Genomic DNA, 57,671 nt, shown 5'->3' with positions numbered 1-57,671 from the left:
CGTCCAGGTTCTTCAGGCCGAAGGCGTCGTCGAAGAAGCAGCCGTAGATGTGCTCGGTGAAGAGTTCGGACGGCGGGCGGCGGACCTTGTCGGCGACGCCGCCCCAGCCGCGGTTCTCCTCCCAGACCACATCCGCGCGCTCCAGGACGTACGGGATCCAGCCGATCTGCCCCTCGGCGTACATGATCTTCAGGTCCGGGAAGCGCTCGAACTTTCCGCTCATCAGCCAGTCGACCATCGAGAAGCAGCAGTTGGCGAAGGTGATCGTCGAGCCGACGGCCGGCGGCGCGTCCGCGGAGGTCGAGGGCATCTTGCTGGACGAGCCGATGTGCATGGCGATGACCGTGCCGGTCTCGTCGCAGGCGCGCAGGAACGGGTCCCAGTAGTCGGTGTGGATGCTGGGCAGCCCGAGGTGGGGCGGGATTTCGCTGAAGCAGACGGCCCGGACGCCGCGGGCCGCGTTGCGCCGTACCTCCGCGGCGGCCAGCCCGGCGTCCCACAGGGGGATGAGCCCGAGCGGGATCAGCCGCCCCCGCGCCTGGGGGCCGCACCACTCCTCCACCATCCAGTCGTTGTAGGCACGCACCCCCAGCAGCCCCAGTTCGCGGTCCTTGGCCTCGGTGAACGTCTGGCCACAGAAACGGGGGAAGGTCGGGAAACAGAGCGCCGACTGGACATGATTGACATCCATGTCGGCCAATCGGTCCGGCACGCTGAAGGAGCCCGGCCGCATCTGTTCGTAGGTGATGCCTTCGAGTTTGATGTCGTCGCGCGCATAGCCGACGGCCGTGTCGAGGCGGGTCAGCGGACGGTGCAGGTCTTCATAGACCCACCAGTCGGCCATGGGCCCGTCGTCACCGACGGCACCCATCTTTGGAGCGAATTTTCCGCCCACGAAGCTCATTTCCTTCACCGGCGCCCGGACTATGCGCGGGCCGGTGTCCTGGTACTTCGACGGGAGCCGGTCCCGCCAGACGTTGGGGGGCTCCACCGTGTGGTCGTCCACCGAGATGATCTTCGGGAAGGTCTCCATGGCGGATACCGTAGCGCCGATCTGACGATGCGTCAGCTAGTGCGGGAAGACGGACCGGATGCCAGGGGGCGCACGGAAGCTTCACCTCCGCGCCCCTGCCCTGCGCCGCCCCGCATCCGGCACCGATCGTCCGAGGAGGCTTTGTGGACGGTCCGGACCCCTACTGACGTAAGCAGCCGCGACAAGGCAGACTGGCCGTTGCACACAGCGAGGCAGTGCGCACAGCGCGAACAGATGCCACACACGGCAGGGGGGCACCATGGACGACGGTCCGGGGCGGGAGCGGCTCCGCTTCACCGTGCTCGGTCCCGTACGGGCTTGGCGCGGCGCGACACCGCTGGCAGCGGGCTCCCCGCAGCAGCGGGCGCTGCTCGCCGCGCTCTTGCTGCGCGGCGGGCGCACCGCCACTGCGCCCGAACTCGTCGACGCCCTCTGGGGCGACGAGCCGCCGCATGCCGCACTCGCCGCGCTGCGCACCTACGCCTCCCGGCTCCGCAAGGCCCTGGGCGAGGACGCCGACGCCCTCGTCAGCGAGTCCGGCGGCTATGCGATCCGCCCGGTGGACGGCCGCCCGCTGGACCTCGACCACGATCACGCCGAGCAGTACGCCGCCGAGGCGGAGAAGGCCCGGGCGGCCGGTGACCGCAGCCGCGCCCGTGAACTCCTCGACAAGGCACTGGCGTTGTGGGACGGCGAACCGCTGGCCGGCCTCGCGGGCCCGTACGCCGACACCCAGCGCACCCGCCTCGACGAGTGGCGGCTCTCCCTGATGGAGACCCGCTTCGAACTCGAACTGGAACTCGGCTGCCATGCCGAGGCGGTGTCCGAGCTGACCGCGCTGACCGCCGCGCACCCACTGCGCGAGCGGCTGCGCGAGCTCCTCATGCTCGCGCTGTACCGCAGCGGACGGCAGGCCGAGGCGCTCGCGGTGTACACCGACACCCGCCGGCTGCTCTCGGACGAGCTGGGGGTCGACCCCCGCGCCTCGCTCTCCGACCTCCAGCAGCGGATTCTTCAGGCGGACCCGGATCTGGACGCACCCGCCGTCAGCTTCGACAAGGACCCGGCCGGCCCCGCGGTGGTGCGTCCCCAGCAGCTCCCGGCCACGGTCGCCGACTTCACCGGCCGCGCCGCCTTCGTCACCGAGCTCGGCGACCAACTCGCCACCGCCGAGGGCAGCGTGATGGCCGTCTCGGCCCTGACCGGCATCGGCGGCGTCGGCAAGACCACCCTCGCCGTCCATGTGGCCCACGCCGCCCGCGACCACTTCCCCGACGGACAGCTCTACGTCGACCTCCAGGGCGCCGGCCACAACCCCTCCGAACCGGTCGCCGTCCTCGGCGCCTTCCTGCGCGCCCTGGGCACACCCGACGCCTCCATCCCCGACGGCCTGGAGGAGCGTTCGGCGCTCTTCCGCTCCGTCCTGGCAGGCCGCCGGGTGCTGGCCCTCCTGGACAACGCCCGGGACGCCTCCCAGGTCCGGCCACTGCTGCCCGGCACGGAGGGCTGCGCCGCCCTGATCACCAGCCGCGCCCGCATGATCGACCTGGCCGGTGCCCATCTCATCGACCTGGACGTGATGAGCCCGGAGGAAGCCCTCGCGCTCTTCACCCGCATCGTCGGCGAGGAGCGGGTCACCTCGGAACGGCAGGCCGCCATGGCGGTCGTCGGGGCCTGCGGCTTCCTCCCGCTGGCGATCCGTATCGCCGCCTCCCGGCTGGCCGCCCGCCGTACGTGGACGGTGTCCATCCTGGCCCGCAAGCTCGGCGACGAGCGCCGCCGGCTGGACGAACTCCGGGCCGGCGACCTCGCCGTGAAGGCCACCTTCGAGCTGGGCTACAAGCAGCTGGAGCCCGCGCAGGCCCGTGCCTTCCGGCTGCTGGGGCTGGCGGACGGCCCGGACATCTCGCTGGCCGCGGCCGCCGCCGTACTCGACATGGACGCCGAGGACACCGAGGAACTCCTCGAATCCCTCGTGGACACCTCGCTCCTGGAGTCCGCCGCACCGGGCCGCTACCGCTATCACGACCTGGTACGGCTCTACGCGCGTGCGTGCGCCGAACGCGATGAACACCCGCCGTCCGAGCGGGACATGGCGGTCTCCCGGCTGCTGGACTTCTATCTGGCGACCGCCGCCCGGATGTACGCGCTCGAACGTCCGGGTGACCGTCTGATCGACCACATGGAGAGCACCAACTACCCCGGCCTCGTCTTCGCCGACCGGGCGGCGGCCCTGGAATGGCTGTTCAACGAGGCCGGCTGCCTGCTCGCCTGTGCCCGGCAGTCCAGCAGCCCGGACACCCTGCGCCGGGCCGCCGATCTGTTGCAGCTCACGAAGGACCTGGCCGAGTCCGGTGCCGACGCGCTCCAGTACGAGCAGGTCAATGCCGCGCTGCTGACGGCCGCCCGGGAGGCCGGGGACCAGCACGCGGAAGCGCGTTTCCACCTCGCGCTCACCTATGTCCGGACGTTGTCGGGACGCCTGGACGAGGCCGATGAGAACGCCAAGTCCGCCATGCTGCTCGGACTTGCCTGCGAGGATCCCTACGTCTGCTCGTTCGCACCCAACGACCGCGGGATCATCGCCAACGCGCAGCACCGGCACGCCGACGCGGAGGGCTATCTCCGGCAGGCCCTGACCGCTTTCCGCGACGACGGGAACCGGCAGGCCGAGGCCAGCGCGCTGTGCAACCTTTCCCGCGTCTATCTGGACACCGGGCGGGTGGACAGCGCCATTGACCTGGCGGAGGAAGGGCTGTCGATATACCGCCGGCTGGGCGCCAAACGCCGGCTCGCCAACGGTATGTACGCCCTCGCTCTCGCGTACACCCAGGCCATGCGGCTGGAAGAGGCGACCGAGCAGCTGACCGCCGCGCTGGCCATCTTCAAGGACAGCCGGCAGCGCTTCTGGGAAGGGATGACCAACTTCCGGCTCGCCGAGGTCGAGCTCGCCGCCCGCCGTCCCGCCACCGCCGCCAACCACGCCGAACAGGCGCTGACCGCGCTGCGCGGCATCGGCGGCGATTCCTGGCGCGCCACGGTCCTGACCACCCTGGGGCGGGCTCTGCACGCCCTCGGGCAGACCGGCCGTGCAAGGGTGTGCTGGCAGGAGGCGCTGGCGACGTTCGAGCGCCTGGGTTCCTCTGACGGCACCGCTGTGCAGGCACTTCTCTCGCCCACCGTGGTCGCATAAGCGCGTTCATCCGGCGGTGGACTCCGACGTTTATCGATCGTTCATCGCGGCGGGCCACTCTTATCAACATCGATCCGCCGCCTCGGGGGGCAAGCGGCTCGGTGCCCAGGCCGCAGAGTTATCGTGAGCGGCCATGCTACGCCCGTCCGGCGACCCACGGGGGAGTCGCCGGCCGGGTGACCAAGCAGTAAGCGCCCACACAGGAGTTGATCCAAGTGAACGCCGACAACAAGGCCGCTGTCCCAGGTGAGCGGGACATCATCCGGCCCATGGACAACCACCAGCCCATCAGCGGAGCCGGCGTCAGCACGCAGGTGAAGAAGTCCGAAGACCGGGACGTCCTCAAGCCCATGGACAACCACCAGCCCATCAGCGGGGCCGGGGTCGCCACCCAGGTGAAGAAGTCCGAGGACCGGGACATCCTCAAGCCCATGGACAACCACCAGCCGATCGCCACGCCCCTGGCTGACGACAATCACCAGCCCACTCCGGGGAACGGCGTTTCGCAGAAGGACTGACGCCCGTTCACTACGACTCCGAGTGAAGGCCCGTCAAACCAACGGGGGGGGTATTCGGGGGATCGCAGGGGCCGGTTTCGATGGCGCGGAGGGGATGCCATCGAAAACCGGCCCCTGCGGCGTTTTTGCCTTCCGCAGCAGAACTGGCGATATCTCTCGCATTTCCATGATGATCGAACATCTGCCCGCAATTACCGCTAGCGTGTTTCGGGAACGTCAACCTTCCCCCTTCTCCGAGGAGTTGGAATGACCCACACAAAGAAGGTCTTTATCGTCGCCGGTATCGCGCTGGCCGCACTGGGCGTCGCCGCGCTCCCTGCAACGGCCGACAACCACATACCCAGCCCGCCGCACTCCCTCGCGGCGCAGGCCGTCCACTCCCCGGCGATATCGCTGAACCACCCCGCCCCGCTGTCGCCGATGGACAACCACATGCCCTGATCGCACCACGGCGCGCACGCGGCATATCGCACAGCGCCCTGGCCGCCGGCATTCGATGCGAGGCGTGACACAGAACGGGGGCCGGGCTGACGCTCGGGCCCCGTTGTTCTTTTTTCCGCCCCATGGGCCGGTGCGTGACGGATCACCCGGCACCGCCGAGTTTCTCTCCTGACCTACATCTGACGTTTCGTCAGATCCGGTGCTACAGTGCCGCGGCACTCATCTGCCCCGCCAGCAGCCAGGAGGCGCCCCATGTTCGAGCCCGCCCGCATACGGACGCTCTGGGAACTGGTCGAGTACCGCGCGCGGGTCTCGTGCGGGGTGCCGATGTTCTTCGACGGGGGCGGGGGGAGCGTCACCTTTGACGGGGTGCGGGACGAGGCACTGCGGGTGGCGGCCGGGTTGCGGGAGAGCGGGGTCGGGGCCGGGACGCGGGTGGCGTGGCAGTTGCCGACGCGGATCGAGACGGTGATCGTGTCGTTGGCGCTGGCCAGGCTGGGGGCCGTGCAGACGCCCGTGATTCCGCTGCACCGGGAGCGGGAAGTCGGCTTCATCCTGGCGGAGTCGGCGGCGGAGTTCGTGCTCGTACCCGGCGTGTGGCGGGGGTTCGATCACACCGCGATGGTCCGGAAGCTCGCCGGGGACGGGGTGCGGGTGCTGCCGGTCGGGGACGGGCTGCCCACGGCGGACCCGGCCGGGCTGCCTGCCGCGCCGTCCGGTGGGGACGGGGCCACCACCTGGATCTACTACACCTCCGGCACCACCTCCGCCCCCAAAGGGGTGGAGCACACCGATGCGTCGCTCATCGCCGGTGGCGTCGGGCTGGCCACCGCGCTCGGCATGACCGCGGACGACATCGGCTCGATCGCCTTTCCGTACGCGCATATCGCCGGTCCGGACTATGTCATCGCCATGCTGGTCAGCGGATTTCCCGCGGTCATCCTGGACACCTTCGAGCCGCGGCGGGCGGCCGCCGTCTACCGGCGGCACGGGGTCACCATGGCGGGCGGCAGCACCGCGTTCTACCAGGCGTTCCTGGACGAGTCGCGCCGCTACCGGCAGCAGTTGCCGCAGGCGGGGCGGCTGATTCCGTCGCTGCGGCTGCTGTCCGGCGGCGGGGCGCCGATGCCACCGGAGCTGTATGCGGCGGCCGGGCGGGAGCTGGCGTGCGCGATCGTGCACGGGTACGGAATGACCGAGTGTCCGATGATCGCGATGGGCACGCCGTACGACAGCGACGAGCAGCTCGCGCGGACGGTCGGCAGGCCGGTGGCGGGCGCGCGGGTGCGGATCGTCCGGCCGGACGGGTCCGCGGCCGGGGCCGGGGAGAGCGGTGAGGTGACGGTCGGGGGCCCGATGCTGTTCCGGCGCTACACCGATCCGGCGCTGACCGCCGAGGCGTTCACCGCCGACGGCTCGTTCCGCACCGGCGACCTGGGGTATCTGCGCCCCGACGGGCATCTGGTGCTGACCGGGCGGCTCAAGGACATCATCATCCGCAAGGGCGAGAACCTCTCCGCGCAGGAGATCGAGGAGCTGGTGCGCACCCATCCGGCGGTGGCCGAGGCCGCGGTGATCGGGCTGCCGGACCGGGAGCGCGGCGAGCGGGTGTGCGCGGTGGTCACGCCCGCCGATCCGGCCGCACCGCCGCTGACCCTGGACGGGCTGACCGCGCATCTGCGGGCGGCCGGGATGATGACACAGAAACTGCCGGAGCAACTGGAGACCGTCGGTGAAATGCCGCGCGGCGGGCCGCTGAACAAGGTGCTCAAGACGGTGCTGCGGGAGCGGTATACGAAGTCGGGGCGGTATACGGAGCCGGGGCGGTGCACTGAGTAGGGGCATGGCCCGGATGCGGCAGACACGGACGGCACCCGGGAGACAGCGCCTCGGGCGGCGTTGATGGGGATGTGGCTGCCGCTGCGCGGGGTCAGGTGGTCCGGGTGTGGTGGTCCAGCAAGCGGGTCAGCAGGTGCACGAGCTGGTCGCGTTCGGCCGGACTCAGCGGTGCGAGCAGTTCGTCGTGGAGGTCGTCCAGGACCTTGTCGAGGCGGGGCAGGCGACGGCGGCCCCGGGCGGAGATCGTGATGATGTTGCGGCGCCGGTCCTCGGGGTCCGGCACCCGCTCGACGAGGTCACGCTCGGCCAGTTCGTTGAGCACGCCGACCAGGTCGCTGCGGTAGATGCCGGTGCGCCGGCTCAGCGTCGCCTGGCTGCCCGGCCCGTACTCCTGGAGCGAGGCGAGCACGGCGTAGTGCCACTTGCGGGCGTCGGCCCGGGCCAGCCCCGCATTGATCAGCCGGTCCGACCGCGCGGTCAGCTGCGACAACAGCCGGCTCGCCTGCCGGCGCAGCCTGGCGGGCGTCTGGCGCGCGCCGTCGTCGGGCAGGTCCGCGGCTTCGGCTCCGGTCATGGCGCCCATCCTACTCATTGCGTTAGTCCGACTAACGATGTACGTTCGGCCCCACCGAAACCGTTAGTGGAATAAACGTTTTCGGTGAACTCCAAGGAAGGGTGTTCCGCTATTCCCGCAGAGATGTTGCAGATTCCCACCACGGACGGCCAGGCCGATGCCTTCGCCGCCTTTCCCGACGACGGCGAGCGGCACCCAGGGGTGCTGATGTACGCGGACGGCTTCGGCATCCGGCCCGTGCTGACGGAGATGGCCCGTGAACTGGCCGGGCACGGGTACTACGTACTCGTCCCCAACTTCTTCTACCGGCACGGCCCGGCACCGGTGATCGAACTTCCCGAGTACATCGGAGAAGAGGCCCGGCCCGCGGTCTTCGCCCAGCTGATGCCCTTGATCGAGGCGCACACCGCCGAACGTGCCCTGCGCGACGCCGACGCCTACCTCAGGTTCCTCACCACCCGGCCCGAGGTCGGCGCCGGCCCGGTCGCGGTGACCGGCTACTGCATCGGCGGCCTCCTGGCGATGCGCACCGCCGCGGCCCACCCCGGCCAGGTGGCCGCCGTCGCCGCGTTCCACGGCCCCGTGGGCGCCGACGGGCCGGACAGCCTCTCCCGGATCACCGCCCAGGTCCACCTCGGCCACGCCGCATCCGACCTGACGCCCGAGGCCCTCGGCGAGCTCAACCAGGCCCTGGACGCCGCGGGTGTCGACCACACGTCCGAGATCTACCCGGGCACCGTCCACGGCTTCACCATGGCCGACACCGACGCCTTCGACCCCGCCGCCCTGCGGCTGCACTGGGACCGCCTGCTCCCCCTCCTCGGCCGCACCCTGGCCGACGGCTGAGGCACCGGCCCGGAAGCGACACCGAAGTCGGTGGCGGCGTCTGTCCGGCGCCCGGTCTGGTCAGCGGGCGTCAAGACGCCGTCATCACCCACGACACCGGCCCGTCCCCGCTCCGCCAGACAGCCCCCAAGCGGGGCCGGGCCGCGGTGTGGCGATGAGTTCCGGGGGCCGGTGGAGTCTTCACTGGGAGTGGCAGCGCGTGGGGGCGGGCCGCACCGGTGGCGGCCCGGCAGCACGCACCGGCAGGACGGAAGGACCCGGACGATGACCGAGACGATCGACTTCGCGACGCAGGCCCGGCTGGTGTCGCAGCTCGCGGCCCGGACCGCCGATGAGCAGCTCGAAGCCCCCACGCCCTGCGAGGACTACGCGGTGCGCCATCTGCTGGGGCACCTCGTCGGCCTGACCGCGGCCTTCCGGGAGGCGGCGCGCAAGAACCTCGGGGTGATGACGAACACCGCCCCCGGTGCGTCGGTGCCCGATGTGGAGTCCGGCTGGCGCACCGAGCTGGACCGGAATCTGCGCGGGATGACGGAAGCCTGGCACGCCCCGGAAGCCTGGGAGGGCGAGACCCAGGCCGGCGGAGTGACCCTGCCCGCGGCCATCGCGGGGCGGATCGCGCTCAACGAGCTGGTGCTGCACGGCTGGGACCTGGCGCGTGCCACTGGTCAGGAGTACGCGCCCGACGCGGCAAGCCTCGGGGTCTCGTATGCGCTGCTGGCGCCCTCGGCCGCGGGCGGGGACCGCGGGCCGTTCGGCACGCCGGTAGCGGTGGCGGCGGATGCCCCGCTCCTCGACCAGGTGGTGGCGCTCAGCGGCCGCCGGCCCGACTGGACGCCGCCGGCGTCGTAGCCGGGGGCCCGGACGGCCGGCGGGCGGCCCGGTCACCCGGCGGGCGCGGGCCCCGGGGCGCCCTCCCGCAGCCGGGTCTTGAGGATCTTGCCGCTGGCGTTGCGCGGGAGGGCGGTGACGAAGGTGACCTCCCGCGGGACCTTGTAGTTGGCCATCTCGCGGCGGGACCAGGCGATCAGATCGTCGGCGGTGAGCAGGGAGCCGGCGCGGCGGACCGCATAGGCCCGGCCCACCTCGCCGAGCCGGGAATCGGGGATGCCGACGACGGCGACCTCGGCGATGTCCGGGTGGCGGCCGAGGAGTTGCTCTATCTCGGCCGGATAGGCGTTGAAGCCGCCGACGATGAACATGTCCTTGATGCGGTCGGTGATCCGGAGGTTGCCGTCCGCGTCGAGCACACCCACGTCGCCGGTGCGCAGCCAGCCGTCCGGGGTGATCGCACGGGCCGTGCCGGCCGGGTCCTCGAAGTAGCCGGACATCACGTGGTAGCCGCGGACCAGCACCTCGCCGGGCTCGCCGGGCGGCACCGGGCGGTCCGCGGCGTCGACGATCCGGACCTCGGTGCCGGGGAGGGCCCGGCCGGAGGTCGCGGCGATCACCTCGGGCGGATCGCCGCGGCGGCACATCGTGACGACGCCGGAGCTCTCCGAAAGGCCGTACGCGGTCAGGACGGTGGAGATCTTCAGCTCGCCGCGCAGCCGCTCGACCAGCTCCAGGGGGACCACGGCGGCGCCGGTGACCACCAGGCGCAGCGCGGAGAGGTCGTGCCGGCCGCGGTCGGGGTGGTCGAGGAGCTGCTGATGGAGGGTGGGCGGGCCGGGGAGGACGGAGATCCGTTCGGCGGCGATCTTGGCGAGCGCGGTCTCCACGCTGAAGACCGGCTGCGGGATCATCGTCGCCCCGCGCAGCAGACAGGCGATGATCCCGGCCTTGTAGCCGAAGGTGTGGAAGAACGGGTTGATGATCAGGTAGCGGTCGCCCTCCCGGAGGCCGGCCAGTTCGCTCCACATGTCGTAGGCGCGCAGGGTCTGGGCATGGGTGATCACGGCGCCCTTGGGGCGGCCGGTGGTGCCGGAGGTGAAGACGATGTCCGAGGGGGCGTCGGAGCGCAGGGCGTCGGCCCGGCGGCGGACGGTCTCCGCGGACACCGCGGCGCCGTCGGCGAGGAACTCCTGCCAGGTGGCGAAGTCGGCGGGGGCGTCGTCGGAGAGCACCACGACCTTCTCCAGCCGCGGGAGGCCGGGCAGCGGGCCGGCGCCGGTGCCTTCCCGGGCGGCGCGGCGGAGTGCGGCGAGGTAGGACGTGCCGAGGAAGGTGCCGGTGATGAAGAGGAGCCGGGCGCGGGTGCGGCGCAGGACGTAGGCGGCCTCGGTGCCCTTGAAGCGGGTGTTGACGGGGACGAGGACGGCGCCGGCGGTGACGGCCCCGAGGGCGGAGACGATCCAGTCGAGGGTGTTGGGCGCCCATACGGCCACCCGGTCGCCGGGCGCGACCCCCGAGGCGATACAGGCCGCCGCCGCCCGCTCCACCCGCTCGCCCAGCTCGGCGTACGAGACCCGGGTGCGGCCCTCGACCACGGCTTCCCGGGAGCCGTACCGCCGGGCGGCCGCGCGCACCAGACGGGGGATGACGCCGTACTCCAGGTCCGCCCGCGCATCCACGTCGTCGTGCATCGCACTGCCTCCCGCCGAAGAGCTGTACGCCACTAGCTGACTGACCGTCAGATTAGCGGTAGCCTCCTCCGCTGTCAGCACTGGCGACCGACCACGGAGGTGGCGATGGGGCCGACCCTCAAGGACGCTACGGCGATAGCCGGTATCGGACAGACCCCGTTCGCCCGGCAACTCCCGGAATCCGAGAAGACCCTGGCCTGCCGGGCGATCCTCGCGGCGCTGGACGACGCCGGGATCGCCCCCTCGGAGGTGGACGCCTTCGCCTCGTACACCATGGAGGAGACCGACGAGGTCGAGATAGCCAAGGCCATCGGCGCCGGGGACCTCACGCACTTCTCCAAGGTCGGCTTCGGCGGCGGGGGTTCCTGCGCGACGGTGGCGCATCTGGCCGCCGCCATCGCCACCGGCCAGGCGAGCGTGGGCGTCGCCTGGCGGTCCCGTAAACGCGGCTCGGGACCGCGCCCCTGGAAGAACACCCAGGTGCAGCTGCCCACCCCGGGACAGTGGACCCGCCCCTTCGGACTGCTGCGCCCCGCCGACGAGATCGGCATGCTGGCCCGCCGCTATATGCACGAATACGGCGCCACCCGCGACCACCTCTTCAATGTCGCGCTCGCCTGCCGCAACCGGGCCAACCAGAACCCGGCCGCGATCATGTACGAACGGCCGCTGACCCGCGAGATGTATATGACCGCCCGCTGGATCAGCGAGCCGCTCTGCCTGTTCGACAACTGCCTGGAGACCGACGGCGCGCTGGCCTGCGTCGTGGTCTCCGCCGAGCGCGCCCGCGACTGCCGGCAGCGGCCCGTTTACGTGCACTCCGCGGCCCAGGGACTGCCCGCCCAGCACCACGGCATGGTCAACTACTGGACCGACGACCCGCTCACCGGCCCGGCCTGGACGGCCGCCCGGCACCTGTGGAAGGGCGCCGACCTCGGACCGCAGGACGTCGACGTGGCACAGATCTATGACGCCTTCACCCCCCTGATCCCCCTCTCGCTGGAGGGCTACGGCTTCTGCGGACGCGGTGAGGGCGCGGCCTTCACTGAGGGCGGCGCGCTGGAGACCGGCGGCCGGCTCCCGCTCAACACCGGCGGCGGCGGCCTCTCCGAGGCGTACGTACACGGTTTCAACCTGATCAACGAAGGCGTCAAGCAGCTGCGCGGCACCAGCACGGCGCAGGTCCCCGACGCCGCCACCTGTCTGGTCACCGCGGGCGAGGGCGTGCCCACCTCGGCCCTGCTGCTGAGGAGTTGATACGCCTTGAGCCCTCGTGATGCCGCACCCGAGTCCGTGCGGGAAAGCGTGTGTGAGCCCGTTAGTGAGTCCGCACGGGAGTCCGTTCCCGAGCCCGTTCGTGAGCCCGTCCGTGAGTCCGTTCGCGATGCCATGACACCGAGCGTGACACCCGCCACTGACAATCGCTCCGGCAGCGGCGCCGGCCTGCTGCTTCCCGTCCCGGACGACGACGGCGCCCCGTTCTGGGAGTACGCCGCCCGGGGCGAACTGCGCATCCAGACCTGCGCCGACTGCGACACCCTGCGCTTCCCGCCCCGGCCCTGCTGCCCGCACTGCCGGTCCTTCGCCGCCGGCTGGCGGCGGATGAGCGGCCGCGGCCGTATCTGGTCCTTCGTCCTGCCGCACCCGCCGCTGCTGCCCGCGTACGCCGAGCAGCCGGGCTACAACGCGATCATCGTGGAGCTGGCCGAGGCCCCGGGCATCCGCCTCGTCGGCAACCTCGTCACCGCCGCCGACGCCCCGCTGAACTCCGTCGACCCGGCCCGGCTGCGCATCGGCGCCCCGGTGAAGGCCGTCTTCCACACCATGCCAGGAGGCGTGACCGTACCCCGCTGGCTCCTGGAGCGGCCATGACGGTCCGCACCGAGCGCGCGGACGGGGTCGCGCTGATCACCCTCGACCGGCCCGCGCGGCACAACGCCATCGATCTCGCCACCGCCACCGAACTCACCGCGATCTGGCGGGAGTTGCGCTTCGACGACACCGTACGGGCCGCGGTGCTCACCGGCGCCGGCGGCCGGGCCTTCTGCACCGGCATCGACCGCTCCGTCGACGTCCCCCAGCCGTCCTCCCCCTACTCCGTCGACGATCCGCTGCTCCATATCGGCCCGAAGGCCAACGACCTGTGGAAGCCGGTCATCGCCGCCGTCGAGGGCATGGCCTGCGGCGGCGCGTTCTACCTCCTGGGCGAGGCCGAGTTCCTCATCGCCGCCGAGAACGCCACCTTCTTCGACCCGCACACCACCTACGGGATGGTCAGCGCGTACGAATCCGTCTTCATGGCCCAGCGGATGCCCTACGGGGAGGCCGCCCGGCTGGCCCTGATGGGGACGGCGGAGCGGCTGGGCGCCTCCCGGGCGTACGAGATAGGTCTGGTCTCCGAACTGACCGCCCCCGGCGCCGCGGCCGAGGTGGCACTGCGCCGCGCGGCCGTGCTCGCCGCCCAGCCGACCGGGGCGGTCCAGGGCACCGTACGCGCCCTGTGGGCGGCCAAGGAGGCCGCCAGATCGCAGGCCCTGGCGCACGCCCCGCAGCTGATCGCGCTGGGAAATCTGCCCCCGGACCGCCAGGCCGGACTGTTCGCCGACCGGAAGCGGCACGACGGCCGGCCCGGCAAACAGGACGGGAGGCAAGACGGCGGACGGAGCGATGCCCCCTTGGTCAGGTGACCCCCCTACGGGCCTTGTGCGTCACATACGGGTCTTGTGCGCCCGGGTGATCTCGCAGGTGAACCAGAACTGCCCGATGGAGGACTGATTGACGGTGTACTTGGCGGTGTACGTCTCGGTGTCCCCGGGGCCGACGGTGATCGAGCGCTCATGCAGCCCGTACGCCTTGCCGTCGGCCGGCTTCGCCTTCATCCAGTTGACGGCCATGTCGTAGGAGAAGGAGTCGTTCATGGACGGGTTGGTGATGGAGACCGTGTAGGTGAACTGGCGCAGCGAATCGGAGAAGTCGCAGCCGCTGCCCCTGACATCCGACCGCCCGTCCGGGTCGTAGGTCTCCTGGGTCGGCGAGGGCGAGTAGGTGGGCTCGTACGACGAGGACGCGGACGCGTCGTACGAGCTGGAGTAGGTGGGGCTCGGGAAGGAGACCGGCACCTTCACCCGGGGCCGGCCGAAGGCGCAGCCGCTCACCGTGGCCACCGTCGCCAGCGCCAGTCCGGCCGCGACCGCCGCCCTGATACCCGTACGGGCGCCCCCGTAGGTGCCCGTGCCCGTGCGCATGCGCTGCTGCATTCTGCCCATCCCCCGTGAAAACTCTGAGCTCATCACTCTTCAATTGACGCGTGCACGGCACCCTAGCAAGCGCGGGTGACACCCCTTACGGGCCCCGGCAACGCGGGCGGGCGTACTTGTCTCGCGAGTACCAGGGCGCAGGCGTAGCGTCGGTCCCGGAGGATGACCGGACGACCCGAAGCGAGGCGAGCCCGTGGTGCGCAACGTTCTCGGGTCGCTGATCGCCCTCGCCGGAGCGGCGGCCGCCGTCTGGAGCCCCTTCCGTCCCTGGTACGACGGCCGTCACGGCAGCGACGTGCGGATCGAGGACCTCTTCAACGGGGTCACCCGCAACAGCGCCGCACTCTTCGGTTCCGTCCTCCTCCCCATGGCGTTCGCCGCCCTGCTGACCCTGATCGGTGTCGCCCTGCGCTCCCGGGGACTGGTCGCCCTCGCGGGCCTGGTGGTGCTGGGCTTCACGATTCTGTGGATGGTCCGCCAGGGCCAGGCCGCGAGCGAACTGACGGCCGGCGCCCGGGGCCTGGGGGTGGGCGTCGCCAACGCCCTGGGCGGCGGCGCGCTGCTGCTGCTCGGCGCCCTGATCATGCGGGGCCGCCCCAGCCGGGCCTACGGCCCGGACTACGACGACCGGCCGTACGACGACGGCCGCTATCCGCACGACGAGCGCTACGACGAACGCGCACCCTACGACCCGTACGCGCCCTATCCCCCGGGGACGCCCGAACCGTGGGACGCGGGCCGCCCGGGGGCCGAGGAGTGGAATCCGGAGCCGTACCCGACCGGCCCCACCCCCGCCGCCGGCCCCCCGGCCGGACCCGGAGGCGGCCCGTACGGGCAGGGGGAGGAAACCCCCACCACTCCCCTGCCGGTCACCCCGCCCCCGCCACCGCCTCCGCAGCAACAGCAACAGCAACAGTGGACGCAAGCACAACAACAGCCGCAGCAACCGCCCCCGCAGCAGCCACAACCACAGCGGCCGCCGCCCCCTCCTCCGCCGCCGTCCCGCCCCGGCCATCAGCAGCCGCCGACACCACCGGTGGAGTGGGGCAGGGAGCACCGTCCGCCACGCCCCACCCAGGCCGAGCAGCCCGAGCCGCGCGAACAGCCCGAACGGCGTGAACGCCCCCCGGAGGAACGGGAGTAGACCCACGGGCGGATACGGGGGCGGCGGCCGCCCGCCCCTCAGACGATGGCCCACCCCTTAGGTGACAGGCGCGTCCCCTACGGGAAGCGGCGCGCAGCCCGTCCGTCCCCTACGGGAAGCGGCACGCAGCCCGGCCCCGCCTCACGGCCCCGCCCCGCCTCACGACCGCCGCGCCAGCCCCGTCCCCTTGGCCGCGTCCAGCGCGTACACACAACGGTCCTTGCTGCACGCGTACACCACACCGCCGACCGCCACCGGCGAGCCGGTGATCTCGCCGCCGGTCGCCAGCTTCCAGCGCAGCTGGCCGCCCATCGCATCCAGCGTGTAGAGGCAGTGGTCGGCGGAGCCGAAGTGCACCCGGCCCTCCGCGACGACCGGGGCGCCGATGACCTCCGCGCCGGCCTGGAACCGCCAGCGCGGGGTGCCGGTCACCGCGTCGAGCGTGTAGAGCGCCTTGCCGCTGCCCAGATGGACCGCACCGTGCGCGACCAGGACCGGCTCGGTGGACTGCCGTGCCTCGGTGGCGATCCGCCAGCAGTCGCGGCCGTCCGCCGGGTCGAGGGCGTAGACCGTGCCGAGATAGTCCGCCAGATAGACCCCGCCGCCGGTGACGGCCGGGCCGGGGGCGAAGGCGGGCGGGCTCAGGAACACCGCGGGCGCCTCGAAGTGCCAGCGCACGTCACCGCGGGCGATGTCGATCGCCAGCACCCGGGTACCGGCCACGACATAGACCGCACCGTCCGACGCCGGCAGCAGCCGCATCGGCACCCCGCCGCAGGCCGCGGCGTCGCCCACCGGATACGACCAGCGCTCGGCGCCGGTCCGGGCCTCCAGTGCCTTGAGCCGGGCGTCGGCCCACACGAAGACCGTGCCCTCGTGCACCACGGGCCCGGCCTCGGCGGTCTCGAAGTCGGTCTGGACGCCGCCGGTCTCCCACAGCAGCTCGCCGTTGGCGGCCTCCCATGCCTGGACGCCGCCGCCGCGGGTGCTGGTGACGACGGTCCCGCGGTCGACCTTGAGGGCGTAGACCCAGCCCTCGGTGTTCAGCCGCCAGCGCTCGGTGCCGTCGTCGGCGTCCAGCGCGTACAGGCTCGGGCCGTCCGAGGCGTGGATCCGGCCGTCCGCGACGGCCATCGCCCAGGCGACGTCACGGGTTTTGAACTTGCGGCGTCCGCTGGCCACATCGAGCGCATGCACCTCGAAGGAGGTGACGTAGAGCAGGTCGTCGGCGACGGCGGGGGTGCCCCACACATCGTTCGACATCCGGAACCGCCAGGGGCGCCAGCGGCCCGGCTCGGGCGGCGCCTCGGGCGGCGGGGGCGGCGCGGCCTCGTTGCGGGCCGGGCTCTCCCCGCCGTTGGCCGGCCCCTGCGGGGGCACGCCGGTCGTGGGTCCGGCGCCGGGCGGCCGTACCCAGTTCGTCGCGGCACCGGCCTGCGCGCGCGGCGGCGGAGCGTCGGCGCGCGGCCCCGGCCCTATGGCGGCGGGCGAGCCGCCGAGCTGTACGGGACCGGCGGCGCCGTCCCCGGGAGCGGCCGACGGGACGGGCGGTGCGGAGGACAGCGCGGCGGCGGGGGACGGGGCGGCCGGCGGCGGTGCGGAGACCGGGGTCACCCGGGCCGTCGAGACGTCCGGGCCGAGTGCCGCGGGCTGCGGCATCGGGCCCGGATGGCCACCGCGCGGATCGCTGCCGCGGTGCGCGCCGGGGCCCGCGCCGATCTGGCCGGGCCAGCCGGACTCCGCGGCGGCGGGGACGCTCTCCGGCCGCGGCGGCGCGTGGACGGGCTGCGCGGCGGGCATCGGGGGTGACGCGGGCGGGGCCGGCGGCGCGGCGGGCGCCGGGCGGCCGGCCCCGCGGCCGGAACCGGCCCGCTGACCGTTGCCGGGTACGGCGGTGCGGCCGCCGCGCCGGCTCTCGATGAGGCCCACCGCGCCGGGCGGCAGCCAGGCCGAGGCGGTACCGCTGTCGTCGCTGCCGGAGCCGAAGAGGTGCGGCGCGAGCTGGGACTGGAGATCGGCGGGGGACGGCCGCTGGCCGGCCTCCATCTGCATACAGGACTCCATGAGCGGACGGAGTTCGTCCGGCAGGCCCGTCAGGTCGGGGCCCTCCCGCAGCAGCATGAAGACGGTCTCGACGGGGTTGGCGCCATGGAACGGCGCATGGCCGGTGGCGGCGAAGACCAGCGTCGACCCGAGGGAGAAGACATCGCTGGCGCCCGTGACACTGCGTGAGTCCCGGGCCTGCTCGGGCGACATGTAGGCGGGCGTGCCCACGGCCACATTGGTCATCGTCAGCCGGGTGTTGGACACCCCGGAGGCGATACCGAAGTCGATCACCCGCGGGCCGTCCTCGACGACCAGCACGTTCGACGGCTTCAGGTCGCGGTGTACCAGGCCCGCGCCGTGGATGGACTGAAGCGCCTCGGCGATCCCGGCCGCCAGCCAGCGCACCGCCTGGGCCGGGAGCGGCCCGCACTCATTGACTATTTCCTCTAGAGAGGGCGCGGGGACATAGGCGGTCGCGAGCCAGGGCACCGCCGCGCGCGGGTCGGCGTCCACCACCGCGGCCGTGTAGAAGCCACTGACCGCGCGGGCCGCCTCGACCTCGCGGGTGAAGCGGACCCGGAACAGCTGGTCCTCGGCGAGCTCGGTACGCACCGTCTTGATCGCCACGCGCCGCCCGGACGCCGAGCGCGCGAGATAGACCAGTCCCATGCCGCCGGCCCCGAGACGACCGAGCACCTCGAACGGGCCGATCCGCCGGGGATCGTGCTGCGTCAGCTGCTTCAGCTGCTCCACCACTTACCTGCCACCTCCCCGTGGGGCGTAAAAGAGACTCTCCATAGCCACGAACCGCCGAGAGCCACTGCCCCGTGCAGCGTCTCCCCGCCTGCGGCGAGGACTGTCGAAACGGCCGTACGCGTGCTGATTCTTCCTGGCCGAGCCGACGGTTGCGAACCCGGGGCCTGTCCGCCGTGTCACGGCATCTCTCCCCCCACCCGCTCCGGTCCCGTTACCCGATGTCACCCCACCCCGCCTGACGTGCTCCGATACGTCCGCCGACGGGCGATTGACCACGGGGTTACCGATCGGTTCCGGGTCCCCTGCGCGGGGCACCGCCGACTATCTGGACGTTCACCATTCCGTTTGACGCGCACATGAGGAAATCGGTTGAGTCCTCGGCGCATCCGGTGGCCGCGGTGGCCGGATCCACGCCGTTCCACCGGCCGCACGCACCCATCCCCCACCGGTCCTGCCCTCCCCGTCGTCGCGTGCGGCCCCAGGCCCCAATTCTGCGCGTTCGAAGGTCATTTCGGTGCCAGCGCGCCGGGCGTGGCGCCTTGATTGATGTACGGGCAGCGGAGAGTGGCAGCCGCCAGGGCGGCCATATGTCCAAGCTAGCGCCGGTTCGCGTAGTCCGCCCGCCAGGGATTCGAACGGGTAATCGACTCCGGCGGCGCCGGGAGGGGGTGGCGGGACCGGCGGAGGAGCGGCGGTGAAGTCCAACCGGCGGCCGTCGGCGTGCACTTGCCGCACGGAGGGTGACCGCTTATCCACCAAAGTTGTCCACAGGCTGTTGATAACACTGTTCACTGGTTCGGACCAAGCGGTGCCATACGAGCCGCGACCGCGGCCGGGCCCGTCATCAAGGCACTCCCCGGGGCCCTGCACCCTTAACTCCCCCATCCCCATTTGCAGGCAGCCAAATCGCGCTCCGATCACCCCTCGGTAAGCTGACGGCATGACAGGACAAGTTCGAACCGTCGACGGCAGAGTTGCCGGCCGCCGCGGACAGGCGACGCGGCAAAAGCTTCTCGACTGCCTCAGTGAAATGCTCAGTTCGTCCCCCTATCGGGACGTCAAGGTCATCGATGTAGCCCGAAAAGCGGGGACTTCACCCGCAACGTTCTATCAGTACTTCCCGGACGTCGAGGGCGCCGTCCTCGAAATCGCCGAGGAGATGGCCAAAGAAGGCGCCACTCTGACCGATCTTGTCGCCGGACGCTCCTGGGTGGGCAAATCCGCCTGGCAGGCCGCGGAAGATCTGGTCGAGGGCTTTCTCTCCTTCTGGCGCAAGCACGACGCGATTCTGCGCGTCGTCGACCTGGGCGCGGCCGAAGGCGACAAGCGTTTCTACAAGATCCGCATGAAGATCCTCAATGCCGTCACCAACTCCCTTACGGACTCCATCAAGGACCTTCAGAGCAAGAACAAGGTCGACAAGGACGTGAGCCCGGCCGCCATCGCCGGCTCGATGGTCGCCATGCTGGCGGCGGTCGCCGCTCACCAGAAGGGCTTCCAGAGCTGGGGCGTGAAACAGGCCGAGCTCAAGCCGAATCTGGCGCTGCTGGTGCACCTCGGTGTCACCGGAAAGAAGCCGACCAAATAACGAAGCCACCGCGATAGCAGTCGGGGAAGCGGCCGGAGAAGCCGCCGCGCCTCGAAGTCCCGGTGCTCCCGGGACGGTTCGCCATCGGTCCTGTGTTCGTCCTGCCATAGCTGTACACCACACGCAGCGGGCGCCGCGCGGCCCTCAGGGGTTCGGCACGGCGCCCGCTGCGCGTCGGCGGCCCACCGGCCGCCGCACCGCGCACCGCTCCGGTCAGCGCCGCTCCAGCCGGAACAGCCGGATCTCCCGCGTCACCCGCGCCTGATACGCCGCGTACGGGGGCCAGAGCGCCAGCGCCGCCCGCCAGGCGCGCGCCCGCTCCTCGCCGGACAGCAACCGGGCCCGCACCGGTATGTCCCGGCCCCGCCAACTCACCTCGGCCTCCGGATTCTTGAGCAGGTTCCCGGTCCAGGCCGGATGCCCCGGCCGCCCGAAATTGCTGCCGACCAGCAGCCAGCCGCCGTCTTCCTCCGGTACGCACGCCAGCGGGGTACGCCGCAAAAGCCCGCTCCTGGCACCGGTCGCGGTCAGCACCACGCCGGGCAGCATCCGGGTGCTGAGCAGCACCTTTCCCCGGGTCAGCCGGTGCACCGCGCGGTCCAGCGCGGGGATGACGTACGGCGCGGTCCGGGCGAACGCACGGGTCGCGGAGACCTTCATGAGCAACCGCTCACCCGGGCGCATCAGACCTCCACCGCCTCCGGCGCCCGGCCCGGGGCCGGCACCCCGTCCGGCTCCCCCGCCCCGTCCGGGAACAGCCCCGCCTCCTCGGCGGCCCGCGCCCGCAGCCGGTGCACGGGCCCCAGCAGCAGTTCGTCGCAGGCCGCCCGCTTGAAGTACAGCTGCGCCTCGTGTTCCCACGTGAAGCCGATACCTCCGTGCAACTGCACCGCCTCGGCCGCCACCGCCCGCAGGGCCTCCAGCGCCTGGGCGAGCGCCAGCGCCCCCACCCCGGGCCCGGCCGCGCCGGCACCCTCGGGCGCGGACCGGCCGCCGCCCGCCGACCAGGCCGCGTAGTACGCCGCCGAGCGGGCCGCCTGGAGCGCCACGTACAGATCGGCGAGCCGGTGCTGGACCGCCTGGAAGGAGCCGATGGGCCGGCCGAACTGCACCCGCTGCCGCACATGGGCGACGGTACGGGCCAGCGCCGTATCGGCCGCGCCCACCGCCTCGGCCGCCAGCGCCGCGGCCGCCACCAGCCCCGTCGCGGCGAGCGTCCGGGCCACCGCCGCCGCGTCGCCCTCCCCCTCGCCCAGCAACTCGGCCGGTACCTCGCGCAGTTCGAGACGGGCCTGCGGCCGGGTCTCGTCCATGGCGGTCTGCCGGGTCCGCAGCAGACCGGGCACCCCGGGCTCCGCGCCGGGCCGGGCCCCGCCCGCGTCCGCCGCCCGTACGAGAAAGAGCAGGGTGCGGCTGCGCGCGAAGCCACCGGTGTGCGCGGCCACCACGAGCACATCCGCGGTGTGCCCGTTGAGCACCTGGCCGGCCTCGCCGTACAGCCGCCAGCCGCCGCCCGCCGGCCGCCCGCCGTGCCGCGACGGGGCCGCCGCACTCTCCTCCGGCACTCTCCGCGCCTGGATGCCGCCGGCCCGGCCGCCCCCCGCCCAGTCGCCGTCGTTGGGACCGGTCAGCGCCAGTGCGGTGGCGAGCCGTCCGCCGGGCACGGCCAGCGTCGCGGTCAGCTCACCGGCGGCGAGGGCCGGGAGCAGGGTGGTGCGCTGGCGCTCGCTGCCCAGCGCGAGGAGGAGCGGGGCGGCCAGCGCGGCGGTCGCGACCAGCGGTGCGGGAAGGACGACGCGGCCGGTCTCCTCACAGGCCAGGGCGAGTTCGGTGGGCCCACAGCCCACCCCTCCGTACGCCGTCGGCAGCGCCAGACCGGGCAGACCGAGCCGGCCGGCGAGCTGCCGCCACAGCTCGGTGTCGTACCCCGCTGGGGTGCGTACCGCCGCCTTGACCTCGTCCGGACCGCAGCGCTTGAGCAGCAGTTCGCGCAGCGTACGGCGGATTTCGTGCTGCTCCTCGGTGAACGCGGCATCCATCGGCGGGCTCCTCCCGGCCGTGCGACAACGCCCGTCCGGTCCGACGGGCCCCCCGCTTCAGATCTGACGGGCCGTCATAGTAGGGACGAGGGGTGCACTTTCCTAGGCCGGGTTCGCAAGTCATCGGGGGCCAGGGCTCCGGATGCCGGAGCGCAGGGCGGAGCCGGGTCACGTCACCGTGGCCCGGCTCGCCCGGCTCGCCGCCGGTCAGCGGATGAGGTGGACGGTGAGGGTGGTCTCGGTGTCACTGACGTTGACGGCGTGGATGTTGCCGTGGGCGGTGCGGAACCGCCCGGTGCCGCCGGTGATCGCGAGGTCGATGTTGCCGGGGCCTGCGGAGGTGACGGTGAACCGGCCCTGCGCGGTGATCTGCCCCAGGGGGAGCGCGAGGACGGGCGCGCACTGGAGGTCGAACTCATCGCCCGGAGCGGTCCGGGTCAGCGTGCAGATCTCGCTGTAGGTGCCGACCGGGATGCCGGCGCGCAACAGGTCCCCGCTGATGACGAATTCATCGCCCTGGCTGGGCCCGCCCGATCCGTCCACATCGACGAACGTGCCCTGGGTCTGCTTGGCGACCAGCTGGAAGGTTTCCTCGTGCGGGGGAAAGGAATCGGCGCCTGCGCCGACGGCCGCGGAGGCCGTGGGTGCGCAGAAAAGGAGGGCCGAGATTCCGGTGGCCGCGCTCAGCAGGATCTGCTTGAAGGGACGCACAGTTTTCTCCTCTGGGACTGGAAGGGAATTGCTCTGACGCGCTGCCGTGAGGTGCTCTCATTCCCGGTCCGCGCTCGCGTGGACGGCAGGCCCCGCGACTCCGGCCCGGCCCGTCGGCCGGGATTCCGGTCGGCCGGAAACTCGGTGTGCCGGTGCCGCGCGGCCCGTAGGGGTCCGCCCGGCCGGGCCGTGCGGCCCGTCCGGCGGATCAGATGCCGGGACCGCCGATGTAGGTGAACGATCCGGTGGGGCTGCCAACGGGGCCGGTGACCACGACCGTGACGGTGCCGGCGGCGCCGCTGGGCGGGGACGTGGCGGACACGGTGGTGTCAGAGACGATCTCGAAGGGGGCCGGGGTGCCGTTGAAGGTGACCTGCTCGGTGTAGGAGAGGCCGGTGCCGGTGATCGTGACGACGGTGCCGCCCGAGGTCGGTCCCGAATTGGGGCTGATATCGGTGACGGTGGAGGAACTCACGTAGGTGTAGGTCAGGCCCTGGACGCTGCCGCCGGCGGTGCGCACGGTGACGGGGACGCCACCGGGCCCCGGGGCCGTGCGGGCCCGGACGGTGATCTCGGTGTCGGAGACGCTCTGGATCACGGCGCGGCTGGTGCCGAAGTGCACATCGATCGCCCCGGCGAGGTTGCGGCCGGTGAGGGTGATCTCGTCGTCGCTGCCGGCGACCGGCCCGGAGTCGGGGCTGATGCCGGTGAGCGCGGGCAACGGCGCGTAGTAGAAGGTGCCGAGGGTGCCGGTGCCGCCCGCGGTGGTGACCGTCACGGGGACCGCACCCGATCCGGCGGGCTCGGTGACGGTCAGCGAGGTGTCCGTATTGGCGGTGATGCCGGCCTGCGCGGTACCGAAGCGCACGGCGGTGGCGTTGGCCAGGTGGTGACCGGTCACCGTCACGGCGGCCCCGCCCGCCGTGGACCCCTGGTCGGGCAGCACGGTCGTCGCGAACACGCTGACCGTGCCGGCCTCGGAGTTGCCCACATAAGCGTGCGTCCCGTCGGACGAGACCGCGAGGCCGGTGGGGCCGGCCCCCACGCCGATGTTCTCGACGACAGTACGGGTGGCGGTGTCGATCACGCTCACCGTGTCCGGGAGGGAATTCGCCACCAGGACATGGGCGTTGTCCGGGGTCACCACCGGGAACCGCGCCTGAGCGCTGACGCCGACGTCGTCGATGACGGCGTCGGTGGCGGTGTCGACCACACTCACCGTGGCGCTGCCGACATTGGTGACATAGAGGCGGGACCCGTCGGGGCTGAGCGCCAGCAGGATGGGGACATCGCCGGTCGTGATCGTCGTCGTGACGGTGTTCGTGGCAGTGTCGATCACTCGGACGCCGGCCGAATAGCACGCCACGTAGGCGCGGGCCCCGTCCGGCGTGATGACCACACCGGTGCCCCCGACCCCGACGGGGATGGTGCCGGTGACGGTGTTGGTGGCCGTGTCGATCACGCTCACCGTGGTGTCGGCCTGCTGTGTCACGTAGACCCGGGTGCCGTCCGGGGTGACCGCCGCCATCGCCGGTGCCGCCCCTACGGGGATGTCCGTGACGAGGGTGTTCGTGGCGGTGTCGAGCACGCTCACCAGACCGGCATCTGCGACGGTCACGTATCCGCGGGTGCCGTCCGGGCCAAGGGCCACCAATACGGGCCCGGCCCCCGTGGGGATGGTCGCCGTGACGGTGTCGGTGGCGGTGTCGATCACACTGACCGTGTCCGAGCCCCGGTTGGCGACATAGGCACGGGTTCCGTCGGGCGAAAGGGTGATTCCCTGGGGCAGCGTACCCACGGGGATAACTGCCCCTGGCACGAATTCGGCACGTAATCCGGAACCACGGTCCGGCGCAAGTGCCGAAATATGTGGCGTATAGGCGAACATGACACTCCCTGAGGAAAGCGGAAACATCCCGTCCCGCGCATGGAAATGTCTGCTCCGCCGCATGGGCAAACAGCGAGCAGTCAGCCGGCCGGAAACCGGCCGGTGAAATGCACAAAGCGATGTGAGAATACCGTCACCCGGGAGTCATTTGAAGGCCGCCGGAAACCTCCGATTCTCGGATAATCGCTTTAAGTTGGTCTATGGGGGCGGCGGGGCCGTGGGGGCGAGACGGCGTGGCGGCGAGGCGGCGTGGCCATGCCGGGGCGAGGCGGCGAGGCGGCAAGGCAGGGCCTCCGGCGCCGTATCCCGCCCCCTGCCCGGCCCCTCATATCTGATGTACCGTCAGATTCATGACCTCAGGGACCACTTACGGGAATCGCAAGGTCGCCGTCGCCGGAGTCGCGCTGTCCGACTGCGGACGCGTGGACCGGGCCACCCCGTACGCCCTGCACGCCCAGGCCGCCCGCCGGGCACTCGCCGACAGCGGGCTGGACCGGGCGGTGATCGACGGCTTCGCCTCGGCCGGGCTGGGCACGCTCGCGCCCGTCGAGGTCGCGGAGTACCTGGGACTGCGCCCCACCTGGGTCGACTCGACGTCGGTGGGCGGCGCCACCTGGGAAGTGCTCGCCGCGCACGCCGCCGACGCGATCGCCGCCGGCCACGCCAACGCCGTACTCCTGGTCTACGGCTCCACCGCCCGCGCCGACATCAGGGCCGGGCGGCGCACCGCGAACCTGTCCTTCGGCGCCCGTGGCCCGCTCCAGTTCGAGGTCCCCTACGGGCACACCCTGATCGCCAAATACGCCATGGCCGCCCGCCGCCATATGCACCAATACGGCACCACCCTGGAGCAGTTGGCCCAGGTCGCGGTGCAGGCACGCGCCAACGCGGCGGCCAACCCGGACGCCCTGTACCGCGACCCGATCACCGTCGACGAGGTGCTCGACGGACCGGTGATCGCCGACCCGTTCACCAAACTGCACTGCTGCATCCGCTCCGACGGCGGCTGCGCGGTCCTGCTCGTCGCCGAGGAGTACGTCCCCGACCTGGCCAAACCCCCGGTGTGGGTGCTCGGTTCGGGCACCGCGGTGTCCCACACCACCATGTCGGAGTGGGACGACTTCACCGTCTCCCCCGCGGCGGTCTCCGGCCGGCTGGCCTTCGGCCGCGCCGGGGTCCGCCCCGCCGAGATCGACCTCGCCGAGCTCTATGACGCCTTCACCTATATGACCCTGGTGACGCTGGAGGACCTGGGCTTCTGCGCCAAGGGCGAGGGCGGTGCGTTCGTCGGGGAGGGACGGCTGCTGCGGGACGGGGCGCTGCCGGTCAACACCGACGGCGGCGGGCTGGCCGCCTGCCACCCCGGGATGCGGGGGCTGTTCCTGCTGGTCGAGGCGGTACGCCAGCTCCGCGGCGAGGCCGGCCCGGACCGCCAGGTGCGCAAGCCCGGCGGCCGGCTGCCCCAGCTCGCGGTCGCCTCCGGCACGGGCGGCTGGTTCTGTTCGTCGGGGACGGTGGTGTTGGGGCGGGGGTGAGGCGGGGCCCGCGCCGGCCTCGGGAGGCCGGGCCGGCGGGAGCCCGGCGAAGACCCGCGGCCGGGCCCCCGGCGGAGAGTCGCGGGCGGGCCCGGCGCCGGGGTCGGGCCCGGCGCCGGAGGGGAGTCCCGGAGAGCGGCCGTTGCTCAGTCGGCGGCCGGGCGGGTGCCGATGCTGAAGGCCGTGCCGAAGGGGTCGGTGAGCGAGGCCATGCGGGCGTACGGGGCGTCCTCGGGGGTGCCGGCCGTGCCGCCGGCGGCGACGGCGCGGGCCGCCACTTCGTCGGTGTCCGCCACCTCGAACACGGTCTGCCAGCGGGAGGCGGGGGCCGCGGGGTCGCCGAAGACGCCGCCGATCTCATGGCCGTCGGGCCGCCGCAGGAAGGTGAAGTCGAAGTCGGGGAGATCGTCGTTGCCGTCGAGGGTGAAGCCGAAGACGGCGGCGTAGAACTGGCGGGCGGGCTCGGGGTCCGGGGCCGCGAGGTCGTTGCGGATCAGTGTGCTGGGCTCGTTGACCAGCTCGCAGCCCGGCAGCGTACGTCCCTGCCAGAGCCCGAAGCGGGCACCGACCGGGTCCGTGACGACGGCCGTACGGGCCAGCCCCGCCACGTCCGCGGGCGGCACCGTCACCGTCCCGCCGCACTCGACGCTCCGCTTGACCGCCGCGTCGCAGTCGTCCGTGGCGAGGTACGGCAGCCACCAGGACTCGCCCTCGACGTCCGCGGCGGAGACGGACCGCAGGGCCGCCACCCGCCGGCCGCGCAGCAGACACAGGGTGAACGGACCGGTCGCCGCCGACCGCTCCTCGTACTCCCAGCCGAACAGCGCGCGATAGAACTCCTTCGCCCGGTCGAGGTCGGGGACCCCGAGATCGATCCAAGTCGGCGTACCGAATGGCTGATTGCTGCTGATCTCGCTCAACGTCTGCTCCTTCGCAGTGCCATTGCCCGCACCGACGGTAGTGAGCATCTAGGACAGGGCGTGTCCTAGAGCCGCGCCACGGCCCGGACGATCCGAACGCCCCGAACGCCCCCCGGCAGTCACCTTGAACAAACGCCATAGACAAGCGTCATAGACAAGCGTTTAAGACGCTCGTATAGTTCGAGTACCGGTCAGCGAATGCACCACGACCGAGCGCCGCGGCCTTGTGGCGCAGTGCATGCAGGAGCACCACGACCCCGAAGGGAACCCCGCCATGTCCGGCACCGTTTCGCCGTCCCCCCGCACCAGCCCCCGGACCGTGCTGATCTCCGGCGCGAGCATCGCCGGCCCGGCGCTCGCCCACTGGCTGCACCGCTACGGCTTCGCGGTGACCGTCGTCGAGCGCGCCCCCGAGCTGCGGACCGGCGGCTACAAGGTCGACATCCGTGGTGCGGCGGTCGAGGTCGCCGAACGGATGGGAATCCTGGCGGACATCCAGCGCGCCAGTACGGACATGCGGACCGGCGCGTATGTGAACGACGACGGCAAGCGGATCGCCACCCTCCCCGCCGCCCTCTTCGGCGCCCGGGTCGGCCGGGACGACGAGATCATGCGGGGCGACCTGGCGCGCATCCTCTACGAACGCACCCGGGCGGACGTCGAGTACGTCTTCGGCGACTCGATCACGTCCCTCACCCAGCGGCCGGACGAGCACGGCCACGGCTCCGACGGCACCGGCGGCACCGGCGGCGTCGACGTCACCTTCGAGCGCGGTGCGCCCCGCCGCTTCGACCTCGTCGTCGGCGCGGACGGTCTGCACTCGAACGTCCGGCGGCTGGCCTTCGGCCCGGAGGAACAGTTCGTACGGCACCTCGGGGCGTATATCTCCGCGTTCTCGGTGCCGAACGAACTCGGCCTGGACCGCGAGGAGTTGTACCACGCGGTACCCGGCAGGCTGAGCTGCGTCTACAGCTCGGCCGGAGACCCGGCCGCCAAGGGCCTGCTCACCTTCCGCTCGCCGCGGCTGTCCTACGACCACCGGCAGCCCGCCCAGCAACTGGCGCTGCTCGACGCCGCGTTCAAGGACGTCGGCGTCCGCCCGTCCAGAGGCTGGACGCAGATCCCGCGGCTGCTCGAAGCGGCCCGCGCGGCGGACGACTTCTACTTCGACGGGCTCCAGCTGATCGAGATGGACCGCTGGTCGCGCGGCCGGGTGGTGCTGCTCGGCGACGCCGCGCACTGCGCCTCACCGGCCTCGGGACAGGGCACGGGGATGGCGCTGGTCGGCGCGTATGTGCTGGCGGGGGAGCTGGCGGTGGCCGGCCGCGGGCCGGAGGAGGCGTTCGACCGCTACGAGAGCGAGCTGCGCGGCTATGTCGCGGTCAATCACGCGCTGGCCGAGAAGTTCGCCAAGGACATGACGGCGGACACCCGGCGGCAGATCCGGTTCCGGCATCTGATGATGCGAATCCTGCCGTACATGCCGTGGCAGAACCTGCTCGCGAAGAAGATCGCCGAGGGCGTGCAGCGGGCCGCCAACGCGATCACCCTCAAGGCCCATCCGGCGCCGGCCGCGGCCACCGGGCACGCGCTGGCAACTGGGTGTGTTCCCGCCACTGGGCACGCTTCCGCCACCGGGCGCGCTCCGGCTGCCGGGTGCGCTCCCGCCACCGAGCACGCTCCGGCCGCCGGGCCTGCTCCCGCCGCCGGGCGCGCTCCGGCTGCCGGAGGCCCGACGTACGCTGCCTGACATGACCGATCACTCCGCGCATCAGGACCCACCGGACGCCGGCCCCGCCGGCACCCCGGCAGACCACGCCGATGACGCGGACGCCCAGGCGTTCCGCGAGCTGCTGCGCGGGCTGCGGGTCTGGGATGTCGTACTGCCGTCGTTCGACCCGGCGACGGCCCCGGCCGAGCCGCTCCCGCTGTTCCGGCGGTGGCTGCGGGAGGCCGCGGAGGCCGGGGTTCCGGAGCCGCACACCATGACGCTCGCCACGGCGGACGCGGCCGGCACCCCCTCCGTACGGACCCTGATGCTGCATGACGCCGATGAGCGCGGCTGGCACTTCGCCTCGCACCGCGGCAGCCGCAAGGGTCGCGAGCTGGCCGTGCGGCCGCGGGCGGCGCTCGGCTTCTACTGGCCGGCGGTCGGCCGCCAGGTGCGGGTCAGCGGGCCGGTGACCGTGGCGGGCCCCGAGGAGAGCGCGGCCGATCTGCACCACCGCTCCACGGGCGCGCTGGCCGCGGCGCTGGTCGGCCGGCAGAGCGAGGTGCTCGGCTCGGTCGAGGAGCTGGCGCGCGCCTCGGAGGCGGCGTGGGAGCACGCCCGGCGCGAGCCCGAGGCACAGGTACCGAGCTGGACGCTGTATGTGCTGCGCCCGGAGGAAGTCGAGTTCTTCCAGGGCGATGCGCAACGCCGGCACGTACGGCTCAACTACCGCCACGAGGGCGGGCGTTGGATCCAGGAGCTGCTCTGGCCGTGAGCGAACGGCGCGAACGGCGCGAACGGCGCGGACGCCGGCGGGCGGCAGCGGACGGCACAGACGGCAGCGGGGCGGCGCGGGCGACGGCGGACGGCTGCCGCCGGTCCTCACAGCTGCTGATACATGATGTGCAGCCCCACATAGCCCTTGGTGGGGTGCCGGAAGCCCTCGGGGAGGGTCGTCATGATCTGGAAGCCCAGCGACTTCCAGAGCGCGACGGCGCCGGTGTTGGTCTCCACGACGGCGTTGAACTGCATCGCGCGGTAGCCCTCGGCGCGGGCCCAGGCCAGGACGTGTTCGCCCAGGGCCCGGCCGACACCGCGGCCGCCGCACTGCGGGTCGACCATGAAGCTGGCGCTGGCGATGTGCGAGGCGCCGCCCATGTGGTTGGGGTTCATCTTGGCCGTACCGAGGACCGTGCCGGAGTCGTCGACGGCGACGACCGTGCGGCCGGGCGACGTGAGCAGCCACATCTCGCGGGCCGTCGCCTCGTCCATGTCCTGCGGATAGGTATAGGTCTCCCCGGCCGCCACGATGGCGTGGAAGAAGGGCCAGATGGCGGGCCAGTCGGCCGCGGTCGCCTCACGGATCAGCACGGCCACAGCATGCCTCGGGCCCGGCCTGGCCGCCACCGGAAATAGCCGGGGGCGGGGGCGGGGCACCGGGGACGGGGGCGGGGCTCCGTGGACCGGGCCGCAGCTACGGGGGCTGGGCCGTGGGCGCCGTGGGCCGGGCCGGGGCCCCGGGGCGCGGATTCACGCCGGGCGGAAGACGGGGACGGCGACCGCGGCGCCCCCGGCCCCACCATTGCCCCCGCCGCCGCCCTCGCCCGGTACCAAGTCCACGTCCGCGCCCCCACCCACGCCCCGGAAGTGCACCACGAGCGGCATCCCGATCCGCAGCTCCGGCTCCGGGCAGTCGGTGATCTCGGTCATCATCCGGGGGCCTTCGGCGAGATCGACCACGGCCGCGACATACGGGACCCGGTCGCCGAACGGCGGGAGATCGTTACGGTGCACGACCGACCAGGTATAGAGGGTGGCGCGGCCGGTGGCCGGCTCCCAGTCGACGTCCTCGCTCCAGCAGTACGGACAGAACTCGCGCGGGTAGTGGTGGGCCGCACCGCAGCCCTCGGCCCGGCAGCGGCGCAGCAGCAGCCGCCCCTCGGCCGCCGCGTCCCAGTACGGCCGGGTGAAGTCATCCACCTCCGGAAGATCGAACCGCGCGGCACTCCGCGCCACACCCCGGGTGCCCGTACTTCGGTCCTCCGTACTCCGGGTCTCCGCACTCCGCGTCTCCGTACCAGCCCTGGCCCTCACCGGAACACCCCCAGCACCTCGTCGAACGACCATGCCTGCCGGCTCCTCGCGAGCAGAGAGACAACCGGGACCCCGCCCATCCCTGACGGTACGTCAGTTCAACCGAAGCAGGCCCGGTACGCAAGGGGACCGCAACGATCCACCCGAGGCAGGCGGCGACAACGGACAACCAAGGCCCCCACAAGCTTTCCCCTGCAACCCCATAGCTGACATGGCGTCAGTTCAGTAATCTGACTATGCGTCAGTTATCGAGAGCCGTCACACAGGAGCGGGCGTCTGCGATGCTTGGATCGACTCACGGCACCCTCACCACTCACTCCCGGCCGGCCCGCGTCGTGGCCTGTGGGGAGCAACCACCACACACCGTCCACGGCATGAGTGAACCGCATCGCGACGGCGGGGGCCAGGGCGCCCGCCCCGTCGACCGGGATGTCAGCGGCCGTCCGCTGCACGCACCCGTGCCCGACCTGGACCGGTTCTTCCGGCCCGAGTCCGTGGCGGTGATCGGCGCCTCGGACAGCGAGGGCCGGCCCAATACCGGCATCACCCGTCAGCTGATCGCCTGGGCGGAACGGGTCGGCGCCCGGCTGCACCCCGTCAACCCGGGCCGCACCGAGGTCTTCGGGCGGCCCTGCCATGCCTCCCTCGCCGAGCTGCCGGAACCCGTCGATCTCGCGGTCCTCCTGGTCGGCGACCCGCTGCCGGTCATCGAGCAACTCGCCGAGCCCAAGGTGAAGTTCGCGGTCGCCTTCGCCTCCGGGTTCGCGGAGACCGGCGAGCGCGGTGCGGCCGCCCAGGAGCGGCTGGCCGAGGCCGTCGCCCGCTCCGGGGTGCGGCTGCTCGGGCCGAACACCAACCTCAACGCCTTCGAGAAGTTCCGTACGGACCTGGACGGGCCGGCCATCGCCCTGATCACCCAGTCAGGCCACCAGGGCCGTCCCGTCTTCAGCCTCCAGGAGCTGGGCATCCGCCTTTCGCACTGGGCGCCCACCGGCAACGAGGCCGATCTGGAGACCGCCGACTTCCTCTCCTACTTCGCCACCCGTCCCGAGGTCGGGGCCATCGCGGCGTATGTGGAAGGGCTCAAGGACGGCCGCAGTTTTCTGCTGGCCGCCGACCGGGCCGCCCGTAACAAGGTGCCGGTCGTCGCCGTCAAGGTCGGCCGCACCGAGACCGGTGCCCGCACGGCCGCCTCGCACACCGGCAAGCTCACCGGCGCGGACGAGGTCGTGGACGCCGCGATGCGGCAGTTCGGGGTGATCCGGGTCGACGGGCTCGACGAGCTTCAGGACACCGCGGCGCTGCTGGCCCGCGCCAGGAAGCCCACCGCCGAGGGCGTCGCGGTCTATTCGATCTCCGGTGGCACCGGCGCCCACTTCTCCGACCTGGCGACCGCGGCCGGTCTGCGGCTGCCCACCCTCGGCCCCGCCAAGCAGGCCGAACTGCACCAGTGGATACCGGAGTACCTGCACGTCGCCAATCCGGTCGACAACGGCGGGCATCCGGTCGGCGACTGGCGCGGCCGCAAGATCCTCGACGCGATCCTGGCCGACCCCGCCATCGGCGTACTGATCTGCCCGATCACCGGCCCCTTCCCGCCGATGAGCGACAAGCTCGCGCAGGATCTGGTGGACGCGGCGGAGCAGACGGACAAGCTGGTGTGTGTGGTGTGGGGCTCGCCGGTCGGTACGGAGGACGCCTACCGCCGTACCCTCCTCGGCTCCTCGCGGGTGGCGACCTTCCGCACCTTCGCCAACTGCATCACCGCCGTCCGCGCCTACCTCGACCACCACCGCTTCGTCGACGGCTACCGCTCGCCCTTCGACGACGCCCCGCGCGTCCTGTCCCCGTCCGCGCGCAAGGCGCGGGCCCTGATGCGGCCGGGCCAGCAGCTCAGCGAGCACGCGGCGAAGCAGCTGCTGCGCGCCTACGGCATCCGGGTCCCGCGGGAACAGCTGGTGACCAGCGCGGCGGCGGCAGTACGGGCCGCGAGCCTGGTCGGCTATCCCGTGGTCATGAAGGCATCCGGGCCGCAGCTCGCGCACAAGACCGAACTCGGCCTGGTCAAGGTCCAGCTGACCTCGGCCAGCCAGGTCCGGGACGCCTATCGCGAGCTCACCGACATCGCACGCTACGAGGACGTGCCGCTGGACGGGGTGCTGGTCTGCCAGATGATCGAGCGGGGCGTCGAGATGGTCGTCGGCGTCACCCGGGACAGCCTCTTCGGGCCGACCGTGACCGTCGGCCTGGGCGGGGTGCTGGTGGAGGTGCTGCGGGACGTCGTGGTGGGCGTACCGCCCTTCGGGGAGGACCAGGCGCGCGCGATGCTCGACGAACTCCGCGGCCGGGCCCTCCTGGACGGTGTGCGCGGAGCGCCGCCCGCGGACCTCGACGCGCTGGTCGAGACCGTCCTGAGAGTGCAGCGGATGGCGCTCGAACTCGGTGACGAGCTCGCCGAGCTGGACATCAATCCGCTGGTGGTGCTGCCACGCGGACAGGGCGCCGTGGCCCTCGACGCGCTCGCCGTCTGCCCTTGACCACACCCCCAACACCCGCGTCCGCGACCGCACCCACGCCCAGGCCCGCGCCCCGGCCCGCCCCCAGCCCGTGGGCCGCCACGGAGCCGGCCGCCGTGCCCGCCCCGACCACACCCTCTGGAGCCGCTCCCCCATGACACCCTCACCGTCCCCCGGTTCCGTTCCCCCCGCCGTGCCCGACGAGCCCGCCGGCCCCGCCTCCCGCGCGGAACCCGTCGACACCGCCGACACCGCCGCTACCGCCGACACCGCCGATTCATTGATACTGCACGCCACTGACAACGGCGTCTCGTGGCTGACCCTGAACCGGCCCGACGCGATGAACGCCGTCACCTGGGACCAGCGCGAACGCCTCATCGGCCGGCTCGCCGACGCCTCGGCCGACCCCGGTGTCCGGGCCGTCGTGCTCACCGCGACCGGCAAGGGCTTCTGCGCCGGCGCCGATCTGCGCGGCGGGCCGCCGGCCGGCGAGCGGGTCGCCGGTGATGTCGCCCGGATGATCCGGGGCGGCGCCCAGCGGCTCATCACGGCGGTGCTGGACTGCGAAAAGCCGGTCATCGCCGCCGTCAACGGCACCGCGGCCGGGCTCGGCGCCCATCTCGCGCTCGCCTGCGACCTGGTGCTGGCCGCCGAATCGGCCCGGTTCATCGAGGTGTTCGTCCGCCGCGGCCTGGTCCCGGACGGCGGCGGCGCCTACCTCCTGCCGCGGCTGATCGGCCTGCAGCGCGCCAAGGAGCTGATGTTCTTCGGGGACGCCCTGTCGGCCGGCGAAGCGGAACGGCTGGGTCTGGTCAACCGGGTCGTGCCGGACTTCGAGCTGGCGAAGACGGCCCGGGAGTGGGCCGAGCGGCTGGCGGCCGGCCCGACCCGCGCACTGGCCCTGACCAAACAGCTGGTCAACGCCTCACTCGACACCGACCGGAGCGCGGCCTTCGCCGCCGAGGCCACCGCCCAGGAGCTCAATATGACGACGGCGGACGCACAGGAGGGCGTCGCCTCCTTCGTGGCGCGCCGCCGCCCGTCGTTCCGGGGCCGCTGACCTCGCGCAGCCCCCGCGAGCCCGACCTGGTCCAAACGACAGGCCCTACGTCACACTCTCCGGACACTCCGGTACCTCACGGGTGTTCCGCGTCCGCACCCCCGGCAGCCAGCCCCGCACCCCCTGCCCGCTGGTGACCAGATACCAGCGGGTGGAGGTGACGCCCGCCTCGTCGCGGACCATCCGGCCGTCCGTCACCACACAGCGCGCGGCCAGCGCATCGCCGTGCCAGACCCGGCCCGCGGAGTTGCCGCGCGCGGCGTACTTGGCGCGCGGGTCGTTGGCCAGCCGCAGCGCGCACTCCAGGGAACGGCCCGTGCGGCAGGCCCGTTCGCTGTTGTAGACCGTGATCTTCACCGTCGGGGGCGGCCCGGCCGGCCGGAGGGAGACGGGCCCGGGGCGCACCAGCCACCACACCCCCAGCGCCACCGCGGCCACCGCCGCCGCCACGACGAGCACGACCATCCGCGGCCGCCTCCTGGGCAGCGGCACCACGGCGGGTGCCGGCGCGGTGCCCGGCTCCCGGATGCGGTCCCACAGGCCGGGTGGTGTCTCGATCTGTTCGTCCGCGAGCCGTAGTCGGGCGCGCAGCAGCGCCTCGGCATCGTCCCCGCCGCCGTCGCCCCGGCCGCCGCCGTGGCCCGGCCCGTCACCGCCCGCCGCGCCCGCACCGCCGTCGTACCGTGGCCCCACGTCCACCGCGCCGTTCACCTCCCGGCCTGCCCGTGCTCCGATTCAACGAGGTAGGCGCGCAGCCTGTCCAGCGCGCGGGCGCGATGGCGGGCGGCAGTACCACGATGCACCTTCATGATCTTGGCGGCCTGGTCGATGGTGTAGCCGTCGAGGTCGACGAGGATGACGATGCCGGCCTGCCGATGGGACAACTTCCCCAGCAGGCGCACCGCTTCGATCTCGGACTGCCGCCGCTCCACCCCGCCGTCCCAGCCGCCGGGCGCCCCACCAGGCGCTCCACCGGCGGCGCCGCCCGCACCGGCCTCCTCGACGCCCTCCATGCCGTCGACCAGCACCTGGCGCCGGTCCTTGCGGTAGGCGTCGCGGGCGACGTTGAGGACGGCGGTGAAGGCATAGGCATAGGGCTCGGGATGGGCCAGGAAGCGCTGGGGGCGGGCCGCGAGTTTGAGATATGCCTCGTGCACCACGTCCTCCGCGGACTGTCTCGATCCGGCCAGCATCACCGCCCTTCGGTAAAGCCGGGGCAGCAGCCCACAGAAGACCTCGTCGAAGGTGGGTGACGCGGCAGACGAAGCTGACGACGCTCTCGCATCGGCCATGTACCGGAACTCTCCCCCGTGCTCGGCTACGGACGCGGCCGCAGTGGACGCTACCCGTGCGAACGACACGCAATCAGGAATCCAGCCCCAATCTGCCCCGAATCCCTCGCAGATCATCCCGGAAACAGGGGAAACCACACCTGCGGGTGGCGCCCGCTCCGCACGCCTTCACATCTGACGCTCCATCAGATTCAATGAGAGGCATGATGGGACATGCGGGAATGGCGGCCACGGTCGTGCGGTACCTACGCTCCGTCGGTGCGCCCACGGCGGCGGCCGCGCCGTCCCCCGCCGGCGCGCTGCCGCGGCCCGCGCTGCGCGCCGTACGCGAGGACGAGCGCGCCCCTCTTGACCCGGCGGAATTCCGCTCCGTACTGGGGCACTTCGCCAGCGGGGTCACGGTGATCACGGCCCCCGGGGAGCCGGGCCCGGCCGGGTTCGCCTGCCAGTCCTTCGCCTCGCTCTCCCTCGACCCGCCGCTGGTGACGTTCATGGTGGCGCGTACATCGACCACCTGGCCGCGGATCGCCCGCGCCGGGGTCTTCTGCGTCAATGTGCTCGGCGCCGGACAGGGCGAGCTCTGCCGCGGGTTCGCGGTCAGCGGCGGCGACAAGTTCGCGGCGGTCCCCTTCGGGGCCGCGCCGGTGACCGGTTCACCGCGGCTGGCGGACGTCCCCGCCTGGATCGACTGCACGGTCCAGGCCGTCCACACCGGCGGCGACCACCTCATCGTGGTCGGCCGGGTCGAGGCGCTCGGCACCGACCCGGCCGCCGCCGGGAACGGCCCGCTCCTCTTCCACCGGGGAGCCTTCGGGCACTTCGCTCCGTGAGGGCGGCGGCACGCCGACGAACTCCGTCCCCCTGGCCCCCTCATCCGCGGGCTACAGGCCCGTCGCGAGAATGCCCACGCCCAGTACGAACGCGGCCAGGAAGCCGGCGCCCACGACGGTGAGCACCAGCCCGGCGGTCCGCCGGGCCCCGGTGCCCCGTCCGGCGACCGCGGCGAGCAGCGCCGCGGGAACGGCGGCCGCGGCGAGCACCAGCCAGCACACGAGGTAGGCCCGCGGCGGCCCCACCGAGCGGGTGAGGAGCGCGAGCACCGTCCCGTACGCCAGGGTCGCACCGGCCGCGGTGAACGGGGCGGCGGCCGCCGTCCACCACCACTTCGGCGGCCCCTGCCACCCTCCCCACCGGGCCGCGCGGCGCGCCAGCGACAGCGTGGGCAGCACCAGGGTGACCGTCAGCACGAAGCCGGGGAGGGCACCGAGGACCAGCGCGAACGGCAGCACGAAGGCCGCCATGAACCCATTGCCGGACGGGCCCTCCTGGATGAAGGAGTACAGGGTCAGCCCGACCGTCGTGATGACGGCCTCGGCCAGCAGCGCCGCCATCGAGACCAGCAGGGTCCGGCTGCTCCAGACCGGGCCGACGGGCCCGGACTCGTCGGTACGCCCGGGCGTAGCGATCGCCCCGCCCGCCCCGCTCCCGTCGGCCTCACCGGCCCCTTCCACCCTGCCGGCCCCGACCGCCGTCATCCCCATCGCCCATCACCTCTCTCACCTGGATGATGCCCCGGGCGGGCGCGCTTCCCACCAACTCGGCGCTCTCCGGCCTGTGTTGATGGTCACCCCTGGGCCACGGCCACCCGCCCGTCCCCGGCACCCGCCCGTCCCTGCCGGATGACCAGGGCCATCAGCGCCGCGACGGCGCACAGTGCGCCCGACGCGTACCAGACCGGGTTGTACGTGCCGAACGCATCGCGCGCCAGGCCGCCCAGGAAGGCGATCAGCGCGGCGCCCACCTGGTGGGCGGCCAGCACCCAGCCGAAGACGATCGCGGCGTCGTCCCCGTAGTGCTCGCGGCACAGGGCGAGGGTCGGGGGGACGGTCGCCACCCAGTCGAGACCGTAGAAGACGATGAAGAAGACCATCGGCGGGTGGACGGTGTCGGACAGCAGCAGCGGCAGGAACATCAGCGACAGGCCGCGCAGTCCGTAGTAGGTGGCCAGCAGCCGGCGGGTGTGGAAGCGGTCGGTGAACCAGCCGGACGCGACGGTTCCGGCGATATCGAAGATGCCGATCACCGCGAGCAGCGAGGCGGCCGCCGTCATCGGCATGCCATGGTCGTGCGCCGCGGGCACAAAGTGTGTTTTGACCAGGCCGTTCGTCGTGGCGCCGCAGATCGCGAAGGTGCCCGCCAGCAGCCAGAACGGACCCGTACGGGCCGCCGAGAGCAGCGCCCGTACGGCACGCCGGGCCGCGCCCCGCTGCGGCGGCGGCTTGGGGACGAACTCCGCCGACCCGTACGGCGCGACGCCCACATCCGCCGGGTGGTCGCGCAGCAGCAGCCACACCAGCGGGACGACGGCGAGCGCGGCGAGCGCGACGGTCACCGCGGCCGGCCGCCAGCCGTACCGTTCGACGATCCAGGAGAGGGCCGGGAGGAAGATCAGCTGTCCGGAGGCGCCGGCCGCGGTGAGGATGCCGGTGACCAGCCCGCGCCGGGCGGTGAACCAGCGGCCGGTGACCGTCGCCGCGAAGGCCAGCGCCATCGAGCCGCTGCCCAGCCCCACCAACACGCCCCAGTACAGGACGAGTTGCCAGCTCTCGGTCATGAAGACGGTCAGCCCGGCGCCGGTCGCGATCACCACCAGGGCGGCCGCCACCACCCGCCGGATGCCGAACCGGTCCATCAGCGCCGCGGCGAACGGCGCCGTCAGCCCGTAGAGCGCGAGGTTCACCGACACCGCGAAGCCGATGGTGCCGCGCGACCAGTGGAACCCGTCGTGCAGCGGCTCGATGAGCAGGCCGGGGAGGGAGGCGAAACCCGCCGCGCCGATGAGGGTGAGGAAGGTGACGGCGGCGACGGACCAGGCCCGGTGCGGGCGGCGCCGGCCGGGCGCGGGGGCAGGGGCGGGGGCCGCCGCCCCGCGCAGGGGCAGTTCGGGTGTCTGGGTCACCGGAGCAGCTTCGTTCGTCACCCCCGGACGGAACGAGTGGCCGGAAGGCCAGGGTTCATCAGGATCGGGCCAGGGGCGCCCCGGGGTCCGGCCCGAACGTCAGCACCCCCCGGGCCACCCGCCCGTGATGCGCGTCGTCCGCCGCCCGCGCGAAGTCCTCCACCGGATACGTCCGGGTCACCAACTCGTCCAGCAGCAGCCGCCCTTCGCAGTACAGCCGGGCGTACAGCGCGATGTCCCGCTGGGGCCGCGCCGACCCGTAACGGCAGCCCAGGATCGACTTGTCCAGATACATCGACGACACCAGGAACGACGCCTCCGCGGTGGCCGGCGGCACCCCGAGCAGCACCGCCTGGCCGTGCCGGTCCAGCAGATCGACGGCCTGCCGGATCAGCCGGGTGCTGCCCACGCACTCGAAGGCGTGGTCGGCGCCGGTCGGCAGGATCTCCTTCACCGCCTTGACGCTGTCGGCCACCGCCGACGCATCGATGAAGTGCGTCGCCCCGAACTGCCGGGCCACGTCCTCCTTCGCCGGGTTGGCGTCCACCGCCACGATCACCGACGCCCCGGCGATCCGCGCCCCCTGGAGCACATTGAGGCCGATCCCGCCGGCGCCGATCACCACGACCGAGTCCCCGCGGTCCACCTTCGCCCGGTTGAGCACCGCCCCGACGCCGGTCAGCACCCCGCACCCGATCAGCGCGGCGGAGGTCAGCGGAATATCCTCGGCGATCTTGACGGCCTGCACCGCCTTGACGACCGTACGCTCCGCGAACGCCGAGTTCGACGCGAAGCTGAACAGCTCGCGCTCGCCCCGCCGGAACGGCTGCTGCGGCATCCCGATCGCCTTCCGGCACATCGTCGGCCGCCCCCGGTCGCACTCCGCGCACGCCCCGCAGTTGGCCAGCGTCGACAGCGCCACATGATCGCCGGGTACCACGTGCCCGACCCCCGCGCCCACCGCTTCGACCACCCCGGCGCCCTCGTGCCCCAGCACCACCGGCACCGGAAACGGAATCGTCCCGTCGATCACCGACAGATCGCTGTGGCACAGCCCCGCGGCCCGGATCCCGACCAGCACCTCACCCGGCCCCGGGTCCCGCACCACGAGATCGTCCACGACCCGGGGCTGCTCGCCGTCGAATATGACGCCTCTCATCACCGCTCCAGTCTGGGCAGGCCGAGCACACGCTCGGCGATGATGTTGCGCTGGATCTCGTCCGAGCCGCCGTAGAGGGTGTCGGCCCGGGTGAACAGGAACAGCCGCTGGAGCGCGTCCAGTTCGTACGGCGCCCGCGCGCTCCAGTCGACGGGCCCGAGCACCGCCGCGGCCCCCCGTACCCGCATCGCCAGCTCCCCGAGCCGCTGATGCCAGCCACCCCACAACAGCTTCGCCACACTCGGCGCGCCCGCGTCCCCGGCGGCCCCCAGGGTCCGCAGCGCGTTCCACCGCATGACCTGCAACTCGGCCCACTGCCGGACGAGTTGCGCACGCAGCACCGGATCCCGCAGCGACCCGCAGCGCACCGCTTCGTCGATCACGGCGGCCAGCTCCGCGGCGAACCCGATCTGCTGGACGAGGGTGGACACCCCGCGCTCCCGCGCCAGCAGCCCCATCGCCACCCGCCAGCCCGCGCCCTCCCCGCCCACCACGTGCGGGGCCCGCGCCCCGTCGAAGAACACCTCGTTGAACTCCGCGGTCCCCGACATCTGCCGGATCGGCCGCACCTCGATCCGCCCCGGCTGATCCATCGGCACCAGCAAGAAGGACAGCCCCCGGTGCCGCCGCTCCCCCGGATCGGTCCTGGCCAGCACGAAGCACCAGTCGGCCTCCCCGGCCAGTGACGTCCAGATCTTCTGCCCGCTGACCCGATGGCCACCGCCGTCCCGGACCGCCACCGTCCGCAGCCCCGCCAGATCCGACCCCGCCTCCGGCTCGCTGTAGCCCTGGCACCACAGCTCTTCCCCCCGGGCGATGGCCGGCAGAAACCGCCGCCGCTGCGCCTCGTCCCCCGCCGCGATCAGCGTCGGCGCCAGCAAATTCTCCCCGATGTGCCCCACCCGCCCCGGCGCCCGGACCCGCGCATACTCCTCGGCCCACACGACCTGCTGGGTCAGACTCCCCGCCCGGTTCCCGTACGCCCCCTCCGCACACTCCCACCCGAGCCCGATCCACCCCCCACTCCCCAACTCCCGCTCCCACGCCCGCCGCACCCCGCCCCCCAGGTGCTCACTCCCGGGACCACCCACACCGGCCAACTCGGCGTACCCACCTACGAGATGCCCCTCCAGCCACGCCCGAGCCTCAGCCCGAAATCCCTCGTCCGCACTCCCGAACGCAAAGTCCACGACGCCCTCCCACACACGCCCCCACGAACCTCACACCCCCCACCCCACGGGAGGGGACGGGCCGGAGGGGCCTGGTGTGTGGACGTAAAGCGAAGCAGTCCACACACCAGGCCCAGGAGGCCCGTCACCGCACCCCGACAGCCCCGCGCAGCGGACCCGGCCCGCCGCAGGCGAAAGAACGAGGTCCCCCACGGCGGGACAGCCGACAACGTGGGCCCGCTACTGCCGCGCCTTCGCCGCCGCCGAGGCGCTCGCCATCTCGGCCACCCGCGCCAGCATCGGCATCGGATCCGTCCCCACGGAACCCGGCAACACCTCCGCCACCCTCTCCGGCGTCCACCCACCCCCGTCGGCGTATACGGAGCGCAGCTCCACCGGCTGGGCCCACACCGCGATCTTCGGCCCGGCGACCGTATAGACCTGGCCGGTGATCTCCCGGGCCCGCTCGCTCAGCAGATAGACGACCAGTGCCGCCACGTCCTCCGGCTGACCGATCTCGGTCAGCTCCATCGGCACCTTTTCCGACATCCGGGTCCGTGCGACGGGCGCCACCGCGTTGGCCGTCACTCCGTATTTGTGCAGCCCGAGCGCGGCGCTCCGCACCAGCGAGATGATCCCGCCCTTCGCGGCGGAGTAGTTGGCCTGGGAGACGGACCCCTGGTGGTTGCCGCTGGTGAAGCCCAGCAGGGTGCCGGATTTCTGCCGGCGCATCACCGCGGCCGCCGCCCGGAACACCGTGAACGTCCCCTTCAGATGAGTGGCGACGACCGGGTCCCACTCCTCCTCGGTCATGTTGAAGAGCATCCGCTCGCGCAGGATCCCGGCCACGCACACCACACCGTCGATCCGTCCGTACTGCGCCAGCGCGGTGTCCACGATGCGCTGACCGCCGGCCATGGTCGACACATCGTCGGCGACGGCGGTCGCGGTTCCGCCCGCCGCCTCGATCTCCTTCACCACGGACTCGGCGATCTCGCTGCTGGGTTCACCGCCGTCGATGGCGACCCCGTAGTCGTTGACGACGACCTTCGCGCCCTGTTCCGCGCAGGCCAGGGCGACCGCCCGGCCGATGCCGCGGCCCGCCCCCGTTACGGCGATCACTTTGCCGGACAAGAAGTTCCCCATGCCGTGACCCTTCCCGCAGTTTCTGACGGACCGTTAGATTTTTGAGCAGACCCGATGCGAACACAAGACCCCGGGCCGAACCGGCCCCGGCCGCCCCGAGGAGGCCCCATGCCCCTGCCCCAGGAGTTCCATGACATCGCCAAACGCGTGAACAACTGGGGGCGTTGGGGCGCGGACGACGAGATCGGCACCCTCAACCTGATCACCCCTCAGGTCGTCCGGGAGGCCGCCGCCGGCATCCGCAGCGGCCGCCGGATCCCGCTCGCCCTCCCCCTCCGACAGGACGGCGTACAGACCGGCGTGATCCCGGGCCGGGTCAACCCGCTGCACACCATGACCGCCATCAACCAGGAGATCTTCGGCCCCGGTACGGTCGCGACCTCCGACGACGCGGTCACCATGGGCCTCCAGGCCGCCACCCACTGGGACGGCCTGGCCCATGTCTCCCACTCCGGACGGCTCTACAACAACCGCCCCGCCGACTCGGTCACCGCACACGGCGGCGCCACCGCCCTCGGCCTGGAGAAAGCCACCCCGATCGCCTCCCGCGGCGTCCTCCTGGACGTCGCCCGGGTGCACGGCACCGACGGGCTGCCCGGCGGGCACGCCGTCACCCCGGAGGACCTGGACGCCGCCGAGGAGCTGGCCGGGACGACGGTCCGGGCCGGCGATATCGTCCTCGTCCGGACCGGTCAGCTGCGGCACTGTCTCGCCGGCGACCGGCAGACCTACGCCTTCCCGTCCCCCGGCCTGTCACTGCGCACCCCGGAGTGGTTCCACGCACGCGAGGTCGCGGCGGTCGCCAACGACACCCTGACCTTCGAGATCTTCCCGCCGGAGATCGAGAACCTGTGGATGCCGGTGCACGCCCTCCATCTCGTGGAGATGGGCATGCTTCAGGGCCAGAACTGGAATCTGGAGGAGCTGTCGGCGGCTTGCGCGCAGGAGGGCCGCTTCGCCTTCTTCCTGTCCGCGGTGGCCGAACCGTTCGTCGGCGGGACCGGGGCGCCGGTCGCCCCCGTGGCGATCCTCTGAGGCGGCCGCGCCGAGTCGCCGACCGCACCGGCCGGCGACTCGACGGCGCCCGGCCGGTCAGGTGGCGGTGCGCTCATGCGCGCCCCGAGCACGGCACCGCGGACCGCCACCCTCCCCCGGCTCCCGCCGGGCCCCCGACCGGGCCGCGATCCGCACTCGCCAAGGCCCGGACCGATATCCCGGTCCGCACGACCTCGGCGTCCCCTCACGGCGCATCGCTTCACCCAAGAGTGATCACGTGGGCACGCCACGTCAACACCTGGTCTGGACTAAATGCGTGACGACCGGTTTGCCGGTTCTGCTGGAGGAGCGCCGGTTGTGCGCCGATCGACTCGATTACGCCTGATGCGTCACGGTGCGTGACCTCGCACAAGAGGGCTCATACGCCCCGAGATCGGCCCCCGCCGCCATCAGCAGCGGGCGACCGCGGTCCACCTCGCACCAGATCCGCTTGCCGGCGCCTTCCTGCTGCCAGCCCCAGCGATCGGCCAGACCGTCGACCAGCTCCAGGCCGCGGCCGTTGGTGTCGTCACCGTCGGCGTGCCGCTGGCGCGGCGGGCGGGCGCTGGCGTCCACCACTTCGACCCGGACCGTGCCCACCACGGCACCCGAGCCGGAGAAACACATCCGCAGCTCGGCCGCCGCGCCGGTGTGCACCACGGCGTTGGTGACGAGCTCGGAGATCAACAGGATCAAGGTCTCCGCGAGTGGCTCATCGATCCCTATGCCGGAACCCACGAGCCGCGACCGGGCCCACCGCCGGGCCCGCCCCACCTCCGCGGGGTCGGGCCGTACGTCCAACTGCACCTGAAGCACCTGCACCGCTCACACCATCCGAACCGGCGGAAACATCGCCTCGCGCCTCCACGGAGTCACGGTGCGTGACCCCGGCGAAGCACAGCATGGTTGACGTTCAGTCACCCCAACAAGCGCTTCGGGCATATTCCAGCGCAAGGGAGTATGCATCCTGCATACTGTGCGACGCGCTTCGCGGGGAGTCGAACAAGGGGGACAACCGGGTCCCTGCCTGAGGCGAGCGGCGCGCAGTCCGTACCCCGGAGCCGCCCTGCCGACGGCACCGGGTTCGTTGCGCCACAGAACCACTCGCACCCAACGGAGAGTACCCGAGCGGAACGCCGACTCCCCCCTGTGACGAGTCACGCCTAGGACACAACCCGATATCGACACTCCGTGACCGCTTCTGCGTAGTGAGTCCGACATTCCGTACACGGAGTGCCACAGTCTGACACCGGCCGCCGCCCCGCACCCCCGCACCGGCCTTCACCTCCGCGCCGTCAGGCGATCAGGCCCGCGGCCAGCAGTTCCTCGGCCTCGCCCGCCGTTCCCCAGCATTCGGCGTGCCACCAGGCCCGCTTGAGGTGCAGATGGACATCGGCCTCCCAGGTGAAGCCCATTCCGCCGTGGACCTGCAAACAGTCCCGGGCGTTGCGCACCGCGGCCTCGTCGGCGAGCAGTTTCGCGCCCGTGATGTCGAGAGCACTCTCCGTGACCGACGCCGCATACACCGCACTTCGGGCGATTTCCGTCCGTACCAGCATCTGCGCGCACAGCTGCTTGACGGCCTGGAACGAGCCGATGGGGACGCCGAACTGCTCGCGCTCGCGCGCGTAGCCGGCCGCCATCTCGACCGTGCGGACGGCGCTGCCGAGCTGCTGCGCCGCGGTGAGCAACGCGGCCTCGCGCCGGAGCCGCGGCGCGTCCACGGCTACGAGCTCGGCGCCCGGCAGGTCCAGGACGCGGGCGAGCGGAGTGAGGGGATCGACGGAAGCAAACGGGGCGCAGGACACCTGGGCCGACGCACTCCGGTACGCACCGCCCGTGCGCCCCCGCGCGCCTCCCACCCGGCCGCCGGCCTCGCCCCCGGCGCGGCCGACGCCGCCCTCCAGCACGATCAACTCATCGCAGCCGGCCGGGTGTTCCCACAGCAGCGGCTCCCGCGCCCCGTCGCACAGCGCGGCGATCCGCTCGCCGGCCGCGACCCCGTCCACCGCCCCGGCCAGCAGCTGGCACGCCACCAGCGGTCCGGGCAGCAGCGCCCGCCCGGCCTCCTCCAGGACCAGCACCGCCTCCGGCAGCCCCAGCCCCACCCCGCCGTCCCGCTCCGGCAGCCGCAGCGCGAAGAACCCGGCCGCGCCCAGCTCACGCCACAGCGCACGGTCCGGTGCGGGGTCCTCGACGGCCGCCCGCAGCCGGTCCCGGCCGAACCGCCCGGCCAGGAGCTCCCGGGTGCCGTCCTTCAACGCCCGCTGCTCATCGCTGAGTTGGAAATCCACCGCCCGGTCACCGACCCTTCGGCAGGCCGAGGATGCGCTCGGCGACGATGTTCTGCTGGATCTGCGAGGTACCGGCCGCGATGGTGTACGAGAGGGACGACAGCCGGTCCGCGACCCATGGGTGGTCCGCGTCCAGCGCACCGGCGCCCAGCACCTCGGCCGCCGCGTCGTACAGCTCCTGGCGGGCGTGCGAATAGCGCAGCTTGAAGACCGAGCCGCCGGTGCCCGGGACCCCGCCGCTCCCCCGCTGCCCGCCGCGCGCGGCGCCTCGCATCGCCTCGCTCACATTCCACTGGGTCAGCCGCCACAGCGCCGTGAACTCCGCGCTCAGCCGGCCCAGTCTGCGGCGCAGCACGGCATCGTCCCAGCGGCCGTTGGCGCGGGCGGCCTCGGCCAGCTCACCGAGCACCCGGCGGCAGGCGACCACTTCGCCGACGAAGGCGGTGCCGCGCTCGAAGGACAGCGTCACCATCGTCACCCGCCAGCCGTCGTTCTCCGCGCCGACGCGGTGGGCGGCCGGGACCCGCACCTCGTCGAGGAACACCTCGGCGAACTCCGCCGAACCGGCGAGGGTGCGCAGCGGCCGGACGGTCACCCCCGGCGCGTCCATCCGCAGCGCCAGCCAGCTGATGCCGCGGTGCCGGGGCGCGGCCGGGTCGGTGCGGACGAGGAGTTCGCACCAGTCGGCGACCTCGGCGTGCGAGGTCCAGATCTTGGCGCCGGTGATGACGTAGTCGTCCCCGTCGCGGACGGCCCGGGTGCGCAGCGCGGCGAGGTCGGAGCCGGCGTCCGGTTCGCTGAAGCCCTGGCACCAGATCTCCTCGCCGCGCAGGATCGGCGGCAGCCAGCGGGCCCGCTGTTCGGCGGTGCCCTCGGCGGCGAGGGTGGGCCCGGCGTGCAGCAGTCCGACGAAGTTGGCGCCGACATAGGGGGCGCCGGCGCGCTCGGTCTCCTCCAGGAAGATCAGGTGCTGGGCGGGGGTGGCACCCTGCCCGCCGGCGTCCCGCGGCCAGTGCAGGCCCGCGTATCCGGCGTCGTACAGCATCCGCTGCCAGGCCGTGTCGTACGCCCGGCGGCCGGGCCAGTCGGTCGCGGCGGGCGGTGCGGGCAGCTTCGGCAGCACCTCGCCGAGCCACCGGCGCAGCCGGGCCCGGAAGTCCTCCTCCTCAGGCGTGCAGCTGAGGTCCATGGCGCGGCTACTCGCCGAGGCCCGGGCCGGGCCCGCGGACCGCGGTGCCGCACAGCGGCGGGTGGCCCGCCGCGTCGTCGACGCCCTCCACCGGATTCGTCATCGTCCGCCCCTCGTCCGAATCTGATGCACCGTCAGAAATAGCCTAGCCCCGGCCCCTCTGGACCGACAAGGCACCGGCCTCTACTCTCGGCAGTCGACCTGACGCATCGTCAGTGAAATGGCGACAGGAGGGGCCGATGACCGGCACCACCCTCTGGGACCTGGTGGCCTGGCGTGCCGCCCGTACCCCCGGCGCCCCGGCCCTCATCCAGGGGGCCGAGTCCGCCCGGCAGGAACGCCGGATCAGCTTCGGCGCCCTGCACCGGCGCGCGATGGGGGCACCTCCCGTGCCCTTTAGGCACGGGGGAGGGTCGCGGACGGCCTGTACGAGAAGGGCGTACGGCCGGGCAGCCGGGTCGTCTGGCAGCTGCCGACCAGGATCGAGACCGTGCTGTTCAGCCTCGCGCCGGCCCGGATCGGCGCCGTCCAGAGCCCGGTGCTGCCGCTCTACGGCGCGCACGAGACCGCTCAGGTGCTGCGCCGCACCGGCGCGGCCTTCTTCGCCGTCCCCGGCGTCCGGCGCGGCTTCGACCACCGCGTGACGGCGGACGCCGGCTTGCCCCGTCCGCCCACCGTCATCGAGGCGTACGACACCCTGCCCGACGCCGACCCGGCCGTCCTGCCCCCGCCACCGGCCGACGACGACACGGTCCGCTGGATCTACTGGACCTCCGGCAGCACCGCGGCCCCCAAGGGCGTGCTGCACACCGACCGCACTCTGCGCACGGCCGGGCACTGGCTGGGCGCGGCCCTGCGCCTGGCCCCGTCGGACATCGGCTCGATGGCCTTCCCGTACGCCCATGTCGCCGGGCCCGACTACACCGTCATGCTGCTGGAACACGGCACCCCCGCCGTCCTCCTGGAACACTTCGCGCTGCCCGGCGCGCTCGCCGCCTACCGCCGGCACCGGGTCACCCTGGCCGGCGGCTCCACCGCCTTCTACGCCCTCTTCCTCGCCGAGGCACGCAAGCTGCCGCCCGGCCGCCGGCTGCTGCCCTCGCTGCGGCTGCTGGCCGGCGGCGGCGCGCCCAAACCTCCCGCGCTGTACCACGAGGTCGTCGCCGCACTCGGCTGCCGGCTCACCCACGGCTACGCCATGACGGAGGCCCCCATGGTCACCATGGGCGACCCGTACGACAGCCCCGCGCACCTGGCCCACACCGACGGCCGGCCGCCCGCGGGCATGGAGATCCGCATCGCCCCCGGAAGCGGCGAGATCACCCTGCGCGGCCCGGCCGTCTGCCGCGGCTATCTCGACGAGCCCGCCCCCTTCGACGCCGACGGCTTCCTCCGCACCGGCGACCTCGGCCACCTCACCCCCACCGGGCACCTCGTCGTCACCGGCCGCCTCAAGGACATCATCATCCGCAAGGGCGAGAACATCTCCGCCCAGGAGATCGAGGAACTCCTCTACCGCCACCCGGACATCGCCGACGCCGCGGTCATCGGCCTGCCGGACCCCGAGCGCGGCGAACGCGTCTGCGCGGTCGTCGAACAGCCCCCGAATGCCGGGGAGTTGACCCTCGCCGCCGTCTCGGCGCACCTCCTCGCCCAGGGCCTCGCCCGGTACAAACTCCCCGAACAGCTGGAGCTGCTGCCCGCCCTGCCCCGCGGCGCCACGCTGCGCAAGGTCCTCAAACAGGAGCTGCGGGAGCGGTTCGGGGGCGGCCGGCCGGGGTGAGGCCGCGGCCCCCCCCGGAACGCCTCAGCCCGGCCGGTAGGCGCTCGTCGCCTGGGTGTAGAGCTGGTCGATCTCGTGCCGGCCGCGGTCCGGGCCGATCACCAGGACCAGGTGGTAGCGGCCCTTGTGGATCATCGCGAGGTTCCGTACGTACACCTCGCGGCCGCTGGCGTCGCGCCAGGAGAAGGTGCCCTCGGCCATGGCCGTCTTCCCGACGTCGATCCGCTGGAGGCCGGAGGCCGAGGCCCAGCCGGAGGAGCGGTACGGGGCCAGCTCGGCTTCCTTGTTCTGGAGATACGCCATCGGGTCGGAGCCGAAGCGCGCTGTCGTGTCGCGGCCGGGCACCACCACCAGCTCATAGTCCCCGCCGACGTACCGCACCTGGCCCCGGTCGTTGGCGCCGCGCCGCTGCCAGCCCTCGCGGACCGCGACCTGGAAGCCCTCCGGGTCGCTGCGTACCTCGAAGCCCTTGGCGACCTCGGCGGGCTCGGTGGTCTGCGGTGCGCCGGTGCCGGCCGAGGCGCGGTCGCCCTCCTGGTCCCCGGACGGTGCGGGGTCGGCGGGCGCCGCACCCGAGCTGCCCGTACGGTCCGCACCGCGCTCGCCCGCCTTGGAGTCCGGGCCGGACTTCGGCAGGAACGCCATCGCATAGACGACCGCGCCGACGAGCAGCAGCAGGATCGCGGTGAGCAGCAGCCGGCCGAGGTGGCGCGGCCCGCGCGGCGGGCGGGGTGCGGCGTCCGGGCCCGGCCCGTCCGGCGTCCGCTGGTCGTACGGGTCCCGGTCCGCGGGCGCGCGCCGTCCGGGCGGCGGGGCCGGCTTGCCGGGCCGGGCCGGTCTGGACTGCCGGAGCGGCTTCGGCTGCTTCGGGGGGCGCGGCGGGCGGGTGGTGGAGACGAGCGGGGTGGGCTGCTCCGGGGCCGGCGCCTGCGGAACGGGCGGTGCGGCCGCGGCGGCGCCCACGGCGGCCGGGGCCGGCTGCGGCCGGGTGCGGCGGGCCGCCCGGGTCTTCTTGTGCCGGCCCTTCCGTACGAGTTCGCCGCGGCGCCGCACGATCGGCAGCCGCCGCGGATCGGCCCCCTCCGCCGGCATCGTCACCAGCCGGCTGCCGACCGCCGGCTCCGGCGCCGTACGGATCAAGGAGCGCAGCCAGCCGCTCAGTTCCTCGGCGTCCGGGCGGTCGGCCGGGTCCTGCCGCAGCAGCGACTCGACGACCGGCCGCAGCGCCCCGCACTCCTCGGCGTCCGCGGGCGGCTGCGAACAGACCAGCTGCGCCAGCTCCACGGCGCTGTCCTCGGGGAACGGCGGCTGCCCCTGCACGCTCCGGTAGAGCAGCGCGCCGACCGCCCACAGATCGGTGGCCGGGCCGACCGGCGGCGCCAGCTGCCAGTTCTCGTGCACCGGTCCGGCCTGCTCCGGCGCCCAGCGCTCGGTGAGCGGGCCGACGACGGTCAGCCGCGCCTGCCGGGCCCGTTCGGCGGCGAGCCCGGCGGTGGGCCGGCCGTACGCGGGGCCGGTGGTGTCCTCGTCCGGCGCCGGCTTGGTCAGCGAGGTCTTGTCGGTCGGCGAGGTCTTGTCGGGCAGCGAGGTCCTGGCGGCCGGGGCGTCCGGCGCGGCCCCGTCCTGCGGGTCACCGGTGGCGGACGGCTCTGTCCCGCACAGCGCTTCCTGGGCCGCGCCCGCGGCCAGACCGGTCAGGATGGCCCGGCCGTCGTCGCAGACCAGGACCGTGTGAGCGGTGATGTTGCGGTGCAGCCGGCCCTCCGCGTGCAGCACCCGCAGCACGGTGAGCAGATCCGCGGCGATCTCCGCGGCGCGGTGCGGGGACAGCGTCCGCTCGGCGAGCAGCGCGGACAGCGGGCGGGCGAGCAGGAGTTCGGCGACGATCCACAGGCTGCCGTCCTGCGCGAAGACGTCGAAGACCTGCTCCAGCCGGGGGTGATCGGCGAGCTGGGCCGCGGTCGTGGCGGCCTCCAGCGCGCGCCGTACCGCGGGGTCCCGGGGGCTGCGGTCGGCCACCCCCGCTCCGGCGGTCAGCCGGGCGGGACCGTAGCGGCCGGCGCCGGTGCCCCGCTCGGCGGGCCCGGCCGGCTCCGCCCCCACCACCTCCGCGTCGACCACCTCGGGCAGCGGCACCTGGCGGACCAGGACCTCCTGTCCGCTGAACGTGTCGAACGCCCGGGACTCGGTGAAGTCGTCATCGCCGAGGGGCCGCAACGGCAGGCGGTAACGCTCGGCGAGCACCCTTCCCGCGTACTCGTCCACGACGCCTCCCCGCAGCGCGCGCTGTGTCTACCGTCGCACCGGAACGCCCTCGGCGCTGGGCGCCTCCGGTCACTTCCGGTCGTATTCCCGCCGATTGCGGATGCGTACGGTCTTCGCGGTCTCACGATACGTGCCCGCACCGCGGCTTGCGGGCCGGTCCGCGCAACGACGCGCACTCTGTCCGTGCGCCGCCCGGCCCGCACCCGGTCCCGCGCTCAGTCCTTGATCGCGAAGGTCTTGAACGCGGTCGAGACCACGTCCTGGCACTCCTTGTCCGGCCACGTGTCCTTCTTGCAAGTGATCATGATGGCGTAGCCGTGCTGGTCGTCGGCGCGGAAGCCACGGTCGAGGACCCGGACGTCCTGGCCGCTCTGACGCCGTGTGAAGGACCAGTCGGCGACGGTCGGATAGCCCCGCCACTTCACCGTCTTGATGCTGATGCGGTGGTAGTCCTCGACGGAGCCGCGCACGGCCGGCTCCAGACTGCGCCAGGAAGCCGCCGCGTCGCTGCCGGGCTCGGCGTTGTAGTCCACCTGGACACGGGGGAAGCCGCCCGAGGCGCTGTAGATGACGCCGGAGCCCGCCCCCGCGGTGCCCGTCTGGTGGAAGCCCTTGGGCATCGCCATACCGAAGTGGAACGTGCCGTTGGACATCTGGGCGAAGCCGTCCGGCACCGCCTTGTCCCCCTTGCCGCCCTTGCCGTCCTTGCCGCCGGTGCCGTCCTTGTCCTCGGCCGGGCTGACCCCGCCGGGCAGCTGCGGTTCCGGCGAGGCGGGCCCGCCCTGCTCCGCGTCCTCGCCCGAGCCGGCCGACTCCGTGGAGGGCTTCGCCTTCGCCGCGGACGACGACCTGTCGTGCTTGCCGGCCGGCTTGCCGCTGTTCTTCGTGGCGTCGTCGCCGCTCAGCGCGACGGCCAGGACCGTGCCCAGCACCGCCAGGACGGCGACCACGGCCACGATGACCAGGGTGCGGCGCGGGACGACATCGGTCACCGAAGCCCGGGTGGCCGGACGGTTCCCGTCAGCGGGTCTGGAGTCCACACGGGCTCTCGCCGCGGCGGCCGCCGTTCGGACCGTCCGCAGCGCACCGCGCAGCCGCTCCTTGGCGGCCTCGGTGTCGAATCCGGGGCGGGTGAGCGTGGGACGGGACGCGCCGGAGCCGGCACGGTCCGCGCCGGCCGTCTCCCCGGCGGCCGGGGTCGCCTTCCGCTGCGGGCGCTCGGTGCGCTCCGGGGTGCTCGTGGCGGCGACCTTGGCGCTGCCGGCCTTGGCGGCGGCCGTGCTCGTGTCCGCCGCGGCACCGGCGGACGCCGTCCCGCTCCCGGCCGCCGGCTCCGCCACCGTGGCGGCGGCCGGCTTCGGCTTCGGCTTGCGCGGCACCCGCGACTTCACGGCGGGCTTCGGCTTCGGCTTCGGCGCACCGTCAGACTTCGCCGTGGCCCGCTCCTTGGGCACCGTCGGCAGCACCATCGCCCGGGTCTCGTCCAGCGGGGGCTCCGGCTTCCGCGCCTCGGGGGCGTGCACCACATCCAGCAGCAGCGCCCGCGCCCCGGCGTCGTCCAGCCGGCCCTCCGGGTCCTTCACCAGCAGGCCGTAGATGACCTCTTCCAGCCCGCCGGCGCTCTTCGGCGGCTCGACCGGCTCGGTCATCACGGCCGTCAGCGTGGCGATCGCCGAGCCCTTGTCGTACGGCGGCACGCCCTCAACACAGGCGTACAGCAGCCCGCCCAGCGACCACAGGTCGGCCGGCGGGCCCGGCTTCTGGCCGCGGGCGCGCTCCGGGGAGATGTAGGAGGGGGCGCCGACGAGCATGCCGGTCGAGGTCACGGAGGGGTCGCCCTCGACCTGGGCGATACCGAAGTCGGTGAGCACGACCCGGCCGTCGTCGGACATCAGGACGTTGGACGGCTTCACATCGCGGTGCAGGATGCCCGCGGCGTGGGCGGCGCGCAGCACATCGAGCACCGCCAGGCCGACCTCGGCGGAACGGCGCGGGGTGAGCGGGCCGTCGTCACGGATGACCTCGGCCAGCGAGCGTCCCTCGACCAGCTCCATCACGATCCACGGGCGGTCGTCCTCGTCGACCACGTCATAGACCGTCACCGCGCCGTTGTTCCGGATCCGGGCGATCGCCTTGGCCTCGCGCAGCGTGCGGGTGATCAGACGACGCTTCTCGTCCTCCTCGACCCCGCCCGGGAAGCGCAGCTCCTTGACCGCGACCGTACGGCCCAGGACCTCGTCACGTGCCCGCCAGACCGTGCCCATGCCGCCCCGGCCGAGAACATCGGCGAGCCGGTACCGCCCGGCGAGCAGCCTGCCCCCCTTGCCGTCCATCTCGACCTCGTCGCCCACTGCATCCCCTCTGCAATCCAGCCGAGTTGGCAGCTTCGACATCGCATCGATCACCAAACTGGCCCAACTCGGACAACCCACCCTGGCAGAGCCTTCATTCTCCCTCATCCGCGGCCGTGCGGAAGGCCCGGGTCGGTGCCGAACAACACCCCGTACCCGTCATGATGGCCCCGACGAACGGGAGTCCCGATGACGAAGCGCCCGCGTCGCCCGGCCGCGGCCCGCGGCCACCGCCCGGCGCCGCACCCGGCGGGCCACCGTCACGCCCTGGTCCGTACGGGCGCCCTGGCGGTCCTGGCCACGCTGCTCCTGACGGCCTCCACCGGCCAACCCCGCCTCGCCCCCGTGGCCCTGGGACCCGCACGGCCGCCCGCGCGGACGGCGCCGGCACTGCACCGCCTGGTCGGCGACGGGATCCCGGGCGCGGCCGCGCTCACCACCCACGACGGGTACCGGGCCGCGCGCTTCTCCACGGCCGGTGTGGCGGATCTGCGCAGTGGCCGCACCATGGGGCCCCGGGACCACTTCCGGGCCGGCAGCCTCACCAAGACCCTGGTCGCGACGGTCGTCCTCCAACTGGCCGCCGAGCACCGGCTGGCCCTTGACGACAGCGCCGCCGCCCACCTCCCGCCGGGCCTGCCGGCCACCGGCCCCGGCGACCGCGGCGGCCTCCGCCGGGTGACGATCCGCCAGCTGCTGGACCACACGAGTGGTTTGTTCAACTACACCGACGACCCCCGGCTGGCGAAACAGCTCTTCGGTACCGGCTTCGGCGCCCACCGCTACGACCGCCACACCCCCGCCGAGCTGCTGCGGACCGCCCTGCGCCATCGGCCGGCGGCCGCCCCGGGCGCCCGGTACTCCTACTCCAACACCAACTACCTCGTACTGGGCCTGGTCATCCAGGCCGTCACCGGACGCCCGTACGCCACCGAGATCCGCCGCCGCCTCCTCGTCCCCGCCGGGCTCGACCACACCTCGTTCCCCGGCACCGTCCCCGCGCTGCCGAGGCCGCACGGCCGGGCGTACTCCCACATCGGCGACCGGCGGGTGGACGCCACCTCGCTGGACCCCAGCTGGGCGGGCGCGGCCGGCGAGATGGTCACGACCCTGGGCGACCTCAACCGCTTCTTCTCCGCGCTCCTCGGCGGCCGGTTCCTGGCGCCCCGCCAGATGGCGCAGATACGCGACGAGAAGCACACCGGCGGCGCCTACGGCCTCGGCCTCTACGCGACCGAGCTGCCCTGCGGCGTCACGGTCTGGGGCCACAACGGCGAGATCAACGGCTCCCACGCCCGCACCGCCGCCACCGCCGACGGCCGCCACGTCCTCAGCTACCGCGTCAACACCGACACCCACTCCGCCGCGGTCCCCGACACGGCGGTCCTGACGGCGGAGTTCTGCGCCCGGCGCGGCTGACAGCTTCCCGCTCCGGTCCGCGGGTGCGGCTGCCGCGCTCCTAGAGCGGCACGATGTCCGGCGCCCCCAGCCGCGCCGCATCCGCCGTCAGATCGTCCGGCTGGCGCTGCGATTCGCGCTCCGCCTCGACCCGCTTCTGGTAGTGCGCGATCTCCTTCTCGACCTGGTCGTCGTCCCAGCCCAGCGCGGGCGCGATCAGCTCGGCGACCTCGCGGGCGCTGCGGGTGCCCCGGTCGAAGGTCTCGATGGAGATACGGGTGCGCCGGGTCAGCACGTCGTCGAGATGACGGGCGCCCTCGTGGGTGCAGGCATAGACCGCCTCGGCCCGCAGATAGTCGTCCGCGTGCGCCAGCGGTTCGCCCAGCGCCGGATCGGCCACCACCAGCTCCAGCAGCTCCTCGGTCAGCGAGCCGTAGCGGTTCAGCAGATGCTCTATACGGGCGACATGCAGTCCGGTGCGCGCCGCGATCCGGGCCCGCGCGTTCCACAGCGCCTTGTACCCCTCGGCGCCGACCAGCGGCACGTCCTCGGTCACGCAGTCCGCGACCCGCTGGTCGAGGCCGTGCACCGCCTCGTCCACCGCGTCCTTCGCCATCACCCGGTACGTCGTGTACTTGCCGCCCGCCACCACGACCAGCCCCGGCACCGGATGCGCGACGGTGTGCTCCCGCGACAGCTTGCTGGTGGCGTCCGACTCCCCGGCCAGCAGCGGCCGCAGCCCGGCGTACACCCCCTCCACGTCGTCCCTGGTCAGCGGCGTCGCGAGGACCTCGTTCACATGCTCCAGCAGATAGTCGATGTCCGCGCTGGAGGCCGCCGGATGCGCCTTGTCCAGATCCCAGCCGGTGTCCGTCGTCCCCACGATCCAGTGCCGCCCCCAGGGGATGACGAACAGGACGCTCTTCTCCGTCCGCAGGATCAATCCGGTCGAGGAGTGGATCCGGTCCTTGGGCACCACCAGGTGGATCCCCTTCGACGCGCGGACGTGGAACTGTCCGCGCTCCCCGATCAGCGCCTGGGTGTCATCCGTCCACACGCCGGTGGCATTGACGATCTGCTGCGCCCGGATCTCGTAGTCGCCGCCCCCCTCGACGTCCTCGACCCGTACGCCGACCACCCGCTCGCCCTCGCGCAGAAAGCCCACCACCCGCGCCCGGTTGGCGACCTGCGCCCCGTAGGCGGCCGCGGTCCGCACCATCGTGGCGACATAGCGCGCGTCGTCCATCTGCGCGTCGTAGTACTGGAGCGCACCGACCAGTGCGTCCCTCTTCAGACAGGGCGCCACCCGCAGCGCCCGCTTCTGCGACAGGTGCCGGTGCACGGGCAGTCCGCGGCCGTGCCCCGACGAGACCGACATCGCGTCGTACAGCGCCACACCGGAGCCCGCGTACCAGCGCTCCCAGCCCTTGCGCTGAAGCGGATACAGGAACGGAACCGGCTTGACCAGATGCGGCGCCAGCCGCCCCAGCAGCAGCCCCCGCTCCTTCAACGCCTCTCTGACCAGCGCGAAGTCCAGCATTTCCAGATACCGCAGACCGCCGTGGATGAGCTTGCTCGACCGGCTGGACGTGCCCGAGGCCCAGTCCCGCGCCTCGACCAGTCCGGTGGACAGACCACGGGTCGCCGCGTCCAGCGCGGTCCCCGCGCCGACGACTCCGCCGCCGACCACGAGAATGTCCAGCTCCCGCTCCGCCATTCGGGCGAGCGCCTCGGCCCGCTGCGCCGGTCCCAGTATCGCTGTCTTCACCGCTGCCTCCCGCTGTGATCGGGGCCACACCCCCCGTCCGTCGATTCTGTCCACGCCGCGTGCCGGTATCCACCCTCCGCTCCGGGCGGCAACACCCCGCCGCCTTGATCCACCAATCCCTATTCTGGGTCAAATATCCGCTTAGTGTATTTATGCGCCCTCCGCACACGTGATGCGCACACGCCATTCGCAGTCGCTCGGGAAGGACGGCCGCAGCATGCCCGCAGACCTCGCCGTCATCGGACTCGGTCACCTCGGCCTCCCACTCGCCCAGGCCGCCACCGCCGCCGGCATCGGCACCATCGGCTACGACCCCGATCCGCCCACCGCCGCGCTCTCCGGCGCCGACGGTCCGCTGTCCACCACCGAACTCCGCCGGCTGCTCTCCGCCGGCTTCCGCACCACCACCGACCCCACCGCCCTCGGCCGGGTCCGCACCGCCGTCCTCTGCACGCCCACGCCGCTCGGCGAGGACCGCGCCCTGGACCTCACCGCCCTGGCCGACGCCGCCCGCACCCTGGCAGCACAGCTGCGCCCGCACACCACGGTGATCCTCGAATCCACCGCCTACCCGGGCGCCACCGAGGAATTCCTGCGCCCCCTCCTGGAGGAGGGCTCGGGCCTCACCGCCGGACGGGACTTCCACCTCGCCTGCTCCCCCGGCCGCCACGACCCCGGCAACCGCACCCACCGCTACGCCAACACCCCGAAGGTCATCGGCGGCCTCACTCCCGCCTGCACCGAAGCGGCCGCCGCCTTCTACGGCCGCCTCACCGACAAGGTCGTCCGCGCCCGCGGCCCCCGCGAGGCCGAGACCGCCAAGCTCCTGGAAACCAACTACCGCCACATCAACATCGCCCTGATGAACGAGATGGCGGTCTTCTGCCATGAGATCGGCGTCGACCTGTGGGACGTCATCCGCTGCGCCGAGACCAAACCGTTCGGCTTCCAGGCGTTCCGCCCCGGCCCCGGAGTGGGCGGCCACGCCGCGCCCATCGACCCCAACTACCTCGCGTACAAGGGCCGTGCCCCGGGCCACCCGCTCCGCATGGTGGAACTGGCCCAGGAGGTCAACGGCCGGATGCCGCGCTATGTCATCCAGCGCTGCGCCACCCTCCTCAACGAGCACGGCAAATCCGCCCGCGGCGCGCGGATCCTGCTGCTCGGCGTCACCTACAAGCCGGACATCGGCGACCAGGCGGGCTCACCGTCCCGCGAGATCGCCGCCCGCCTGACGGAACTGGGGGCGCACCTCACGTACCACGACCCGTACGTCCCCCAGTGGCACGTGCTAGGTCGGCCCGTGCCTAGGGCCGACTCCTTGTACGAAGCCGCGGCCGCCGCGGATCTGACGGTCCTGCTCCAGGCCCACCGGACCTATGACCTCCAGGGCCTGGCCGTGAAGGCGCAGTTGCTGCTGGACACCAGGGGCGCCACTCCTACGGGCGCCGCGCATCGTTTGTAGCCGCACGTTTCGTTTGTAGCCGCACGTTGTCGTCTGCGGCGCCGTGTCGCCTCCGGCGGGGGTGTGGGTTTGGGCGGGGGCCGCGTGTTGTCCGTGGTGGGTGCCGGGTGCGGTCCTCCAGGGCCTGTGTTGTGGACTGCTTCGCTTTACGTCCACAACACAGG

At 72.8% G+C, this 57,671-nt stretch carries 45 protein-coding genes and 1 pseudogene (1 of these 46 running past the window's edge); 21 read left to right on the top strand and 25 right to left on the bottom strand.

The window, feature by feature from the left end:
- Positions 1-1,033: the 5' portion of an amidohydrolase family protein gene (locus tag ACFWJW_RS25675; protein WP_387245813.1), read on the bottom strand. The gene continues 188 nt to the left of window position 1, outside the view; only the first 1,033 of its 1,221 coding nucleotides appear in the window; the start codon lies at positions 1,031-1,033; the stop codon falls past the left edge of the window.
- Between the two features lie 259 nt (positions 1,034-1,292).
- Between ACFWJW_RS25675 and ACFWJW_RS25670 the strand changes: the two genes are divergently transcribed.
- From ACFWJW_RS25670 to ACFWJW_RS25655, 4 genes are all read left to right on the top strand, one after another.
- Entirely contained in the window at positions 1,293-4,226 is a 2,934-nt protein-coding gene (locus ACFWJW_RS25670) for a BTAD domain-containing putative transcriptional regulator (protein ID WP_387245811.1), read from the top strand.
- Positions 4,227-4,441: 215 nt separating this feature from the next.
- On the top strand, positions 4,442-4,744 hold the full coding sequence (locus ACFWJW_RS25665; protein WP_387245809.1) for a hypothetical protein: 303 nt from the start codon (positions 4,442-4,444) through the stop codon (positions 4,742-4,744).
- Between the two features lie 246 nt (positions 4,745-4,990).
- Positions 4,991-5,185 carry a hypothetical protein gene (locus ACFWJW_RS25660; protein ID WP_387245807.1) on the top strand — a complete coding sequence of 65 codons (195 nt, stop codon included), beginning with the start codon at positions 4,991-4,993 and terminating at the stop codon, positions 5,183-5,185.
- Positions 5,186-5,437: 252 nt separating this feature from the next.
- Positions 5,438-7,024 carry a class I adenylate-forming enzyme family protein gene (locus ACFWJW_RS25655; protein ID WP_387245805.1) on the top strand — a complete coding sequence of 529 codons (1,587 nt, stop codon included), beginning with the start codon at positions 5,438-5,440 and terminating at the stop codon, positions 7,022-7,024.
- A gap of 91 nt (positions 7,025-7,115) precedes the next feature.
- Here ACFWJW_RS25655 and ACFWJW_RS25650 read toward each other — a convergent pair whose 3' ends face one another.
- On the bottom strand, positions 7,116-7,598 hold the full coding sequence (locus tag ACFWJW_RS25650) for a MarR family winged helix-turn-helix transcriptional regulator (RefSeq protein WP_387245803.1): 483 nt from the start codon (positions 7,596-7,598) through the stop codon (positions 7,116-7,118).
- A 123-nt stretch (positions 7,599-7,721) separates the two neighbouring features.
- Here ACFWJW_RS25650 and ACFWJW_RS25645 point away from each other — a divergent pair, with 123 nt between their 5' ends.
- Entirely contained in the window at positions 7,722-8,444 is a 723-nt protein-coding gene (locus tag ACFWJW_RS25645; protein WP_387245801.1) for a dienelactone hydrolase family protein, read from the top strand.
- Positions 8,445-8,708: 264 nt separating this feature from the next.
- Positions 8,709-9,296 (top strand): TIGR03086 family metal-binding protein, encoded by a 588-nt coding sequence (locus ACFWJW_RS25640; protein WP_387245799.1) that lies wholly within the window; start codon positions 8,709-8,711, stop codon positions 9,294-9,296.
- A gap of 32 nt (positions 9,297-9,328) precedes the next feature.
- Here the strand turns inward: ACFWJW_RS25640 and ACFWJW_RS25635 are convergent, their stop codons facing one another.
- The gene (locus ACFWJW_RS25635; protein ID WP_387245797.1) at positions 9,329-10,969 is read right to left on the bottom strand and encodes a FadD3 family acyl-CoA ligase; all 1,641 of its coding nucleotides are present in this window, start codon (positions 10,967-10,969) and stop codon (positions 9,329-9,331) included.
- Between the two features lie 105 nt (positions 10,970-11,074).
- Between ACFWJW_RS25635 and ACFWJW_RS25630 the strand changes: the two genes are divergently transcribed.
- The 3 genes from ACFWJW_RS25630 (at position 11,075) to ACFWJW_RS25620 (ending at position 13,656) form a co-directional block, all read left to right on the top strand.
- Entirely contained in the window at positions 11,075-12,226 is a 1,152-nt protein-coding gene (locus ACFWJW_RS25630; RefSeq protein ID WP_387245795.1) for a lipid-transfer protein, read from the top strand.
- A gap of 132 nt (positions 12,227-12,358) precedes the next feature.
- Entirely contained in the window at positions 12,359-12,841 is a 483-nt protein-coding gene (locus ACFWJW_RS25625; RefSeq protein WP_387245793.1) for a Zn-ribbon domain-containing OB-fold protein, read from the top strand.
- The gene (locus ACFWJW_RS25620) at positions 12,838-13,656 is read left to right on the top strand and encodes an enoyl-CoA hydratase/isomerase family protein (RefSeq protein ID WP_387245791.1); all 819 of its coding nucleotides are present in this window, start codon (positions 12,838-12,840) and stop codon (positions 13,654-13,656) included. Before ACFWJW_RS25625 ends, ACFWJW_RS25620 begins: the two co-directional genes overlap by 4 nt.
- A gap of 21 nt (positions 13,657-13,677) precedes the next feature.
- On the opposite strand, the gene ACFWJW_RS25615 is transcribed toward ACFWJW_RS25620, so the two are convergent.
- Positions 13,678-14,214: a hypothetical protein gene (locus ACFWJW_RS25615; RefSeq protein ID WP_387245789.1), complete on the bottom strand. Its 537-nt coding sequence runs from the start codon at positions 14,212-14,214 to the stop codon at positions 13,678-13,680.
- A gap of 205 nt (positions 14,215-14,419) precedes the next feature.
- Here ACFWJW_RS25615 and ACFWJW_RS25610 point away from each other — a divergent pair, with 205 nt between their 5' ends.
- Entirely contained in the window at positions 14,420-15,370 is a 951-nt protein-coding gene (locus tag ACFWJW_RS25610; RefSeq protein WP_387245787.1) for a hypothetical protein, read from the top strand.
- 159 nt (positions 15,371-15,529) lie between these two features.
- Here the strand turns inward: ACFWJW_RS25610 and ACFWJW_RS25605 are convergent, their stop codons facing one another.
- Positions 15,530-18,172 carry a PQQ-binding-like beta-propeller repeat protein gene (locus ACFWJW_RS25605; RefSeq protein ID WP_387245785.1) on the bottom strand — a complete coding sequence of 881 codons (2,643 nt, stop codon included), beginning with the start codon at positions 18,170-18,172 and terminating at the stop codon, positions 15,530-15,532.
- Positions 18,173-19,112: 940 nt separating this feature from the next.
- On the opposite strand from ACFWJW_RS25605, the gene ACFWJW_RS25600 reads away from it, so the two are divergent.
- Positions 19,113-19,760, top strand: coding sequence for a TetR family transcriptional regulator (locus ACFWJW_RS25600; RefSeq protein ID WP_042156052.1), 648 nt, complete (start codon positions 19,113-19,115; stop codon positions 19,758-19,760).
- A gap of 213 nt (positions 19,761-19,973) precedes the next feature.
- Here the strand turns inward: ACFWJW_RS25600 and ACFWJW_RS25595 are convergent, their stop codons facing one another.
- The 4 genes from ACFWJW_RS25595 to ACFWJW_RS25580 all read right to left on the bottom strand — a co-directional run bounded on the left by ACFWJW_RS25595 (position 19,974) and on the right by ACFWJW_RS25580 (position 24,308).
- Positions 19,974-20,444, bottom strand: a complete 471-nt coding sequence (locus ACFWJW_RS25595; RefSeq protein ID WP_387245783.1) for a nitroreductase/quinone reductase family protein — start codon at positions 20,442-20,444, stop codon at positions 19,974-19,976.
- Positions 20,444-21,799, bottom strand: coding sequence for an acyl-CoA dehydrogenase family protein (locus tag ACFWJW_RS25590; RefSeq protein WP_387245781.1), 1,356 nt, complete (start codon positions 21,797-21,799; stop codon positions 20,444-20,446). The genes ACFWJW_RS25595 and ACFWJW_RS25590 overlap by 1 nt, the downstream gene beginning before the upstream one ends.
- Before the next feature lie 207 nt (positions 21,800-22,006).
- Positions 22,007-22,510: a hypothetical protein gene (locus tag ACFWJW_RS25585; RefSeq protein ID WP_387245779.1), complete on the bottom strand. Its 504-nt coding sequence runs from the start codon at positions 22,508-22,510 to the stop codon at positions 22,007-22,009.
- A gap of 208 nt (positions 22,511-22,718) precedes the next feature.
- Positions 22,719-24,308, bottom strand: coding sequence for an IPT/TIG domain-containing protein (locus tag ACFWJW_RS25580; protein WP_387245777.1), 1,590 nt, complete (start codon positions 24,306-24,308; stop codon positions 22,719-22,721).
- Between the two features lie 440 nt (positions 24,309-24,748).
- Here ACFWJW_RS25580 and ACFWJW_RS25575 point away from each other — a divergent pair, with 440 nt between their 5' ends.
- Positions 24,749-25,933, top strand: coding sequence for an acetyl-CoA acetyltransferase (locus ACFWJW_RS25575; RefSeq protein ID WP_387245776.1), 1,185 nt, complete (start codon positions 24,749-24,751; stop codon positions 25,931-25,933).
- A gap of 146 nt (positions 25,934-26,079) precedes the next feature.
- Here the strand turns inward: ACFWJW_RS25575 and ACFWJW_RS25570 are convergent, their stop codons facing one another.
- Entirely contained in the window at positions 26,080-26,853 is a 774-nt protein-coding gene (locus ACFWJW_RS25570) for a VOC family protein (protein WP_387245774.1), read from the bottom strand.
- A 274-nt stretch (positions 26,854-27,127) separates the two neighbouring features.
- Between ACFWJW_RS25570 and ACFWJW_RS25565 the strand changes: the two genes are divergently transcribed.
- Together ACFWJW_RS25565 and ACFWJW_RS25560 are read left to right on the top strand one after the other, a co-directional pair.
- Positions 27,128-28,603 (top strand): FAD-dependent monooxygenase, encoded by a 1,476-nt coding sequence (locus ACFWJW_RS25565; RefSeq protein ID WP_387245772.1) that lies wholly within the window; start codon positions 27,128-27,130, stop codon positions 28,601-28,603.
- Between the two features lies 1 nt (position 28,604).
- On the top strand, positions 28,605-29,339 hold the full coding sequence (locus ACFWJW_RS25560) for a pyridoxal 5'-phosphate synthase (RefSeq protein ID WP_387245770.1): 735 nt from the start codon (positions 28,605-28,607) through the stop codon (positions 29,337-29,339).
- 107 nt (positions 29,340-29,446) lie between these two features.
- Here the strand turns inward: ACFWJW_RS25560 and ACFWJW_RS25555 are convergent, their stop codons facing one another.
- Positions 29,447-29,935: a GNAT family N-acetyltransferase gene (locus ACFWJW_RS25555; protein ID WP_387245768.1), complete on the bottom strand. Its 489-nt coding sequence runs from the start codon at positions 29,933-29,935 to the stop codon at positions 29,447-29,449.
- Positions 29,936-30,094: 159 nt separating this feature from the next.
- Positions 30,095-30,580 carry a Zn-ribbon domain-containing OB-fold protein gene (locus ACFWJW_RS25550; protein ID WP_387245765.1) on the bottom strand — a complete coding sequence of 162 codons (486 nt, stop codon included), beginning with the start codon at positions 30,578-30,580 and terminating at the stop codon, positions 30,095-30,097.
- Positions 30,581-30,939: 359 nt separating this feature from the next.
- Between ACFWJW_RS25550 and ACFWJW_RS25545 the strand changes: the two genes are divergently transcribed.
- Together ACFWJW_RS25545 and ACFWJW_RS25540 are read left to right on the top strand one after the other, a co-directional pair.
- Positions 30,940-33,195: an acetate--CoA ligase family protein gene (locus tag ACFWJW_RS25545; RefSeq protein ID WP_387245763.1), complete on the top strand. Its 2,256-nt coding sequence runs from the start codon at positions 30,940-30,942 to the stop codon at positions 33,193-33,195.
- Between the two features lie 133 nt (positions 33,196-33,328).
- A complete protein-coding gene (locus ACFWJW_RS25540; protein WP_387245761.1) occupies positions 33,329-34,234 on the top strand; it encodes an enoyl-CoA hydratase/isomerase family protein in 906 nt (301 codons plus the stop codon).
- Positions 34,235-34,279: 45 nt separating this feature from the next.
- Here ACFWJW_RS25540 and ACFWJW_RS25535 read toward each other — a convergent pair whose 3' ends face one another.
- Complete coding sequence (locus ACFWJW_RS25535) at positions 34,280-34,933, bottom strand: hypothetical protein (RefSeq protein WP_387245759.1); 654 nt, start codon at positions 34,931-34,933, stop codon at positions 34,280-34,282.
- A gap of 8 nt (positions 34,934-34,941) precedes the next feature.
- The gene (locus ACFWJW_RS25530) at positions 34,942-35,526 is read right to left on the bottom strand and encodes an RNA polymerase sigma factor (RefSeq protein ID WP_387245757.1); all 585 of its coding nucleotides are present in this window, start codon (positions 35,524-35,526) and stop codon (positions 34,942-34,944) included.
- A 194-nt stretch (positions 35,527-35,720) separates the two neighbouring features.
- Between ACFWJW_RS25530 and ACFWJW_RS25525 the strand changes: the two genes are divergently transcribed.
- Complete coding sequence (locus ACFWJW_RS25525) at positions 35,721-36,356, top strand: flavin reductase family protein (protein WP_387245755.1); 636 nt, start codon at positions 35,721-35,723, stop codon at positions 36,354-36,356.
- A 51-nt stretch (positions 36,357-36,407) separates the two neighbouring features.
- Here ACFWJW_RS25525 and ACFWJW_RS25520 read toward each other — a convergent pair whose 3' ends face one another.
- From ACFWJW_RS25520 to ACFWJW_RS25500, 5 genes are all read right to left on the bottom strand, one after another.
- Complete coding sequence (locus tag ACFWJW_RS25520; RefSeq protein ID WP_387245753.1) at positions 36,408-37,067, bottom strand: hypothetical protein; 660 nt, start codon at positions 37,065-37,067, stop codon at positions 36,408-36,410.
- An 83-nt stretch (positions 37,068-37,150) separates the two neighbouring features.
- Positions 37,151-38,485, bottom strand: a complete 1,335-nt coding sequence (locus ACFWJW_RS25515; protein ID WP_387245751.1) for an MFS transporter — start codon at positions 38,483-38,485, stop codon at positions 37,151-37,153.
- A gap of 58 nt (positions 38,486-38,543) precedes the next feature.
- Entirely contained in the window at positions 38,544-39,644 is a 1,101-nt protein-coding gene (locus tag ACFWJW_RS25510; RefSeq protein WP_387245749.1) for a Zn-dependent alcohol dehydrogenase, read from the bottom strand.
- A complete protein-coding gene (locus ACFWJW_RS25505) occupies positions 39,644-40,834 on the bottom strand; it encodes an acyl-CoA dehydrogenase family protein (protein ID WP_387245747.1) in 1,191 nt (396 codons plus the stop codon). Before ACFWJW_RS25505 ends, ACFWJW_RS25510 begins: the two co-directional genes overlap by 1 nt.
- A 219-nt stretch (positions 40,835-41,053) precedes the next feature.
- Complete coding sequence (locus ACFWJW_RS25500) at positions 41,054-41,959, bottom strand: SDR family oxidoreductase (protein ID WP_387245745.1); 906 nt, start codon at positions 41,957-41,959, stop codon at positions 41,054-41,056.
- A gap of 108 nt (positions 41,960-42,067) precedes the next feature.
- Here ACFWJW_RS25500 and ACFWJW_RS25495 point away from each other — a divergent pair, with 108 nt between their 5' ends.
- A complete protein-coding gene (locus ACFWJW_RS25495) occupies positions 42,068-42,994 on the top strand; it encodes a cyclase family protein (RefSeq protein ID WP_387245743.1) in 927 nt (308 codons plus the stop codon).
- Positions 42,995-43,330: 336 nt separating this feature from the next.
- Here ACFWJW_RS25495 and ACFWJW_RS25490 read toward each other — a convergent pair whose 3' ends face one another.
- The 3 genes from ACFWJW_RS25490 to ACFWJW_RS25480 all read right to left on the bottom strand — a co-directional run bounded on the left by ACFWJW_RS25490 (position 43,331) and on the right by ACFWJW_RS25480 (position 46,477).
- Positions 43,331-43,816: an ATP-binding protein gene (locus ACFWJW_RS25490; protein WP_387245741.1), complete on the bottom strand. Its 486-nt coding sequence runs from the start codon at positions 43,814-43,816 to the stop codon at positions 43,331-43,333.
- Positions 43,817-44,289: 473 nt separating this feature from the next.
- The gene (locus tag ACFWJW_RS25485) at positions 44,290-45,288 is read right to left on the bottom strand and encodes an acyl-CoA dehydrogenase family protein (RefSeq protein WP_387245739.1); all 999 of its coding nucleotides are present in this window, start codon (positions 45,286-45,288) and stop codon (positions 44,290-44,292) included.
- Positions 45,289-45,295: 7 nt separating this feature from the next.
- Entirely contained in the window at positions 45,296-46,477 is a 1,182-nt protein-coding gene (locus tag ACFWJW_RS25480) for an acyl-CoA dehydrogenase family protein (protein ID WP_387245737.1), read from the bottom strand.
- Between the two features lie 239 nt (positions 46,478-46,716).
- On the opposite strand from ACFWJW_RS25480, the pseudogene ACFWJW_RS25475 reads away from it, so the two are divergent.
- A pseudogene (locus tag ACFWJW_RS25475) lies at positions 46,717-48,260 on the top strand (class I adenylate-forming enzyme family protein).
- Between the two features lie 24 nt (positions 48,261-48,284).
- On the opposite strand, the gene ACFWJW_RS25470 reads toward ACFWJW_RS25475, so the two are convergent.
- Together ACFWJW_RS25470 and ACFWJW_RS25465 are read right to left on the bottom strand one after the other, a co-directional pair.
- The gene (locus ACFWJW_RS25470; protein ID WP_387245735.1) at positions 48,285-50,525 is read right to left on the bottom strand and encodes a hypothetical protein; all 2,241 of its coding nucleotides are present in this window, start codon (positions 50,523-50,525) and stop codon (positions 48,285-48,287) included.
- A 215-nt stretch (positions 50,526-50,740) separates the two neighbouring features.
- Positions 50,741-52,876: a serine/threonine-protein kinase gene (locus tag ACFWJW_RS25465; protein ID WP_387245733.1), complete on the bottom strand. Its 2,136-nt coding sequence runs from the start codon at positions 52,874-52,876 to the stop codon at positions 50,741-50,743.
- Positions 52,877-53,065: 189 nt separating this feature from the next.
- Between ACFWJW_RS25465 and ACFWJW_RS25460 the strand changes: the two genes are divergently transcribed.
- On the top strand, positions 53,066-54,295 hold the full coding sequence (locus ACFWJW_RS25460; protein WP_387245731.1) for a serine hydrolase domain-containing protein: 1,230 nt from the start codon (positions 53,066-53,068) through the stop codon (positions 54,293-54,295).
- A 40-nt stretch (positions 54,296-54,335) separates the two neighbouring features.
- Here the strand turns inward: ACFWJW_RS25460 and ACFWJW_RS25455 are convergent, their stop codons facing one another.
- Positions 54,336-56,042 (bottom strand): glycerol-3-phosphate dehydrogenase/oxidase, encoded by a 1,707-nt coding sequence (locus tag ACFWJW_RS25455; RefSeq protein ID WP_387245729.1) that lies wholly within the window; start codon positions 56,040-56,042, stop codon positions 54,336-54,338.
- Positions 56,043-56,259: 217 nt separating this feature from the next.
- On the opposite strand from ACFWJW_RS25455, the gene ACFWJW_RS25450 reads away from it, so the two are divergent.
- Positions 56,260-57,507, top strand: coding sequence for a nucleotide sugar dehydrogenase (locus ACFWJW_RS25450; RefSeq protein ID WP_387245727.1), 1,248 nt, complete (start codon positions 56,260-56,262; stop codon positions 57,505-57,507).
- Positions 57,508-57,671: the final 164 nt, after the last annotated feature.

It is taken from the genome of Streptomyces sp. NPDC127097 (assembly GCF_042724075.1).
Classification (GTDB): domain Bacteria; phylum Actinomycetota; class Actinomycetes; order Streptomycetales; family Streptomycetaceae; genus Streptomyces.
Note: the sequence above shows the minus strand (reverse complement) of the source record. Positions and strands in the feature narration are given on the sequence as shown.

Coding starts and splice junctions, on each gene's coding strand:
- ACFWJW_RS25545 (WP_387245763.1), top strand. CDS start 30,940: ATGCTTGGATCGACTCACGGCACCCTCACCACTCACTCCCGGCCGGCC.
- ACFWJW_RS25660 (WP_387245807.1), top strand. CDS start 4,991: ATGACCCACACAAAGAAGGTCTTTATCGTCGCCGGTATCGCGCTGGCC.
- ACFWJW_RS25525 (WP_387245755.1), top strand. CDS start 35,721: ATGAGAGGCATGATGGGACATGCGGGAATGGCGGCCACGGTCGTGCGG.
- ACFWJW_RS25655 (WP_387245805.1), top strand. CDS start 5,438: ATGTTCGAGCCCGCCCGCATACGGACGCTCTGGGAACTGGTCGAGTAC.
- ACFWJW_RS25615 (WP_387245789.1), bottom strand. CDS start 14,214: ATGCGCACGGGCACGGGCACCTACGGGGGCGCCCGTACGGGTATCAGG.
- ACFWJW_RS25590 (WP_387245781.1), bottom strand. CDS start 21,799: ATGGATGCCGCGTTCACCGAGGAGCAGCACGAAATCCGCCGTACGCTG.
- ACFWJW_RS25560 (WP_387245770.1), top strand. CDS start 28,605: ATGACCGATCACTCCGCGCATCAGGACCCACCGGACGCCGGCCCCGCC.
- ACFWJW_RS25630 (WP_387245795.1), top strand. CDS start 11,075: ATGGGGCCGACCCTCAAGGACGCTACGGCGATAGCCGGTATCGGACAG.
- ACFWJW_RS25480 (WP_387245737.1), bottom strand. CDS start 46,477: ATGGACCTCAGCTGCACGCCTGAGGAGGAGGACTTCCGGGCCCGGCTG.
- ACFWJW_RS25565 (WP_387245772.1), top strand. CDS start 27,128: ATGTCCGGCACCGTTTCGCCGTCCCCCCGCACCAGCCCCCGGACCGTG.
- ACFWJW_RS25650 (WP_387245803.1), bottom strand. CDS start 7,598: ATGACCGGAGCCGAAGCCGCGGACCTGCCCGACGACGGCGCGCGCCAG.
- ACFWJW_RS25575 (WP_387245776.1), top strand. CDS start 24,749: ATGACCTCAGGGACCACTTACGGGAATCGCAAGGTCGCCGTCGCCGGA.
- ACFWJW_RS25450 (WP_387245727.1), top strand. CDS start 56,260: ATGCCCGCAGACCTCGCCGTCATCGGACTCGGTCACCTCGGCCTCCCA.
- ACFWJW_RS25460 (WP_387245731.1), top strand. CDS start 53,066: ATGACGAAGCGCCCGCGTCGCCCGGCCGCGGCCCGCGGCCACCGCCCG.
- ACFWJW_RS25500 (WP_387245745.1), bottom strand. CDS start 41,959: ATGGGGAACTTCTTGTCCGGCAAAGTGATCGCCGTAACGGGGGCGGGC.
- ACFWJW_RS25645 (WP_387245801.1), top strand. CDS start 7,722: ATGTTGCAGATTCCCACCACGGACGGCCAGGCCGATGCCTTCGCCGCC.
- ACFWJW_RS25495 (WP_387245743.1), top strand. CDS start 42,068: ATGCCCCTGCCCCAGGAGTTCCATGACATCGCCAAACGCGTGAACAAC.
- ACFWJW_RS25635 (WP_387245797.1), bottom strand. CDS start 10,969: ATGCACGACGACGTGGATGCGCGGGCGGACCTGGAGTACGGCGTCATC.
- ACFWJW_RS25620 (WP_387245791.1), top strand. CDS start 12,838: ATGACGGTCCGCACCGAGCGCGCGGACGGGGTCGCGCTGATCACCCTC.
- ACFWJW_RS25640 (WP_387245799.1), top strand. CDS start 8,709: ATGACCGAGACGATCGACTTCGCGACGCAGGCCCGGCTGGTGTCGCAG.
- ACFWJW_RS25625 (WP_387245793.1), top strand. CDS start 12,359: ATGACACCGAGCGTGACACCCGCCACTGACAATCGCTCCGGCAGCGGC.
- ACFWJW_RS25600 (WP_042156052.1), top strand. CDS start 19,113: ATGACAGGACAAGTTCGAACCGTCGACGGCAGAGTTGCCGGCCGCCGC.
- ACFWJW_RS25530 (WP_387245757.1), bottom strand. CDS start 35,526: ATGGCCGATGCGAGAGCGTCGTCAGCTTCGTCTGCCGCGTCACCCACC.
- ACFWJW_RS25510 (WP_387245749.1), bottom strand. CDS start 39,644: ATGAGAGGCGTCATATTCGACGGCGAGCAGCCCCGGGTCGTGGACGAT.
- ACFWJW_RS25540 (WP_387245761.1), top strand. CDS start 33,329: ATGACACCCTCACCGTCCCCCGGTTCCGTTCCCCCCGCCGTGCCCGAC.
- ACFWJW_RS25670 (WP_387245811.1), top strand. CDS start 1,293: ATGGACGACGGTCCGGGGCGGGAGCGGCTCCGCTTCACCGTGCTCGGT.
- ACFWJW_RS25520 (WP_387245753.1), bottom strand. CDS start 37,067: ATGGGGATGACGGCGGTCGGGGCCGGCAGGGTGGAAGGGGCCGGTGAG.
- ACFWJW_RS25595 (WP_387245783.1), bottom strand. CDS start 20,444: ATGCGCCCGGGTGAGCGGTTGCTCATGAAGGTCTCCGCGACCCGTGCG.